The following is a 57,531-nucleotide window of genomic DNA, read 5'->3' as shown; positions in this document are numbered from 1 at the left end:
ACGCTCGGGGTCACCGCCGTCGAGCTGATGCCGGTGCACCAGTACGTGCAGGACGGGGTGCTGCGGGACAAGGGCCTGTCCAACTACTGGGGCTACAACACGATCGGCTTCTTCGCCCCGCACAACGCCTACGCCGCCCACGGCACCCGCGGCCAGCAGGTCACCGAGTTCAAGTCGATGGTCAGGGCCCTGCACGCGGCCGGCCTCGAGGTCATCCTCGACGTCGTCTACAACCACACCGCCGAGGGCAACGAGAAGGGTCCCACCCTCTCCTTCCGCGGCATCGACAACGCCTCCTACTACCGTCTGGTGGACGGCGACTGGAAGCACTACTACGACACCACCGGCACCGGCAACAGCCTGCTGATGCGTCACCCCTACGTACTCCAGCTGATCATGGACTCGCTGCGGTACTGGGTCACCGAGATGCACGTCGACGGGTTCCGCTTCGACCTCGCGGCCACCCTGGCACGGCAGTTCCACGAGGTGGACCGGCTCTCGGCGTTCTTCGACCTGATCCAGCAGGACCCGGTGATCAGCCGCGTCAAGCTGATCGCTGAGCCCTGGGACGTGGGGGAGGGCGGTTACCAGGTGGGCAACTTCCCGCCGCTGTGGTCGGAGTGGAACGGCCTCTACCGCGACGCCGTACGGGACTTCTGGCGCGGGGAGGAACACTCGCTGGGCGAGTTCGCCTCCCGCCTGACCGGCTCCGCCGATCTGTACCAGCACAGCCGGCGGCGCCCCCGGGCGAGCGTCAACTTCGTCACCGCGCACGACGGGTTCACGCTGCGCGACCTGGTGTCGTACAACGACAAGCACAACGAGGCCAACGGCGAGCACAACCAGGACGGCGAGAGCGTCAACCGGTCCTGGAACTGCGGGGTGGAGGGCGAGAGCGACGACCCGGCCGTGCTGGAGCTGCGCGCCCGCCAGCAGCGCAACTTCCTGGCAACGCTGCTGCTGTCGCAGGGCATCCCGATGCTGTGTCACGGTGACGAACTGGGGCGCACCCAGGGCGGCAACAACAACGCCTACTGCCAGGACAACGAAGTCTCCTGGGTCAACTGGCGGTTGACCGAGGAGCAGCGGGACCTCGCCGACTTCACGCGCCACGTCATCGCCCTGCGCACCGCCCATCCGGTCCTGCGCCGGCGCCGCTTCTTCCATGGCGAGACCCTCACGCACGCCCGCCGGCCCCTTCCGGACCTGGTGTGGTTCGCGCCGGGCGGACAGGAGATGACGGAGGAGGACTGGCAGCGGGCGGACGCCCATTCCGTCGCCGCGTTCCTCAACGGCGACGCCATCGCCGAACACGACTCGTGCGGGCGCCGGGTCGTGGACGACTCCTTCCTCTTCCTGTTCAACAGCTACTGGGAGCCGGTGGAGTTCCACCTGCCGGGCGCCGCGTACGGCGAGCGGTGGACCACTCTCGTCGACACCGCCGTCGCCCAGGGGCCGCCCGACGAGACGGAGCACAAGGCCGGTGCACGGATGCTTCTGGAGCCGCGGAGCCTGGTGCTGCTGTCGCGACCTACCGCTCGCGCCGCGAAGTGATCGTGAACTGGGCCCCGTCGGCGTCCCGCAGCACCGCCTCGTCGCTCCCCTTCGACAGCACGCTCCCGCCGTGCAGCTCCGCGGCACGCACGCACGCGGCGACGTCCTCGACCGCGAAGTGGATCTGCCAGTGCGGCCGGATGGTCGGATCGGGCGCCGCCCCGAGCGCCCCGGACTCGATCCGCGCGACGATGTCGCCCTGGCTGCGCAGCACCACCTCGCCGCCCTCGTAGTGCACCTCGCAGCCCCCGGGCCGCTCGGTGGCCCAGTCCAGCACCTCGCCGTAGAAGATGGCGGCGTCGAAGGCGTCGCGGGTGTGCAGCCGGATGAAGGTGGGCGCGGCGTGCCGCCACTTGTCCCAGTCGGAGACCAGCTCGCCCTCCCAGATCCCGAAGGTCGCCCCGTCCCGGTCGGCGAGCAGTGCCGCGCGGCCCGGCGGGAAGGAGATCGGCCCGACCGCGGTCGTGCCGCCGCGCTCCTGCGCGCGCGCCACCGCCTCGTCCGCGCTCCGCACGGCGAAGTACGGCGTCCACGCCACCGCCATCTGCCACATGGTGGCGACGCCGGCGATCCCGGCTACCGGCGTCCCCTCCACCATCGCCATCCGGAACCGGTCGCCGAGGGTGGCCGAACGCCACCTCCAGCCCAGCACGGCCCCGTAGAACTCCTCCGTGGCGTCGAGGTCGCGGCTGGTCAGGCTCACCCAGCAGGGGGCCCCGAACACGGAGTGGGTGGAGACGACGTTGGTCGTACCGCCGCGGCGTGTCGTGTGGTCGTTCATGGCACTCGTGTCCTGGGTCTCGTCCGCCGGCAGCCACCGGTCTGCCACCAGTGTCCAACCGGAACCGCTCGGTGCGCCTGCCGAGTACCCCGGCCGCACGGCCGAAACGGTGGTCGCGTCCGCCCGCTGGCGCCTGACGCGACCGGTGCGACGATGGATGCGTGGGATCAGAGCAGCACGAGCAGGCCGCCCAGACCCGGCGGATCTTCGAGCTGGAGGAGCAGGTCGACCAGCTCAAGGAGGCCGTCGCGTCCCACGCGGTGGTGGACCAGGCGATCGGCATGGTCGTCGCGCTGGGCCGGGTGTCGCCCGACGAGGGATGGGAGGTCCTGAAGGACGTCTCCCAGCACACCAACATCAAGCTGCGCAACGTCGCGGAGCTGATCCTCATCTGGGGTCGCAGCGGCACGATGCCGGCGGAGATCCGGGGCCGGCTGGAAGAGGCCCTGGACCGTTACGGCCCCACACAGATCCCCGGTGCCCCGCCCCAGGGGTGACGCGCCGGGGACCCGCATGGCTTCAGCCGGTGCGGGTGAGGAGTTCCTCCCTCAGCTGGGGGAGGAGTTCCTCCCTCAGCTGGGCGAAGCAGCCGCTGAGCAGCCGGGAGACGTGCATCTGGGAGATGCCGAGCTGCTCGGCGATGCAGCTCTGTGTCATGCCCCGGAAGAACCGCAGGTAGAGGATGGTCCGCTCGCGCTCCGGCAGCGCCTGGAGGCACGGGCTCGCCGCCACCCGGTCCACGACGACGTCGTACCCGGGATCGGGCCCGCCGATCGCGTCCGCGAGGGAGTAGCCGTCGGTGCCGGGCATCTCGGCGTCCAGGGACAGCGTGGAGAAGCACTCCAGTGCCTCCATCCCGGCGCGCACCTCGCTCTCGTTCAGGTGCGCCCACTCGGCGATCTCGGCGACCGTCGGTGCCCGCCCCGGCGTGGTCTGGGACAGTTCCTTGGCGGCCTGCCGGACGCGGTTGCGCAGGTCCTGGACGCGGCGCGGGACATGCAAGGTCCACATGTGGTCGCGGAAGTGGCGCTTGATCTCGCCGGTGACGGTGGGGACCGCGTACGCCTCGAAGGCGTGGCCGCGGGAGGGGTCGTAGTGGTCGACCGCCTTGACCAGGCCGAGTGCCGCGACCTGGTAGAGGTCCTCCAGGGCCTCGCCCCGCCCCTTGAACCGGACGGCGATCCGCTCGGCCATGGGCAGCCAGATGCGGACGAGCTCGTCCCGCAGCGCCTTGCGCTCGGGACCGTCGGGCAGCCGGGCCAGCCGCTCGAAGGCGTCGGCCGTGTCGGGGGCGTCGTCGTGCGGATGGGGCGTTCTACCGGTGGTGCCGCGCATCGCGCGCACCTCCCTCGGGCGGTGCCGGGTGGACAGACACCGTGGGAGGCGCGGGTACGGACCTGCGGACGGCATCCGGGGCCCGACCGGCTCCCACGGACGTGCCTCCTGTCCGAAGCACTTCATGCAGATGCCCGGCATCACCCCATTCAAAACAAATCGGACAATCCTCTGCTTGACTCTTCCTTGGGGTTGATTACCTCTGCTACAGAGGTAATCTTCCCGATGTGGAATCGGAGACCTTCCCGGACGAACTGATGGACGCCCTCCTCGGCGTCCAGCGCAGGCTCAAGCGTCGGCTGCGCCGGCAGATCGCGCCCCAACTGCGCGGCGCCGAGGTCGAACTGCTGCGCCTGGTGGTGCACCGGCCCGGCATCGGCATCTCGGATGCCGCCAAGGACCTGCACCTGGCGGGCAATTCCGTCTCGACCCTGGTCAACCAGCTGTCCCGACAGGGCTATCTGGTCCGCGAGACCGACCCCGCCGACCGCCGCGCCGCCCGGCTGATGCCCACCGCCGCGGCCGAGGCGCGCATCGCCGAATGGCGCAAACGCCGCGCGGAACTCGTACGCGGCGCACTGTCCGCCCTCGACGAGGCGGACCGGGAACGACTGCGCGCCGCCCTTCCGGCCCTGCGCGCGCTGGCCGAAAACCTGCACGAGGAGGCCGAGGAGTCATGACGCGGGACGCGGACACCGGACGGGCCGAGGCGATCACCTGCACCGGCCTCGCCTACGCCTTCGGCGAGACCAACGCGGTCGACGGGCTGGACCTGAGCGTGGGCGAGGGCGAGGTCTTCGGCCTGCTCGGCCCCAACGGCGCCGGCAAGACCACCGCCATCCGCTGCGTCACCACCCTGCTGCCCGTCCCCGCCGGCATGGTCCGCGTCTTCGGCCACGACGCCGCCCAGGACCGCATGGCCGTACGGCGCCTGCTGGGCTACGTACCGCAGCAGCTGTCCGCCGACGCCGGCCTCACCGGACGCGAGAACGTCGAACTGTTCGCCCGCGTCTTCGACGTCCCCCGCCGCGAACGGGCCGAGCGGGTCGGCCAGGCGCTGGCCGCCGTGGACCTCACCGACGCCGCCGAACGGCTCGCCAAGACCTACTCCGGCGGCATGATCCGCCGCCTAGAACTCGCCCAGGCCCTGGTCAGCGCACCCCGGCTGCTGATCCTCGACGAGCCGACCATCGGCCTCGACCCCATCGCCCGCACCGGCGTGTGGGACCACATCAACGCCGTGCGCGAGGCCACCGGCATGACCGTCCTGGTGACCACCCACTACATGGACGAGGCCGACCAGTACTGCGACCGGGTCGCCCTGATGCACCGCGGCCGCCTCCGGGCCCTCGGCACCCCCGCCGAACTGCGGCAGGGCCTCGCCGACAGCCGGGGAACGGACACCCTGCCGACCCTGGAGGACGTCTTCCGCGACGTCGCCGGCAGCGGTCTCGACGACGAGTCAGGAGATTTCCGCGATGTCCGAAGCACCCGCCGCACGGCGAACCGCGTCGGCTGACCCCGCCCACGCCGGCGGCATCGACCTGCTCCTGCGGCCACCTCGGCCGCGCGCGGGCTGGCGGCTGCTGCCCGCCCGGGTGGGGGCCATGTGCGCCGTCGAACTGCAGAAACTGCGCCACGACCGCACCGAGCTGTACACCCGCGCCGTCCAGCCCGCCCTGTGGCTGCTGATCTTCGGCCAGACCTTCACCCGGATAAGGGCGATACCCACCGGCGGCATCCCCTACATCGACTACCTGGCACCCGGCATCATCGCCCAGTCGGCCATGTTCATCGCGATCTTCTACGGCATCCAGATCATCTGGGAACGCGACGCGGGCGTCCTCAACAAGCTGCTGGTCACCCCGACCCCGCGCTCGGCGCTGATCACCGGGAAGGCGTTCGCCGCCGGGGTGAAGTCGGTGATCCAGGCGGTCGTCGTCGTGATCATCGCCGCGCTGCTGGGCGTGGCACTGACCTGGAACCCGCTGAAGCTGCTCGCCGTGGCGGCGATCGTGACCCTCGGATCCGCCTTCTTCTCCTGCCTGTCCATGACCATCGCCGGCATCGTCCTCAGCCGCGACCGCCTCATGGGGATCGGACAGGCCATCACCATGCCGCTGTTCTTCGGCTCCAACGCCCTCTACCCGGTCTCCGTCATGCCGGGCTGGCTCCAGGCGGTCAGCAAGGTCAACCCGCTCAGCTACGAAGTGGACGCCCTGCGCGGCCTGCTCATCGGCGTCCACGCGCACGTGGCGCTCGACTTCGGGGTGCTGCTCGTGGCCGCCGCGCTCGGCATCGCCGCGGCCTCCTCGCTGCTCGGCCGACTGGCCCGCTGATCACACCCCGCGGAACGTGATGTGCGGCACGCGCGCGCGACAGGGCGAACGGCCGGTTTCCGCGATTGTTCCTGCGCACGGCTTGATCAGTGATCAAAGGGGGTGAAGTGGCTGGCCACAGCGCATTCCGCTCATTTGACAGTGCACTGAGCACACAGATAGGAAGCAGCTCTCTGAGGTCGAGAGGTGGACTGTGTACGAGCCCAACGTGGTCGGGGACTGGCAGGAGTACGACGAGCATGCCGGCCTGCGTGTCCGCGTCCACCGTCTGGAAGCGGCCGAGCCCCCGCGCGGACGGGACGACGCGGCCGCCGGGCTGACGTACTTCCGCCTCCGCGTGACCGTCGAGAACCGCGGCGAGCAGTCCGCCACGATCCACCTCGAGGACGGCCAGATCGACGTACGGATCGGCCCCGACGGCGAGGCCGCCTTCATCGACTGGCGCAACTCGCAGTTCATCGAGGGCTTCGACGTCTACCCGCTGCGCCGGGCCACCGCCGTGCTGTACGCGGCCGGCCCCGAGGACTGCCTGAGCCAGGTCGACGTCCAGATCCAGCTGCGCGTCGACGACGACTGGGCCGACCGTCGGCTGTGGGTGGGCGGCACCGGGCTGCACGAGGAGCCCGTCGGCGCCCCCGCCACGGTGCGCGAGGGCCTGGCCCGCCAGGTGAGCAACTTCCTGCGCGACCAGGCCGAGGAAGGCACCGCCTGAGCGGCGCCCCCACCGTCAGTGCGGGATCCCGTCGATGATCTCCCGGGCACCCTGACGCAGCAGGGTCACCGCCACCGACGTGCCGAGCGTCGCCGGGTCGAGCCGGCCGGCCCACTCGTGGGCGTTCAGACGGGTCTTCCCGTCCGGGGTGAACACACAGGCTCGCAGCGACAGTTCGCCACCGTGGTCCACGCGCGCGTACCCGGCGATCGGGCTGTTGCAGTGCCCCTGCAGGACGTGCAGGAACATCCGCTCGGCGGTGGCCTCCCGGTGGGTGTCCGGATCGCCCAGAGCGCTGACCGCGTCGATGAGTTCGCTGTCACCCTCCCGGCACTGCAGGGCGAGGATGCCCGCACCGATGGACGGCATCATCGTCTCGGGCGAGAGGATCTCGCTGATCACGTCCTGCCGCCCGATGCGCTCCAGCCCCGACACCGCCAGCAGCAGTGCGTCCGCCTCGCCCGCCGCCAGCTTCGCCAGCCGCCGGTTGGCGTTGCCCCGGAAGGGCACGCACTCCAGGTGCGGGTGGCTGGCGGAGAGTTGGGCGGCCCGGCGCACCGCGGAGGTGCCGATCCGCGTGCCGTCCGGCAACTCGTCCAGCGTCAGACCGTCCGGATGCACCAGCGCGTCACGGATGTCGTCGCGCCTCAGGAACGCCGCGAACGTCGTCCCGGCCGGCAGCGGCCGGTCGGCGGGCACGTCCTTGAGGCAGTGCACCGCCAGATCCGCCTCGCCCGCCAGCAGCGCGGCGTCCACCTCCTTGGTGAACGCCCCCTTCCCCTCCACCTGCGACAGCACGCCCATCCACTTGTCGCCGGTCGTCCGCACCGGTACGACCTCGGTGCGCACACCGGGGTGCAGGACCGCCAACTCGGCACGGACGCGCGCCACCTGGGCCAGCGCCATCGGCGAGTCACGGGAGACGATACGGATCAGTTCGGGAAGGGACATGCGGGACACGATAGACCTCCGAGAGGGGGCGTAAGTGCCGTACCGCTCCCATCAGGACGCACATCACGCCTCGGTCGTGCCCACGGGTCGTTCGGTCGCGAGTGCCACTCCGCGGCGCGGCGAGGTCAGCACCACGAGGGCGCCCAGGGTGAGCAGTCCGCCGGCGAGGAAGGTGCCGCGGACTCCGACGACCGGCAACAGCCCGCCACCGACGAGGGCCCCGGCGGCCACTCCCGCGTTGAACGCGGCCGAGTTGGCCGCCAGGGCCGTCTCGGTACGTCTCGGAGCCACCCGCAGGACCTGGCTCTGCGTCGCCATGGACACGGGTCCCACCGACGCGCCCAGCAGCATGAGCAGGGCGACGGCCGTCACCTGATCGGCACCGCCCGCGGAGAGGCCGATCAGGGCGGCCGCCTGCGCCGCCACGGGGACGGCCAGCGTGGCGCGCGGGAACCGGTCCAGGAGCGGCCCGGTCGCCGTGACGCCGGCCAGCACGGCCGCGCCGAACGCGAACAACACCGCGCTGACCGTGCCCGCGCCGAAGCCGCTGACCTGCTCCAGGAAGGGGGCGACGTAGGTGAACCCCGCGAACGCGCCGGTCACCGACAGGGCGGTGGTGGCGAGGACGACCAGGAACCGGCGCCGGTCCGGGGCGGCTCCGTACGCCGCGGGGCTCTCTTGCGGGCGTGACGTCGGCAGCAGGACGGCGATGACGACCAGCGACACCGATGCCGGCACCCCGAGCACCGCGAACGGCGCCCGCCAGCCCCCGTGGCCACCCAGCCAGGTGCCGGCCGGCACCCCGAGGACCGTGGCCAGCGAACCGCCCATGGACAGCAGCCCGATGACCCGCCCGCGCCGCCGAGGCCCGAACAGCCCTACCGCCACCGGTCCCATCACCGCCCAGAACAACGCCTGCGCGAGCGCGGTCGCCACCCGCGCCGCCAGTAGCGGCCCGTACGAGACGGTCCCCAGCGCCGACACCCAACTGGCCACCGCCAGAACACCCAGCAGGACGGCGAGCAGATACCGGCGCGGCACGGAACGCGTGCCATGGGCGACCGGCAGCGACACCACGGCGACGGTCAGGCCGTACCCGGTGACCAGCGCCCCCACCGCGGTCGGGGACACCCCCAGGTCGTCCGCCATGAGAGGCAGCAGACCCACGGGAAGGTTCTCCGCGGTGTTGAAGGTGAACGCGGCCAGCATCAGCGCCGCGAGGACGGCGCCCCTGCGCCACGCTGCCGAACCTGCGCTGCCCATCGCGAGGCCTCCAGGAGGTCGGGAAACGGCCGGGAACGGCCGGGGCAAGCGTGCTGCGGCCGGGGGAGGGCCTCTACTGTTTCGCTCCAGACCGAATCGGGACCGCTCACGGAGGCCGACGTGCCGCTGACCCTGCACCTGGGCACCGACGACCTGACGCGCTGCCGGTTCGCGATCTCGCCCCTGTGCCAGACCCATGAGGCCCTGCGCATGCTGCGCCGACCGGCCCGGCACGGCTACCACCGCACCTGGCTGCGCCGCATGGACCGCACCCTGGCGGCCCTGGACCTGTCCCTCCTGTGGCTGTTCGTTCCGCGGGCCGCCGGCTACACCCCCGACTTCCTCGGCGCGCCTCCGGACGAGCCGTACCCCTGCATCGAGGACGAACTGGCCCGGATGCGGGCCACGGACCCCGACCTGGCCCGCGTGGAGATGGCCCGGTCGCTCGCCTGCGTTCCGGGCCTCGCCGAGTCGCCGCAGGGCCGCACCGCGCTCGACGACCCCGCCGGAACCGTCCGCCGCCTGGCCGACCTCACCGAGCGGGCCTGGCATGCCCTGATCGCCCCGGACTGGGCCCGCCACCGTGCGGTCCTCGCCGCCGACATCGCCCACCGCTCGCGCCAGGCGGCCGACGGCGGCCTCGACGCCCTCCTCGGCGACCTGCATCCCGGCGTCGACTGGGCCGACCACACGCTGACCCTGCGCGCCTACGCCGACCTCGCCGACGCCCAACGGGCCGACGGGCGCGGCATTCTGCTCATGCCGAGCGTCTTCGTCTGGCCGGACGTCGTCAGTGGTTTCGCGCGTCCGTGGCAGCCGACGATCATCTATCCCGCCGTCGGCATGGGCCGCTTCCACACGGCCCCGGTATCACCCCCGCCCGCCGCCCTCGCCCGCCTCCTGGGCCGGCAACGTGCCGCGCTGCTGCTGGACCTGACGGTTCCCGCCGCGACCACGGAACTCGCCGACCGGCACGGCCTCGCACCGTCCACGGTGTCGGCCCATCTGACGGCACTGCGCGACACGGGGCTGCTCGGCTCCCGCCGTCAGGGTCACTTCGTGCTCTATGAACGAACGGCCCTGGGCGACGCGTTGGTGACGTGACCTGGCGAGGTGGGGAAGTTTTTGCCTGTGGCCGAGAGTCGGTGGGGCGGGCCCGGTGGGACGGGTCTCGACAGGTTTCGCGTGTGCAAAGAGAGGCTGAAAAGGGGTGGTGGTCAACCCTCTCGTGTTACGGCCACGTTGACCGGCCCGGAAGTGGGGCGCACTCTCGAAGATGTATGGCAATTACATCTTGTTTGTCCGTGGAGCCTCGCCGGCTGCGGGAAACCGCAGGCAGGAGGGGCGAGCGGGCAGACCTCGAGCGGGAGGCCACCGCATGTGCGGCATCACCGGCTGGATTTCCTTCGACCGCGACCTCCGAACCGAGGCGGCCGTGTTGGATACGATGACCGAGACGATGGCGTGCCGCGGCCCGGACGACCGCGGCACCTGGGTGCAGGGTCCGGCGGCCCTCGGGCACCGTCGGCTCGCGATCATCGACCTGCCGGGCGGCCGGCAGCCGATGAGCGCCGACACCCCGCACGGCAGCGTGGCCCTCGTGTACTCCGGGGAGACGTACAACTTCACCGAACTGCGCCGTGAACTCGCGGGCCGCGGACACCGGTTCACCACCGACTCGGACACCGAGGTGGTCCTGCGCGGCTACCTGGAGTGGGGCGAGGAGATCGCCGAACGCCTCAACGGCATGTACGCGTTCGCCGTCTGGGACGGCCGCCAGGACAAGCTGGTGATGATCCGCGACCGTATGGGCATCAAGCCCTTCTACTACCACCCGACCCCCGACGGCGTGCTGTTCGGCTCCGAACCCAAGGCCATCCTCGCCAACCCCCTGGCGCCCGCCCGCGTCACGGCGGACGGCCTGCGCGAGCTGTTCACCATGATCAAGACACCCGGGCACGCCGTCTGGGACGGCATGGCGGAGGTCGAACCCGGCACCGTCGTCACCGTCGACCGCACCGGCGTGCACCGCCGCGCCTACTGGGAGTTGGAGACCCGGCCGCACACCGACGACCGCGACACCACCATCGCCACGGTCCGCTCCCTCCTCGACGACATCGTGCGCCGCCAGCTCGTCGCCGACGTGCCCCGCTGCACTCTGCTCTCCGGCGGCCTCGACTCCTCCGCGATGACCGCGATCGCCGCACGCCAACTCGGCGAACACGGGGAGAAGGTACGCAGCTTCGCCGTCGACTTCGTCGGGCAGAGCGACAACTTCGTCGCCGACGAACTGCGCGGCACCCCCGACACCCCGTTCGTCCACGACGTGGCCCGCACCTCGCACACCGAGCACCAGGACATCGTGCTCGACGCGCGGGCACTCGCCGACCCCGATGTGCGGGCCAAGGTGATCCGGGCCCGTGACCTGCCCGCCGGGCTCGGCGACATGGACGCCTCGCTGTACCTGCTGTTCCGGGCCATCCGGGACCAGTCGACCGTCGCCCTGTCCGGCGAGTCCGCCGACGAGGTCTTCGGCGGGTACCTGCAGTTCTTCGACGAGGAGGCCCGCCGCGGCACGACCTTCCCCTGGCTGGTGCACCTCGGCCGCCACTTCGGCCAGGACGCGGAGGTGCTGCGTGCCGACCTCCTCGACTCCCTCGACCTGGACGGATACGTCGCCGACGGCTACCGCACCGCCATCGCCGGCGTCCAACGGCTCGACGGCGAGAGCGACTTCGAGTACCGGATGCGGAGGATGAGCCACCTGCACCTCACCCGTTTCGTCCGCGTCCTGCTCGACCGCAAGGACCGCGCGAGCATGGCCGTCGGCCTCGAGGTCCGCGTCCCGTTCTGCGACCACCGGCTGGTCGAGTACGTCTACAACGCGCCCTGGGCGCTGAAGTCCTTCGACGGCAGGGAGAAGAGCCTGCTGCGGGAGGCGACCGCCGACCTGCTCCCGAAGTCGGTGTACGACCGGGTCAAGAGCCCCTACCCCTCCACCCAGGACCCGAAGTACGCGGCCGCGCTCCAGGACCAGGCCCAGGACCTGCTGACCCGGCCCTCCCACCCGGTCTTCGACCTGGTCGACCGCGACCGGCTGCACCGCGTCGCCCACCGCGACACACCGGTCACCAACCAGGCTGAACGGCGCGGCCTGGAACGCGCCCTCGACCTGTCCCAGTGGCTGGACTTGTACCGCCCGGACATCAGGCTCGCCTGAGCCCTCGCCGGAAAGTGGGTGAGGTGTCAACCACCCCTACACTCTCCGTATGGACGAGACGGTGCGCCGGCTGACGCCGGAGGAGCAGCGGGCGTGGCGGAGCTTCCTCCGTCTGCACGACCGGCTCCGGGGCAGGCTGTCCCGTCTGCTGCAGGCGGAGTCCCATGTCTCGGCATCGGACTTCGCCGTGCTGGCCGAGCTGGCTGACGCGCCGGAGGGCCGTCGGCGGATCCTCGACCTCGCCCGGGCGCTGGAGTGGGAGAAGAGCCGGGTGTCCCATCATGTCGCCCGGATGGTCAGCCGCGGCCTGGTGGTGCGGGACGAGTGCCCCGAGGACGGGCGCGGCGCGTTCGTCGTGATCACGGACGCCGGGCGCGCGATGATCGAGGCCGCCGCGCCCCGCCATGCAGAGGCGGTGCGCGAGCTGTTCATCGACCACGTCACGCCGGCGGAGCTGCGCACGCTTGCCCGGATCTCCGAGCGCCTCATGGAAAGACTCGACGAGGACGCGTCCTAGTTCTCGCGCAGCGGCGGCACGGGATGTCTGCTCAGGATCGAGACGCGGTTGAACGCGTTGATCGTGACCGCCACCCAGATCACGGCCGAGATCTGGTCCTCGGTGAGCACCTGCCGGGCCGCCTCGTACGCGGACTCCTGGGCGTCGGCGTTCGTCGGGTCGGTCGTCGCCTCGGCCAGCGCCAGTGCGGCGCGCTCCGTGCCGGTGAACATCTCGGTGTCCCGCCATGCCGCCAGGACCCCGAGTCTGCGCGGCGACTCACCCGCGCGCAGGGCCGCCTTGGTGTGGACGTCGAGGCAGTAGGCGCAGCCGTTCAGCTGGGAAACCCGCAGGTTGAGCAGTTCCACCGTGGTGCGGTCGAGTCCGGCGTCGGCCGCCGTCGCGCGTACCGCCTCCGAGGTCTGCACCAGCGCGTGGTAGGCCTTGGGGCTCTGCTTGTCGATGAAGATCCGACGGGGTGCCGAGCCGGTGGTGCGGTCGTTCACTGCGGGCCTCCTCCGGGCCGTTCGTCGTGGCCCGCATGTCAGGTGTGGTCAGCCGGATGCCACGGCCACCGGCCAGCCTTCATGGGATCATAGTTGATGTGACAACCAGTGTGGATGGGAGGCGGTCCCGGTGAGCAACGTGGAAACCGAACCGGCGGAGCTGCGGTGCGGAACGGCCGTGGAGGAGAGCCGGTCGGCCGAAGGTGCGCGGGTGGAGGTACTGTCGGCGCGGGAGGTGCCGTTGGGCGGTCCACGGGCCATGCGGGTGCGGCGGACGCTGCCGCAGCGGGCGCGGACGCTGATCGGGGCCTGGTGCTTCGCCGACCACTACGGTCCCGGCGAGGTCGCCGCCACCGGCGGCATGAACGTGCCCCCGCACCCGCACACCGGACTGCAGACCGTGAGCTGGCTGTTCCGTGGGGAGATCGAGCACCGCGACACGCTCGGCACGCACGCGCTGGTGCGGCCCGGCGAGATGAACCTGATGACCGGCGGACACGGCATCGCCCACTCGGAGGTCTCCACCCCGGACACCACCGTGCTGCACGGCGTGCAACTGTGGGTGGCGCTGCCCGAGCGGCATCGTAACGCCGACCGGGACTTCCAGCACCATGTTCCGGAACCCGTGCGGGTCGACGGGGCCGAGGTGAGGGTCTTCTTGGGCTCGCTCGCCGGCAGCACCTCCCCGGTGCGGTCGTTCACCCCCCTGCTCGGCGCGGAGATCACCGTCGAAGCCCGCGGGGAGGTCACCTTCTCCGTGGACCCCGCCTTCGAGCACGGCCTCCTCGTGGACAGCGGCGACGTCCGGCTGGCCGACACCCTGCTGCGCCCGGCCGAACTCGGCTACGTCCCCCGCGGCGCCGGCAACCTGACCCTGGCCAACGAGTCGGACGCCCCGGCGCGCACCGTGCTGCTCGGCGGCCCTCCCTTCGAGGAGGAGATCGTCATGTGGTGGAACTTCATCGGCCGCAGCCACGACGACATCGTCAAGGCCCGCGAGGCCTGGGAGGCCTCCTCCGACCGTTTCGGTGTCATCGAGGGCTTCCCGGGTGGCCGGCTGCCCGCACCGGCCCTGCCGAACGCGGTCATCACCCCGCGGCGCAACCCTCCGCGCGGCTGACGGCGGCACCGGCCCGCGCCCCGTGGAATAGCCGCCGGTGAGATGGCGTTGCGGAGGCATAGTTGATGCGTCAACGTCATGGCGGGTGGCGGCGTCAACCGGGAACGGAGGAACACGATGACGGACGAATTCCACGGGTACCTCGCCTCCGACGGAGTGGCGCCGGACCGGTGGGCCAGCGCCCTGCACCTGTTCGACAACGGCGCCGGCGTGCCGCACGAGGAGACCACGACGGAACGCTGGGAGCGGGCCCGGCTGCTGTTCGAGGCCCGGGACTACATCGGCGCGGCACCGCTGCTCGCGGCCGTGGTCGAGGAGGCGCCGGAACAGACCGGGCCGCGCCTGCTGCTCGCCCGCGCCTACTACCACTCCGCCCAACTGCGCCGTGCCGAGGAACAGTTGCGGGTGATCGTCGAGCGGGACCCGGTGGAGCACTACGCTCACCTGATGCTCGGGCGCACCCTGCAACGCCAGGGCCGCGCGAAGGAGGCGGAGCCGTGGCTGCGCATGGCCGCCGCGTTCGCGGGCGAGTTCCCGGACGGCGACTGAGCGGCGGGCGTCGGCCGAGCCCGTGAGCACCGTCATGACGGCGTAGTCAGGCGGGTGACCGGCTAATATCGGCTGCCGGACACGGGGAGACGCGATGGTGCGAGGAGCAGCGCGGGGCGGTGGTCCCGCCACGCCGACCGGTATGGACGTGGCCCGGCTCGCCGGGGTCTCGCAGAAGACCGTCTCCCGGGTCTTCAACTCGGAGCAGTACGTGTCCGCCGAGGTCCGCCGGCGGGTCCTGGAAGCCGCCGAGGAACTCGGCTACCGGCTCAACAGTGCGGCCCGGACGCTCGCCTCGGGCCGCACCCGCTCCATCGGCGTCGTCGCGCTCGGGACAGCGCTGTACGGACCCGCCTCGCTGGTCATCGGCATCGAGCGGGCCGCCCGGGACGCGGGCTACGCGCTCCGGGTGGTCAACACGCTGGAGGGCGACCCGGGCGGGGTCGCCGGAGCCGTCGAGTCGCTGCTGGAGCAGGGAGTGGACGGCATCGTCGTGTCCGAGCCGATCGACGAGGGACCGGTCTCGCTGAGCGTGGACGTCCCGGTCCTCGTGCTGGGCGCGCCCCTGCAGTTCGGCGGCCCCCGGACGGTGGCGGCGGGGGCCGGCGCGGACTCGCTGGCCAGGGCCGCCACCGAACATCTGCTGGACCTCGGGCATGTGACGGTCCATCACCTCGCGGGCCCACACCGCTGGTTCGCCGCCAGGGACCGCCGCGCGGGCTGGGAAGCGGCACTGACGGCACGCGGCATCGCCCACCCGCCCGTCCTCACCGGCGACTGGTCGGCAGCCTCCGGCTACGCGGCCGGCCGCGAACTCGCCTTCTCCAGTGACGTCACCGCGGTCTTCGCCGCCAACGACGACATGGCCATCGGCCTGATCCGCGCACTGACGGAAGCCGGCCTGCGCGTACCGGAGGACGTGAGTGTCGTCGGCTTCGACGACATCCCCGTCTCCGCCTACGTCACACCCCCGCTGACCACCGTGCGGCAGCCGTTCGACGCCGTGGCCCGCGACGGGCTGCGACTGCTCCTCCAGGCCATCGAGAAACCGGACGCGGAACCGGCACCGGCGAGTGAGCCGCCGGTCGAACTCGTCGTCCGCGCCTCGACGGCACCGCCGCCGAACCGGGGCCGCTCGGCAGACGGAGGCCCGACGGTCCTGCCGTGACCGGGGCGACGAGACGGCCGGACCAGGCGCGGTCACGCGAGGTCCGACCGTTTCCCGGGCTCCGGCGGGATGTCAGCGCCAGCCGAGCTCCGGGGCCACGTGCGTGAGGATGCTCTCGAGGACATGGGCGTTGTAGTCGACGCCGAGCTGGTTCGGGACGGTGAGCAGCAGGGTGTCGGCCGCCGCGACGGCCTCGTCCTCGGCGAGTTGCTTGACGAGGACGTCGGGTTCGGCGGCGTACGTGCGGCCGAAGACGGCGCGGTTGTCTCCGTCGATATGACCGATGTGGTCCTTGGAGTCGCGTTCCCGGCCGAAGTAGGCACGGTCCCGGTCGTCGACGAGCGCGAAGACGCTGCGGCTGACCGACACCCTGGGCTCGCGCTCGTGGCCCGCGGCGCGCCAGGCCTCGCGGTAGGCCTCGATCTGCTTGCGCTGCTGGACGTGCAGCGGCTCGCCGCTCTCGTCGAACTTGAGCGTCGAGCTCTGCAGGTTCATGCCGAGCTCCGCCGCCCACACCGCCGTCGCGTCGGAGCCGGCCCCCCACCAGATACGCTTCCGCAGCCCCTCGGAGTGCGGTTCGAGGCGCAGCAGCCCCGGCGGGTTGGCGAACATCGGGTTGGGGTTGGGCTGCGCGAACCCTTTCCCGGTGAGCATCTCGAGGAGCACCTCGGTGTGCGCACGGGCCATGTCGGCGTCGGACCCGTCCTGCGGGGGCCGGTAGCCGAAGTGCCGCCAGCCGTCGATGACCTGCTCCGGTGAGCCCCGGCTGATCCCGAGCTGGAGACGCCCGCCCGAGATCAGGTCCGCGGCGCCCGCGTCCTCGGCCATGTACATGGGGTTCTCGTAGCGCATGTCGATGACACCGGTACCGATCTCGATCCGGCTGGTGCGTGCGCCGATGGCCGCGAGCAGCGGAAACGGCGAGGCGTGCTGCCGGGCGAAGTGGTGGACGCGGAAGTACGCGCCGTCGGCTCCCAGCTCCTCCGCCGCCACCGCCAGGTCGATCGCCTGGAGGAGGGAGTCGGCGGCGGTCCGCGTCTGCGAGTGCGGCGAGGGCGTCCAGTGCCCGAAGGACAGAAACCCGATCTTCTTCATGCTTGGTTCAACGTTCTACGACTGAGTTCATTCCGTCGGCGGGGGTAAGTACAGGGCAGGAAGTCGGCGATATTCATGATCATGCGGAGTTCACGTTTCCATCGGGGGTACGCCATGGACGCACGTGAGGAGGCCGCCCGCGGCCTGAGCGACATCGAGGGCTTCCTGTACCGGGAGGCCCATGTGGGAGCGGCACGTCGGCGGGTGGCGGGGTTCACCGCCCGGACCGAGGGGCTGACGCCGGAGCAGCGGCGCGACATCGAGCAGTGGTACCTCGACGAGCAGGAGTACGTCGCCCGCATGGTCACCGATCACATCGCGGACCGCATCCACGTGGTCGAGGCACAGCACCAGGTGCGGATCCGGCGCTGGCTGCGCGGCACGCTCATCGCGATGGTCCTCGTCACCCTCGCCATGATCGTGTGCGTCGCGGTGATCCTGGAGTCGCGCGGCTGAGCACGGGGTGGCACACGGGACGGCCCCCTGGACGGCAGGCTGCCGGGCCAGGGGGCCGCGCGGTGGTCCGGCCGGGTCAGCCGTCGGACTCCGACGAGGGAAGGTAGGCACCGGGTACGGCGTTCGGCGTGTAGACCTTCTTGTCTCCGGGGTACGGCTTGGTCCAGTCGTGCGTCTGGTACCAGGTGTAGCGGTTCATCTGCTCGGCGTTGGCGTAGTCGGGCACGGCGTTCGGGCCGGTCAGCCGCTGGTGCGTGGCCCAGGCCTTCCACTGGGCCGCGAGGCCCTGCGCGGCCTGCGGCACCGCCGCCGACGTCGGCGCGGCCGCCGCCTTGGAGTCCTGCGGCGCAGGGGTGTCCGAACCGCAGGAGGGCTGCGGGCTCACACCGAGGGTCAGCGAGGTCCGGTTGGGCACCGCCGTGAACGGCGTGTCGTCCGGCTTGAGGCTGAACGCTCCGTACATCGGGGTGGCCGCGCTGTCGAGCTGGTTCATCGGGTGGATGCCGAGGATCTGCTCGATGGTGCGGACCATCGTGATCTGCGAGTAGTAGTGGCTGTCGACCCTGCCGTGCTGGGCGTAGGGGCTGATGACCTGCACCGGGGCACGGTGGCCGTCGACGTGGTCGAGACCGTTCTGGGAGTCGTCCTCGGCGACGAAGATCGCCGAGTCCTTCCAGTACTTGCTGTGGGATATCTCGTCGACCATCCGGCCGACCGCGAGGTCGTTGTCGGCGACCTCGGCGGACGCGTTCGCCGGACCGCCGGTGTGGTCGTTGGAGAACCAGAACATGTTCAGGTTCGCCGGACCGTTCTTCTCGAAGTCCTGCTTCCAGATCTGTTCCTTGTAGATGTCCGGGACATTGAGGTCGAACAGCGGGAAGCCCTGGACGGACACCTTGTTGAGGGAGGGGATCGCCGAGCCCGTCTTGATGGGGTAGGCGGTCTGTGCCCCGGTCGCGGCCATGTTCTTGCTGTCGCAGTACAGGTTCTGCCAGGTCGCGCCGGCCGGCTTGGACTCGATCGACTGGAACTCGCCGAAGTCCTTCACGGACTTCCCGGCGGCCTGGGCGCCGGTCCAGATGAAGCCGGACTTCTGGTGGCCGAGGACGTCGTCCTCGGTGTCGTAACTGCGCGTGTACTCACCGGCGGAGGACTCGGTGTACTCCGGGTTGTCCGACTGCATCAGCCAGTTGTGGCCCTCGGCGGAGTTCGTACCGACGTCGTAGAAGTTGTCGTAGAGCCCGAACTGCTCGGCGAGGGCGTGCTGGTTGGGCGTCACGTTCGCGCCGAAGGTGGTCAGCGTCGAGTCGCCGTTGCCCTGCGGCAGGTCGCCGTAGACCTGGTCGTAGGTGCGGTTCTCCTTGACCAGCAGGAAGACGTGCTTGATCGTCGAGGAGTCGCCGAGCCGCAGCGGGACCGGCAGCGGCAGCGCATGGCCCTTGCCCCTGGCCGTCACCAGGGAGCCGGGCGTCCAGCCGTTCTGCCGGAAGACCTTGGCCGTCTGGGAGCGGACGACCTTGTCGTCCGGCAGCGTGAACTGCGTCAGGCTCGACGTGGTGTCGTGGGTGTTGTGGCCGGCGCTGGTGCTGGGGCGACGCGCGTCGATACCGCGCGTGTTGGAGACGACCACCTTCTTTCCGACGGTGGTGATCTCCGAGGGGAAGTAGTCCGTGGGGAGCAGGCCGACGTAGCGGGCCGGCTGCTGCGGGGAGGTGTAGCGGTAGACGGCGACGGCGTTGGCGCGGCCGAGCGTCACCAGCAGGCGGCCGTCGTCGGTGAGCGTCACCGCGTTGGGCTCGTAGCCGACCGAGGCCTCGGGCCAGGGCTGGGTGGCGATGGTCTGGACGACCTTGTTCTTGGCCGTGCTGATGACCGAGACGCTGTTGTCGGCGGTGTTGGTGACGAACACCGCGCCCTTACCGGCGTACACCGAGGTCGGGTGCAGACCGACGTCGATGCTGCCGACGGCGGCGGACGGGTCGGCCGTGTCGATGACGCTGACGGTGCCGGTGGCGGCGGCGCCGGTGTCGGGGTTGGCCGGCACGTCGGTGCCGTAGGAGTTCATCGTGGTGTCGCCGACCCGGGCGGGCCGCCCGCCCTCGTTGCTCACGTAGAGCTTGCCGCCGACCAGGGCGAGGCCGCGGGGGGCGTTGCCGACGGCCCAGCTCTGCGTGATGGTTCCGCTGGCCGCGTCGATGGCGACGACCCGGTTCTGGCCGTTGACCGCGGAGTACACGGTGGAGCCGTCGGCCGAGAAGACGGCCGCGCCCACCAGCGCCTGCTTGGTGCCGTCGGCCGGGATGGAGACGGTCTGCGGGTTGGCGAGGGTGCCGTCCGCGTCGACGGTGAACTTGGTGTAGCCGTCGGCCTGGCCCAGCCACAACTGGGTGCCGTCGGGCGAGTACGTCGGGCCTTCCTGGCCGACGGAACCGGTCTTGATCCGCAGGTCGTCCGCGGCGCCCGTGCCGACCTTCTGCTTCACCTGGCCGGTCGCGAGGTCCAGCACCACCAGGGAAGCGTCGCCGTCGGCGACCGCGGCCGCGAGGTGGGTGCCGTCGGGGCTGACCGTGGACGACATGATCTTGCCGTCGTTGACGACGGTGCGGCTGCCGTACGGCTTGATGTACTGGTCGCTGGATATGACCTGGCCGTTGGCGGTGGTCTGGGCGACCTGCTGGGTGCCGAACTGCCACGTCTGGGCGACAGCGGTGCCCGTGACGCCGAGGGCGACGGCGATCCCCGCCGCCACCAGGGTGGTGCGGCGGCCGACGCGTCTGCCGAAAAGGCGGAACTGCTCCTGCTCGTCGATCCGGCGCTGCCGTGTTACCTGCACGGAATCATCCCTTCGCGGTGGTGTCGAGCAGCTCGACGGCGCCGTCGAACTGCCATAGGGGGTTCGGGGCGTCCCCGGTGGGGGTACGGACCAGGAAGTAGCCGTTGACCTCCTTGGGTCCGTCGCCGTCGGCCACGAACCGCCCGTCCGAGGCGACGTCGAGCTGGTAGACGGCCGTTCCGGCCACCGCGACGTCGGGGAGATGCCAGGTCACCACGCAGCGCCAGTCGTTGCCCGCGCCTTCTTGAGCGCCCTGGCCGTCGCTCTTGGTGCACGCCGCCGTCGCCCGCAGTTGCGCCTCGGTGACGGCGGGGCGGTGCAGCTCGCGGGTCTGCAGGCGGTAGAGGTGCGCGAAGGCCGTCGCCACCGACCGCTGGACCTTGCCCTGTTGGATGCCCGAGCCCATGGACGGGGTGGCCGCGGCGACCGTCGCCACGGTGAGGACGGTCAGCGCGGCCATCGGCAGCAGCCCGAGGGTGATCGCGCGGCGCCCGGCGCCGTCGTAGGCCGCGTTGGTGAAGTCACGCCGTACGAACAGCAGATACGCCAGCGTCGTCGCGAGCACGGCCCACACCAGGCTCACCGTGACGCCGATCAGGAGCGGGCCGAGCTGCGCGGGAGCGGTGAACAGGCCGTTCCAGGAGACGAAGGCGTAACCGGGCAGCGCGAGGCGTACGGCGACCGGCAGGGGCAGCATCTGGGCGACCTGCATCCCGAGCGCGACGAGCGGGGGCAGCAGCAGCCCCATCGGGGAGCGGCCCAGCGCGATCGACCCGAGCAGACCGAGTGCGGCGAGTGCCATGGTCGGGGCGAGGGCGGCGGTCCAGGCGAGCAGGACCCGGCCCGCCGCGTCCGACGCCGTCAGCAGGTGGCCGTCGAGGCCGACCAGCGGCTGGTCGCCGACCGACGCCAGCCCGCCGGCGACGCCGGAGAAGGCGAGACCGGCCACCAGCAGCAGGATGACGGTGAGACTGGCCAGCGACTTCGCGAGGAAGATCCGCCGTGGCGAGCGGACCGCCACCAGCAGGTGGCGCCAGGTGCCGAGCCGGTCCTCGGCGGCGAACACGTCGCCGGCGACGACCGAGGTCAGCAGCGGCAGCGCCCAAGTGCCGGCGAAACCGAGGACGACCAGGGGCCCGGCCCACCCGGTGGCGTGCATCCAGCGGCCGAAGAGCGTGTCGGACGGCAGGGTGCTCTGCCGGCTCACCCCGGCCACGAACAGCGCGGGCGCGATCCAGCAGGCGAGGACCAGCAGCCGGATCCGCCACTGGGAGAGCAGCTTCACCAACTCGAAGCGGTAGCCGCGCGAGAGCGGGACGCGGCGGGCGATGGCAACGCTGTCATCGGCGACGGCGACGGTCATCGGCCGTCCTCCTGGTGCTCGGTGAGGGCGAGGAAGGCGGCCTCCAACGGCGAGATCACCGGCGCGAGTTCGCGCACCGCGACACCGGCCCGCACGGTCTTCGCGACCAGTTCGTCGAGAGCGGATACCAGCGCGCGGACCACGAGCACCTCGGCGTCCTGCCGCGTCCCGGTGTCCTCGACGATCCGGATCCCGTCCGTGTCGGCGGCCAGCAGACGCGCGGCCCGCGGGTCGGAGGTGCGCAGCCGGTAGTCGAGTTCGCGGTTCTCGGCGGCCAGTTTGCCGAGTGGACCGGAGAAGACGACCCGGCCGGTGGCGAGGATGGTCACCTCGGAGCACAGGGCCTCGAGGTCGTCCATCCGGTGGCTGGACAGCACGACGCTGGTGCCGCCCGCGGCGAGCCGGGTGAGGACACCGTGCACATGTCTCTTGCCGGACGGGTCGAGGCCGTTGGAGGGTTCGTCGAGCACGAGCAGCCGGGGCTTGGTGAGCAGGGCGGCGGCGAGCCCGAGTCGCTGCCGCATGCCGAGGGAGAAGCCGCGGGCCTTGTCGTCGGCGACGCCGGTGAGCCCGACCTGGTCGAGCACCTCGTCGACGCCCGCGGTGCGTGCGTCCTGGCCGCGCAGCCGGGCCAGCGCGAGAAGGTTCTGCCGGGCGGTGAGGGAGGGGTAGAGCCCGGGTCCGTCCACGAAGCCGGCGACGCCGTCGGGAACGGCGAGCGCCCGCTCGATGGGCGTCCCGAGCATCTCGAGCCGGCCGCTGTCGGCGACGGCCAGACCCAGCAGAAGCCCGAGCAGTGTCGTCTTGCCGGCCCCGTTCGGCCCTACCAGACCGTGGATCTGACCCTGCGTCACATCGAGGTCGACGCCGTCGAGTGCCACGACCTCGCCGAAACACTTGCTGATCCCACGCGCCCGGACCGCCGGCAGTGTGTCCATAGTCCCCTCTGGTCCCCTCTTCCCCAACCCCAAGGAAACCTAGGGACGGCACACAGTCCGGGCCAGGGCCCTGCGTTGAACGTCCAGGAAACGGATCGTCAAGTCATTGGCAAGTACATGAGTACGAAGCCACCCGCAACGGCCCAGAGTCGGGCAACGGTGCCGTGGCGTGCGGCGCACGGCGCGCGTTCGGCGGACACTGGGAGGTATGACCAGCAAGCCCAGGCAACCGTCCCGCCGCGCCGTGCTGCTGGGAGCGACGGGCACCTTTCTCGGGGCGGCCGGCTGCGGCAGCGGCTCCGCGCACACGTCCCCGTCGTCGCCGTCGGTCGCCGACCCGTCGGGTTCGGCGTCGCCGACGTCCCTCACCCCGCAGGCCGCGGCGCTGCCGCGCACGACGCCGTGGCGGCCGACGTCCGCCGAGGTCACCCCGGCCGCCAAGCTCCGTGCCGTCCAACTCGTCGAGGCGATCGGGGCCTGGCCCGACGGCAAGGGCGGCGCGGCCGCGGCCCGGACCCGGGTGGCCGCGCTCCGCCAGCCCACCGCCCTCGTCGGTGAGGCCGGCCCGCTGCTGCCGGCCGCGGACGCGGCCGCCCTGCAGGTGGTCGACGCCCAGTACGGCGGCATCCTCAGCGACTCCGCCAGCGTGCTCGTCGTCTGCCGTCAGTGGACCCGCCGCGGCGGCACGGTGAGCGCGGGCGGTACGACGGTCGACGTACGGCTGGTCCGGGCCGCCTCCGGCTGGACGGTCACCGCCCTGCACCCGGCCGAGCCCGGAGCGGCCGTGTCACCGCTGCCGAGCCGGGTCCGCACCGTCCTGTCCGACTCCCGCATCCAGTTGCCGCCCGCCGCACAGGCCGACCTGCGCAGCGGACACATCCACGACAGCGTCCTCGGCGCGATGCTGCGTCTGGCGGGCACGTACCGCATGTACGTCAGCGTCGTCCGCTCCGGCCATCCGCTCGACGTCTTCGGCACCAGCCGCCCCAGCGACCATCCGCTCGGGCGGGCCTTCGACGTCTGGCAGATCGACGGACACGCGGTGGTCGACCCGGCCACCTCCCGCAACCTCATCGAACGCTTCATGCGGGACGCGGCGGCGGCCGGCTCCTACAACGTCGGCGGCCCCCTCCAACTGTCCGGCGGTGCCACCGCCAACCAGTTCTTCAGCGACGACACCCACCACGACCACGTCCACATCGGCTTCACCAGCTGAGTCCGGACGTGGTGGCGGGCCCGCCCCTCGGCCGACGACGGTCAGGGCCGCCCCGCTTCGTGCGGTTCGAGAACCGCGGTCTCGGCCTCGGCCGGCGCCTCCTGCGGCCCGGAAGGCGTGCGCAGCCGTCGTGTGAGCGACAGGGCGATGGGCTCGGTGTAGCGGGCGGTGAGCGGACCCAGGACGACCAGGATCAGCACGTACGCCGTGGCCAGCGGGCCGAGCGAGGGCTCGATGCCGGCGGTGACGGCGAGCCCGGCGATGACGATGGAGAACTCACCCCGCGCGACCAGCGTGCCGCCCGCGCGCCAACGGCCCTTGGCGGAGATTCCGGCCCGGCGCGCCGCCCAGCAACCGGTGGCGATCTTCGTCGCGGCCGTGACGACGGCCAGGGCGAGCGCCGGCAGCAGGACCGGCGGGATGCTGGCCGGGTCGGTGTGCAGGCCGAAGAAGACGAAGAAGACGGCGGCGAACAGATCGCGCAGCGGCGCCAGCAGGTTGTGCGCGCCCTCGGCGACCTCACCGGACAGGGCGATGCCGACCAGGAAGGCGCCCACGGCGGCGGACACCTGCAGTTGCTGGGCGAGACCGGCGACCACGAGGGTCAGCCCGAGCACGACCAGGAGGAGTTTCTCCGGGTCGTCGTTGGAGACGAAACGGGAGATGTGCCGCCCGTAGCGCACCGCGACGACGAGGACGACTCCCGCCACCCCGAGGGCGACCCCCAGCGTGAGACTCCCGGCCGCGATCCCGGCGCCCGCCAGCAGCGCGGTGACGATCGGCAGGTAGACCGCCATCGAGAGGTCCTCCAGCACCAGGATGCTGAGGATGACCGGCGTCTCGCGGTTGCCCAGCCGGCCCAGGTCGCCGAGGACCTTGGCGATCACCCCGGACGACGATATCCACGTCACGCCCGCCAGTACGACGGCCGCGACCGGGCCCCAGCCCAGCAGCAGCGCCATGGCCGCGCCCGGCAGGGCGTTGAGTGCGGCGTCGACGAGGCCGGCCGGGTACTGGGTCTTGAGGTTGGAGACGAGATCGCTGGCCGTGTACTCCAGACCGAGCATGAGCAACAGCAGGATCACGCCGATCTCGGCGCCGATGGCGACGAACTCCTCGCTGGCGCCCAGCGGCAGCAGCCCGCCCTCGCCGAAGGCGAGCCCGGCCAGCAGGTAGAGCGGGATCGGGGAGAACCGGAAGCGTGCGGCGAAGCGGCCCAGCAGTCCCAGGGCGAGGATGATGCCGCCGAACTCGATCAGGAAGCGTGCGGAGGAATGCATGCGGCTCACTCCCGCCCGAGTATGCCGGCAGCGGCCTCGACGCCCTCGCGGGTACCGATCACGATCAGCGTGTCGCCGCCGGCCAGCCGGAAGCCGGGCGTCGGCGAGGGGATCGCCTCAGCCCGCCGCAGCACGGCCACGATGGACGCGCCGGTCTCGGTGCGCATCCGGGTCTCGCCCAGCAGCCGGCCGTTCCAGTAGGAGAGCGTCGACAGCGCGATCCGCTCGGCCACCAGGCCCAGTTCGGTCGTGGACAGCAGGTTCGGGCTGTGGTGCGCCGGCTTCATCGCGTCGATGAGCGCCTCCGTCTCGGCCGCGGTCAGCCGCACCGACAGCGCGCACGCGTCCGGGTCGTCGGAACGGTAGGCGTTCACCGTGCGCGTTCCGTCCCGGTGCGCCACCACCGACAAGCGGCGCTGCTCGCGCGTGGTGAGGTCGTAACGGACCCCGATCCCTGGCAACGGCGTACTGCTGAGGCGTGGCGCACCCACGGCCGACCCCCTCCGACTTTGACATCTCTTTGGTAAACCTTGAACCTCGCCTACCCTACGGGGTGAGGTTCAGGAGGATGCCCGCGAGCTTCGGACTGGCGGCGTTCGCGTAGCAGGCGGTGCGCTGTCGGGTTGTCAACTGGCCGACGGCCGCGGTGCTTTGGCGTCCTCGTGCTACTGAGCCCGCGCGACAAGGAGGGCGACGTCGTCGTAGTCGTCGGGGTGGCGCAGTCCGTACAGGAGGAGGTCGCAGGTCTCCTCCAGGGGCCGGTGCGGTTCGTCGAGGAAGCCGAGCAGGGTGGCCAGGCGGTCGTCGATGGAGTGGTGCCGGGTTTCGACGAGGCCGTCGGTGTAGAGGACGAGGAGGTCGCCCGGATCGAGCCGCGCCGTGGTGGTCTCGAAGGTGACGCCGCCGACGCCGAGCGGGGCGCCGGAGGGCAGGTCGATCAGCTCGGGGGCGTGGCCGGGGCCGGCCAGCGCGGGCGGCATGTGTCCGGCGTTGGCGATCTGGCACTGCCGGGTGCCGGGGTCGTACACGACGTAGAGGCAGGTGACGATGTAGTGCTCCAGATCGCAGGTGATCTTGTCGAGATGGCGCAGTACGGCGCCGGGTTCGAGGTCCAGGTCGGCGTAGGCGCAGGTGGCGGTGCGCAGCCGGCCCATCGTGGCGGCGGCGTCGATGCCGTTGCCCATGACGTCGCCGACGACCAGGGCGGTCTTGTCGTCGCTGAGCGGGATGACGTCGTACCAGTCGCCGCCGACCTCACTGGTGGCCTGGGCGGGCTGGTAGCGGGAGGCGAGCTCCAGCCCCGCGTGCCGGGGCGGATGGTCGGGCAGCAGGCTGCGCTGCAGGGTGAGCGAGGTGTTGCGCACGCTCTGGAACCAGCGGGCGTTGTCGATGGCCACGGCCGCCCGCCCGGCCAGCTCGGCGGCGAGCACGACGTCGTCCTCGTCGAACGGCAGCGGATTGCGGGTGCGCTTGAGGTCGAGTGCGCCGAGTACCTCGCCGTGCGCGATCAGCGGTACGGCCAGATACGAGTGGACGCCCGCCCGGGCGAGCAGCGAACCGGCCTCGGCGTCCCGGGCGATGCGCGGCAGGTCCCGCTCGCCGACGTGGCGCACCAGCACCGGCCGGCCGCTGTGGACGCACAACGTCACCAGCCGGTCCCCCTCGTAGGCCGCGAGCCCACCGGGCGGGTCGGCGGCCCGCAGGGCCACGGTCGGGTGGGCCGCCTTGAGGGCGAGGGCACGGAAGAGCTCCGGGCCGTCGTCCGGTCTGCGGGAGCGGCGGCAGGCCAGCGCCGAGTCGAGGACGTCCACGGCGACCACGTCGGCCAGTTGCGGCACGGCGATCTCGGCCAGCTCCCGCGCGGTCTGCTCCACTTCGAGCGTGGTTCCGACGTGGACCGAGGCGTCGGCGATGAGGGCGAGCCGGCGCCGGGCCCGGTCGGCCTCGGCGGCCGCGCGGTGCCGTTCGGTGACGTCGACGACGGACGTGGCGGCACCCAGCACCCGGCCGCCGGAGTCCTCGAGGCGGTAGAAGGACAGCGACCAGGCGTGCTCGTGGTCGGGGTCGGTCCGCGGACGGCCCACGTGGTACTGGTCGAGCAGCGGAGTGCCGGTGGTGAGCACCTGCCGCAGCGCGGACTCGATGGTGTCCACATCGGGCAGCGGCAGGGTCTCCCGCAGGCCCCGGCCCACATGGTCCTCGGCGGGGATGCCGTCGATGCGCTCCAGCGCCGGGTTGACCAGCAGGTACCGCAGGTCGGAGTCGAGCAGGGCCAGACCGATCGGGGACTGGTCGATCAGCCGCTCGCACAGGGCCAGATCGGTCTCCACCCGCTGGAGCAGGTTGTGGTCGGCGACGATGCCGAGGGCGTAGAGGTCCCCGAGGTCGTCCTGCAGCCGCATGTTGCGGAACTCCATCAGCCGCGTGCTGCCGTCCTTGTGCCGGACGGGGAAGGCGCCGGCCCAGCTGCGGCCCGTCTCCAGCACCTCGGTGAAGAGTCTGACCACCGACTTCATATGCTCGGGGTGGATGAACAGCCGGGCCGCGTAGCTGCCGAGTGCCTCCTGCGCGGAGTATCCGAACAGTTCCTCGGCCTGCGGGGTCCAGAACACGATGCGGCCGTCGGCGTCGAGGACCGTCGCGGCCACGCTCAGGAGGTCCAGCAGCCCGGTGGGCGGGGGCGTTTCGACGCCGCGCGCCTCACCCTCGGACGGGAAGGATTCGGCTGTCATCCCGGAGCACCTCCACCGTTCCGCGGGACTCGGCGACCCCGTCGGCGTCGTCGCGCAACCCGGGTTCTGGCCGGCGGTCCTTCCATGCTCCCTCCGCTGCGGCAGGGGCGGAAGCGGAGGGCGCCCGGCCGGCCCGGTCGGGCGGGCCGGTGCGCATCCGGCGGACAAGCAGGAACATGGGGGTGTACAGAACGGCACCCGGATGGAATCCATGGATCCAGCGCGAGAAGGGCCCGGAGGGCCCACGCCCGCGGAACCGCGCGATCTCCTCGACGCGTCGAGCGACGCGGCGGCGGTACTCTCGGCGCACGGCCTGGTCCTCGGCTGGACCCGCAGTGCCGAGGACCTGCTCGGTTACCCGGCCGCCGAGATGGTCGGCGCCTCCGCCGCCCGCCTGCTGGCGATCCCGAGGGACCCGGCACGGGTGGCCGGCGTGGCCCAGCGGTGCCGCGCCGGCATGGGATGGAACGGCCTCGTCCCGCTCCGGCACCGCGACGGCCGCGTCCTTGACGTCGACCTCAGGGTCTCGGCGTCCTTCCGGATCGGTGCCGACGAGTGCTTCCTGCTCTCGGCGCGGGAGCGGCGGCAGCAGTGGACGATCGGCCAGTCGGTGCTCGACGGGTTCCTGACCCGCTCGCCCGTCGGCATGGCGGTCATGGACCTCCAGCTGCGCTATGTGTGGCTCAACGACACGCTGGAACGATTCGGCGGTGTGCCCCGCGAACAGCGGCTGGGGCGCCGGCTGAGCGAGCTGCTGCCTGGGCTGCAGGGGGCCACCCTCGAAGGGCTGATGCGCAAGGTCCTGAAGACCGGGGAGCCGGTCACCGACTACGAGTACGTCGGCTGGAGCTGGGCGGACCCACACCGCCAGCGCGCCTACTCCACGTCCTTCTTCCCGTTGGTGGACGCCGGCGACTCCGTGACCGGGGTCTGCTACATGGTGCAGGACGTAACTGAGCGCTGGACCGCGCGCCGGCTCCTGACGCTGGTCAACGAGGCCGGTACCCGCGTCGGCACCACCCTGGACGTGATGCGGACGGCGCAGGAACTCGCCGACTTCGCCGTCCCCCGCTTCGCCGACTTCGTCGTCGTCGACCTCCTGGAGCCCGTCCTGAGCACCGAGGGGCACGGGGCGTGGCTGACGGACGCCGGGCCCGCGCCCGCCCAGTCGGCACTGCGGCGCGCGGGGATGAGTTCGGTGCGCGAGGGCTGTCCCGAGGCCGTGGTGCGGATCGGGGGGAGCCCCGGCTTCCTCCCGCCGTCGCACGACCTGAACCTGCTGATCGACGGCGAGCCGATCCTGCTGCCCGTCCTCGATCCGTCCGACGAACACTGGCTCACCGAACACCCCGAGCGGGCGGAACGCATCCGCACGTTCGGCCTGCACTCCCTCATCTCCGTGCCGATGCGGGCCCGGAACACGGCCCTCGGCATCACCACGTTCATGCGGTCCGTCAACCCCGTCCCGTTCCAGTCCGACGACGTGCTGCTGGCCCGGGAACTGGTCGCGCGGGCGGCGCTGTGCGTCGACAACGCACGGCGCTACACCCGCGAACACACGGCGGCCGTCACCCTGCAGCGCAGTCTGCTCCCGCAGGTCCTCACCGGCGGGACCGCGCTGGACGTGGCCTCGGCCTATCTGCCGGCGGACGCCACGGACGGCGTGGGCGGTGACTGGTTCGACGTGATCCCGCTGTCCGGGGCCCGCGTCGGTCTCGTCATCGGCGACGTGGTGGGACACGGCATCACCGCGGCGGCGGCCATGGGCCGGCTGCGCACCGCGGTCCAGACCCTGGCCGACATGGAACTGCCGCCGGACGAACTGCTGGCCCACCTCGACGACCTCGTGCTGCGACTGAGCGCCGAGAGGACCCCCGAGGGGGCGGCCCACGGCAGCACGGCCGCGTTCCTCGGGGCGACCTGTCTGTACGCCGTCTACGACCCCGTCACCGGCCGCTGCAGCATGGCGCGCGCGGGACATCCGCCCCCTGTCGTGGTCGCGCCCGACGGCCAGGTGTCCTTCCCCGAACCCCCGGCCGGACCCCCGCTGGGACTCGGCGCCATGGCGTTCGAGGCCACCGAGATCGAACTCGCCGAGAACAGCCTGATCGGCCTGTACACGGACGGTCTCATCGGGGGCGCGGCCGGTGACATCGAACGGGGCATGGCCCGCCTCGCCGACGTGCTCGCCCACTCCGACGGCGACCTGCCCACGCTGTGCACCTCCGCCGTGCGGCGACTCGTCCCCGCACCGCAGTCCGACGACATCGCCCTGCTCCTGGCCCGGACGCACACCCTCGGCGCCGACCACGTCGTCTCCTGGGAGGTACCCGTGGACCCGGCCGCCGTCGCCGACCTCCGCTCCCGGGCCACCCGCCAGGTGGAGGCCTGGGGGCTGGCGGAGCTGGTCCTGACCACGGAACTCGTCGTGAGTGAACTGGTCACCAACGCGATCCGTTACGCCGAGCCGCCGATACACCTACGACTGCTCCGCGACTCCCACCTGACCTGCGAGGTCGCGGACGCCAGCAGCACGGCACCCCGCCTCAGGCACGCCCGCAGCACGGACGAGGGCGGTCGCGGGCTCTTCCTGGTGGCCCAGCTGACGGACCGCTGGGGAGCCCGCTACACGGCCGACGGAAAGATCATCTGGGCCGAGCAGGAGATCCCGTGACCAACGGGGACGGGATCAGAGCAGGGTCAGGATGCGGGGGCCCCGGTCGGTGATCGCCACGGTGTGCTCGATGTGGGCGGCCCTGCTGCCGTCGGTGGTACGCAGGGTCCAGCCGTCGATGTCGGTGCGGTAGGCGTTGCGGCCGCCCGCCATGAGCATGGGCTCGATGGCGAGGACCAGGCCATGACGGAGGGGGAATCCCCGGCCGGGGCGCCCGCGGTTGGGGACGTGGGGGTCCTCGTGCATACGGCGGCCGATGCCGTGCCCGCCGAAGTCGGCGGGCATGCCGCAGCCCGCCTTGTCGGCCACGGTGTCGATGGCGTGGGAGATGTCGCCGACGCGTCCGCCCACCCGGGCGGCGGCGATACCGGCGTCGAGGGCCTGCTGGGTGGCGTCGATCAGCTCGAGGTCGCCGGGGCGTGGCGTTCCGACGGTGAAGGAGATGGCCGCGTCGCCCGTCCAGCCGTCCAGCTCGGCGCCGCAGTCGATGCTGACCAGGTCGCCGTCGCGCAGCCGGTAGTCCGTGGGGATGCCGTGGGAGACCGCGTCGTTGACGGACGTACAGATCACCGCCGGGAACGCGACCGGTGCGAAGGCCGGCCGGTATCCGAGGAACGGGGAACCGGCCCCGGACTCGTCCAGGACCGCCCGGGCCGCTTCGTCCAACTCCCGCAGGGACACCCCCACGTCGGCCGCGTCCTTGACCGCGGCCAGCGCACGGGCCACCACGCGTCCCGCCTCCCGCATCGCGTCCAGTGCTGCGTCGGTCTTGAGCTCCACCATGTCTCGTCCCTCGCTACGGCGACCCAATACTTATACCGGTATTAGTATCACGGTCGGAAGTCCTCGTCGGCCCTGCGGGAATCGGGGCCCGTGTGCAATCCCTGTACGCGGTGCGGCACTTGGGATAACGTCGCCCTGCCTCCATCAGTTGAATCGTTTCAATCACCTTTGAGGGACGAGGTGCCATGACGTCCAGCCGCACACCGGAAAACCTCGAACAGCCCGGCCCGCGCCGCCGCACGGTCATCGCCGCCGCCGGAGCCGGAGCCGTGGTCCTGACCGCCGGACCGCTCGGCGCGGGCCCGGCCGCCGCGAGCCCCGGCACGGCAGCCCCGGCGGTCGCCGCCTCAGGCCCGCCGCGCCTCGGCACCGGCTGGCAGCGCTACGTCCAGGGGCCGGCCTCCCGCACCGTACGGCCCGAACGCGTCCTCGCCTCGACCGGCGACGTCCGCAAACCCGAAGCCCTGCTGAAACCGGGCGGCGCCAGAACGGTGCTGCGGCGCCCGCAGCCGGCCCCCGCGCCCCGCTGGCCGCAAGGCACCCTGGCCGAAGCGTCGTCGACGCACGCCGGCAACAACGGCAACGACGGACGGCCGCGCACCTACGACGCGGCCAACGCCATCGACGGCGACCCCGACACGTTCTGGAACGACGACACCATCGCCGCCTTTCCCGACACGCTGACCATCACCACGCCCCAGGTCCAGGAGCTGACCGGCATCACGGTGATCTCCAACAGCGACGGCGTACCGACCGACTTCTCCGTCGACGTCTGGGTGGCCGATGCCTGGCAGCGTGCCGCGACGGTCTCCGACAACGATGTCATCCAGCGGGCGGTGCCCTTCGGTACGACCGTGGCCACGGCCAGGGTGCGCATCACCGTCACCGCGGTCCAGGACACCTCCCGGGGCGCCTTCACCCGGATCAACGAGGTGTGGCCCGAGCCGGACGAACCCGTGGTGGCGCCGAGCGTCACGGTCGACTTCGGCAAGGTCGTCGTCGGGTATCCGCGCATCCGGTTCACCTCCGCCTCGGGCAACTCGCCCGGAGTGCGCCTGGCGTTCTCCGAGACGCGGCAGTTCCTCACCGGGCGCTCCGACTTCACCCGCGCCGACCAGTCCGGCGTGGCGAGCCAGGGGACCGACCAGTTCGCCGTGCCGGCCAAGGGCGCGGACTGGACCGACCGAAAGGGCTTCCAGACAGGCGACAAGGTCTACGCCGACGGCCTGCACGGCTTCCGCTACCTGCGCGTCACCCTCGACGCCCTGGCGACCGACGCTCCGGCCGCACAGCCGTGGGGAACCGTCGAGATCGACTCCGTCAGCCTGGACTTCACCGGCTACGTGGGAACGCCCGCGACCTACCGCGGATGGTTCCTCTGCTCCGACGACGACCTCAACCGCTACTGGTACGGCGCGGCCTACACCAACGAACTGGTCACCGACACCTTCCGCCAGGACGACGTCGACCCGCGCAACGCCTGGACACCCTCCCTGGAGGGCAGGCTCGTCCTGCACGACGGGGCGAAACGCGACCGGGACCCCTACGTGGGTGACCTGGCCGTCTCGGCGAGAACCCTGTACCTCACCCATGACGACACCGCGGCCGCCGCCCGCGACGTGCTCGCCGACCTCGCCGACCACCAGCGCTCCGACGGCTGGATCCCCCCGGCCTCCATCGCCGGCTACACCCTCCCGCTGTTCGACTATCCGCTGTGGTGGGTGACCTGCAGCTGGGACTACGTGCTCTACACCGGGGACCGCGCCTACGCCACCCGCTACTACCCGAACCTGCTCAAGGTCCTCGACGTCTGGTACCCGAGCGTCACCGACGAGGCCGGACTGCTCAGCAAGGGGCTCAACAACACCGGCGGCTACGGCGACTACGCCTTCCTGGGACGCACCGGACGGGTCACCTACTACAACACCCTCTACGTCCAGGCTCTCAAGGACGCCTCGCACCTCGCCGGCATACTGGGGCATCAGGCCGACGCGGCACGCTGGACGCGCCGGGCCGACGCGGTGAGCGACGCGATCAACGCGCAGCTGTGGGACGCGAGCGCGGGTGCGTACCTCGACTCGGGCAGCGGCGCCGTGCGGCACGCCCAGGACGGCAACGCGATGGCCGTCACCACGGGCGTCGCCGACGCCGACCGGGCCGCATCTGCCCTCGCCCACCTCGACGCCACAACCCGGCGCCCGTACGGCAACGCCTTCATGGACAACGACACGATCTTCGACGGCGCCTCCCAGCGGGTCTACGCCTTCACGTCGTACCCGGAGATCGTGGCCCGCTTCATCGCCGGGCGGGCCGACTCCGCGCTCGACCAGATCCGCCGCACGTACGGCTGGATGGACCAGCACGACCCCGGCACCACGAACTGGGAGGGCATCGGGCCGAACGGCTCACTGTACGAGGACGCCTACACCAGCATGGCGCACGGCTGGTCCACGGGAGTTCTGCCGGCGCTCACCCATCACCTGCTGGGCGCGAGGCCGACGTCCCCCGGGTACGCCACCTGGCAGGTGCGCCCGCATCCAGGCGACGTCGCCTGGGCGCAGGGTCAACTCCCCACTCCCCACGGCGCGTTGAGGGTCGCCTGGGAGAACTCCGCGACAAGGTTCCGACTCGACGTCGAGGTCCCGCGGGGGACCCGGGCCGACGTCGTGCCGCCGGGGGACGGCACCCGCCTGACGGTGCACGCCGACGGGCGTCCCGTGTGGGACGGGCAGCGCGCGTCGGACCGCGGGGTCCGCCTCCTCGACGGAAGTGTCACGCTCCGCGGACTCGGCCCGGGCACGCACACGGTCACCGCCCGGCAGCACACCTGACCGGCGACCAGACGGAGCGTCGACGCTCTCATGAGGGGCAAGATGGTAGTAGGACGTCCGAGTATCTGTGGTTCTCCTCACACCATGCCACACCCCGGCGACTTACTAGGACGTCCTACTATTTCCTCAGTCTGCGTTCCGTTCGGCGACCAGTCCTGGGAAGGCCCCGCGCATGAGTGATCTGCACCGTCCCGTGCATCCTGTCCGTCTGGTCACGGCATCGGCCCTGTTCGACGGGCATGACGCCTCCATCAACATCATGCGGCGGATCTTCCAGTCCCAGGGCGCCGAGGTCATCCACCTCGGCCACAACCGTTCCGTGCGGGAGGTCGTCGACGCGGCGCTGGAGGAGGACGCGCACGGGGTGGCGGTCTCCTCCTACCAGGGCGGCCACGTCGAGTACTTCGAGTACCTGGTCCGGTCGCTGCGCGAGCAGGGGGCGGAGCACGTGCGGGTGGTGGGCGGCGGTGGCGGGGTCATCGTCCCGGAGGAGATCGCCCGGCTGCGGGCGAGCGGGGTCACCATCTTCTCCCCGGAGGACGGGCAGCGGATGGGGCTCGCCGGGATGGTCAACTCGGTGGTGCGGGACTGCGACTTCGACCTCTGGGACGACAGGCCGGCCGATGCCGCCGCCGTCCTGGCGGGGGACCGGTTCGCGATCGCCCGTGCCGTCACCGGTGCCGAACTGGGCAGGCTCCCCGAGGACTTCGTACGGCAGATGCGGGCGGCGGCCTCGTCCCGGGTGGTGCCGGTGCTCGGCATCACCGGCACCGGCGGTTCCGGGAAGTCGTCCCTGACCGACGAGTTGGTGCGCCGCTTCCGGGTCGACCAGCAGGACAAGCTGCGGATCGCGGTGATCGCCGTCGATCCGACCCGTCGCCGCGGCGGGGGCGCGCTGCTCGGTGACCGGATCAGGATGAACTCCCTCGACGGCAACCGGGTCTTCTTCCGCAGCCTGGCCACCCGCGGCAGCCGCGAACTGCCCGAGCACCTCTCCGGCGTCATCGACGTCGTGAAGGCCGCCGGGTTCGACCTGGTGATCGTGGAGACCCCGGGCATCGGCCAGGGCGACGCGGCGATCGTGCCCTTCGTCGACACCTCGCTCTACGTGATGACACCGGAGTTCGGTGCCGCGTCCCAGCTGGAGAAGATCGACATGCTCGACTTCGCCGACGTGGTGGCGATCAACAAGTTCGAGCGGCGCGGCGCCAAGGACGCGCTGCGTGACGTCGGCCGCCAACTGGTGCGCAACCGCGAGGCGTTCGGACGGCGGCCCGAGGACATGCCGGTGTACGGCACCTCCGCGGCCACCTTCAACGACGACGGCGTCACCGCCCTGCACCAGCACCTGAAGGGCCTGCTGGCACAGAAGGGGCTGCCGCTCGGCGAGGGCACCCTGGCCCCGGTCGACGTACGGCACTCCTCCGGCATCCGGCAGGTCGTCCCCGCGGACCGGGTCCGCTACCTCGCCGAGATCACCGGCACCCTCCGCGCCTACCATGCCGAGACGGGGCGCCTGGCCGAGGCGGCACGGCGCGTGCAGCGCCTGGCGGCGGTCGAGGCCGAGCTCGTCGACGCCGGTCTGGACGCCGACGACGTACGGTCGCTGCTGAAGGAGGCGCGGCGGCGGCTGCCGTACGAGATCACGCAGCAGATCGAGAGCTGGCCCGCGGTCGTGGCCTCGTACTCCGGCGACGAGCAGGTCGTGACGGTGCGCGACAAGGAGATCCGCACCAAGCTGACCCGCGAGTCCCTGTCCGGCAACAGGATCCCGCGCGTCGCCCTGCCCCGCTTCACCGACCACGGCGAGCTGGTGCGGTTCTGGCGCGCGGAGAACCTGCCCGGCCACTTCCCCTTCACCGCCGGCGTGTTCCCCTTCAAGCGCGACGGCGAGGACCCTGCCCGCATGTTCGCCGGCGAGGGAGACCCGTTCCGCACCAACCGGCGCTTCAAGCTGCTCTCCGAGGGCCAGCCGGCAACCCGCCTGTCCACGGCCTTCGACTCCGTCACCCTCTACGGCCGCGACCCGGACGAGCGCCCCGACATCTACGGCAAGGTCGGCACCTCCGGCGTCTCCGTGGCCACCCTCGAGGACATGAAGGCGCTGTACGACGGCTTCGACCTGGTCGCGCCGACGACCTCGGTGTCCATGACGATCAACGGACCCGCGCCGACCATCCTGGCCTTCTTCCTCAACACCGCGATCGACCAGCAGATCGACAAGTTCCGTGCCACCGAGGGCCGCGACCCCTCGCCCGAGGAGGCGGCCGAGTTGCGGGCGCACGCGCTGGCCACCGTCCGCGGCACCGTGCAGGCCGACATCCTCAAGGAGGACCAGGGCCAGAACACCTGTCTGTTCTCCACCGAGTTCAGTCTGCGGATGATGGCCGACATCCAGGAGTGGTTCATCCAGAACAAGGTCCGCAACTTCTACTCGGTGTCCATCTCCGGCTACCACATCGCCGAAGCCGGGGCGAACCCCATCAGCCAGCTCGCCTTCACCCTGGCCAACGGCTTCACCTACGTCGAGGCCTACCTGGCCCGCGGCATGCACATCGACGACTTCGCCCCGAACCTGTCGTTCTTCTTCTCCAACGGCATGGACCCGGAGTACTCGGTCCTGGGCCGGGTCGCCCGCCGCATCTGGGCGGTGGCGATGAAGGAGAAGTACGGCGCGAACGACCGCTCCCAGAAGCTGAAGTACCACGTCCAGACCTCCGGACGGTCCCTGCACGCCCAGGAGATGGACTTCAACGACATCCGCACCACCCTGCAGGCCCTCATCGCCATCTACGACAACTGCAACAGCCTGCACACCAACGCCTACGACGAGGCCGTCACCACCCCCACCGAGGACTCCGTGCGGCGGGCCCTGGCCATCCAGCTGATCATCAACCGGGAATGGGGCCTGGCGATGAACGAGAACCCGCTGCAGGGTTCGTTCGTCATCGACGAGCTGACCGGCCTGGTCGAGGAGGCGGTGCTGCGGGAGTTCGAGCGGATCAGCGAACGCGGGGGCGTGCTGGGCGCGATGGAGACCGGCTACCAGCGCGGCCGTATCCAGGATGAGTCGATGCTGTACGAGCAGCGCAAGCACGACGGCACGCTGCCGCTGATCGGCGTCAACACCTTCCGCAACCCGCACGCCGACACCGCCGAGCCCGTGACCGTCGAACTCGCCCGCGCCACCGAGGAGGAGAAGCGCGCCCAGCTGGCGCGTGTCCTGGACTTCCAGGGCCGCCACCAGGAGCCGGCCCACGCGGCCCTGGCCGCCCTCAAGGACGCGGCGGTCAGCGGCGACAACGTCTTCGCCGTCCTGATGGAGGCCGCCCGGGTCTGCTCGCTGCAGCAGATCACCGACGCCTTCTTCGAGGTCGGTGGCCAGTACCGCCGCAACGTCTGACGGGTCGCCCGCCTGCCGTCAGTGTGACTCACGGGTCACCGCCGAGCCGCTGGAGCCGACCAGGAAGTCCAGGTCGGCTCCCGTGTCGGCCTGGAGGACGTGGTCGACGTAGAGGCGTTCCCACCCGCGTGCGGGGTCGGCGAAGCCGGCGACGGCGGCCTTGGCGGGAGTTCGGCGGGCGAGTTCGCCGTCGGGGACGTCGAGGTGGATACGGCGGCCGGCGACGTCCAGCTCGATGAAGTCGCCGGTCCGCACCAGGGCCAGCGGGCCGCCGGCCGCGGCCTCCGGGGCCACGTGCAGGACGACCGTGCCGTACGCGGTGCCGCTCATCCGGCCGTCGCAGACGCGCACCATGTCCCGCACTCCCTGTTCGAGGAGCTTCTTCGGCAGCGGCATGTTCGCGACCTCTGGCATGCCCGGATATCCCTTGGGCCCGCAGCCGCGCAGGACCAGGACGGAGTCGGCGTCGACGTCGAGGTCGGGGTCGTCGATGCGGGCGTGGAAGTCCTCGATCGAGTCGAAGACGACCGCCCGGCCCCGGTGCCGCAGCAGGTGCGGGGAGGCGGCGGCCGGTTTGACGAGTGCTCCGTCCGGTGCGAGGTTGCCGCGCAGTACGGCGATGCCGCCCTCGGCGACCAGGGGTTCGGCGCGGGTGCGGATGACCTCGCCGTCCCAGATCGGCGCCTCGTCGAGGTAGTGGACCAGCGGTTCGCCCGTCACGGTCAGCGCGTCGTGGTCCAGCAGGTCGCGGACCTCGCGCAGGACGGCGAGCAGGCCGCCGGCGCGGTGGAAGTCCTCCATCAGGAAGCGGCCGGCCGGCTGCAGGTCGACCAGGACCGGTACGCGCGAGCCGACGCGGTCGAAGTCGTCGAGGGTCAGCTCGACGCCCAGCCGGCCCGCGATCGCCAGGAGATGGACGACCGCGTTCGTGGAGCCGCCGATCGCGGCCAGGGCCACGATCGCGTTGTGGAACGACCCCCTGGTCAGGAAGGCCGACGGCCTGCGGTCGGCGTTCACCAGGTCCACAGCCAGCCGGCCGGTGCGGTGCGCCGCCTGCAGCAGCCGGCTGTCGGGCGCGGGCGTGCCGGCGACGCCGGGCACGACGGTGCCGAGCGCCTCGGCCACCAGCGCCATCGTGGACGCGGTGCCCATGGTGTTGCAGTGCCCGCGGCTGCGGATCATCGCAGACTCGGAGCGGGTGAACTGCTCCTGGCTGAGCGTCCCGGCGCGGACTTCCTCCGACAGCCGCCACACGTCCGTCCCGCAGCCCAGCGGCCGGCCGCGGAAGGTCCCGGTGAGCATCGGGCCGCCCGGCACGACGACGGCGGGCAGGTCCACCGACCCGGCGGCCATCAGCAGGGACGGGATCGTCTTGTCGCAGCCGCCCAGCAGGACCACACCGTCGACGGGGTTGGCCCGCAGCATCTCCTCCGTGGCCATCGCCGCCATGTTGCGCCACAGCATCGCGGTGGGCCGAACGTTCGTCTCGCCCAGCGACACCACCGGCAGCTCCAGCGGGATCCCGCCCGCCTCGTACACGCCGTCGCGCACGGAGGCGGCGACCTCGTCCAGATGCGCGTTGCAGGGGGTCAGGTCCGAGGCGGTGTTGGCGATGGCGATCTGCGGACGGCCGGAGAAGGCGTCGTCGGGTACCCCGCGGCGCATCCAGGCCCGGTGGATGTAGGCGTTGCGGTCTTGTCCGGCGTACCACTGGGCGCTGCGGAGCGTCACCCTCGGGCCCCTTCCGGCAATCGGCACACGGGTCTGATCTCTGGAACGCCATGGAGCATACGCAGACCTACCAGGGACCGACAGACCCCGACGCGGCCCGCCCTGCAAGCGGACACCATCACCCGCCGCACGGCCGACACAGTCATGGGTCGTGTCCCCGGTCGTGGTGTAGCCGATCACGGTCCGTCGCTTCCGCTTTGGAGCCGTCCGGTACTTGCCGTAGCCAGCCGTCGTGCGATCACCGCCGGTCGCGGCCCGGCGAGCCGCAACAGGGCCTCCGGCGAGGGCGACTCGGGCCGCGACCTGGAGATTCCGTCAGGCTGATCGGCTACACCACTCGGCGGGACGCCATCCAGTCATGTACGGCGCCACGTCGGGCTCCGTCGTGTACGACGCCGTGGTTCGCAGTTGTCTCGCCGCCGGCTTCTGCCCCCACCGCGCCCACGAGGTCACCGACATCCAGGACGCGCTGACCTCCCGGCGATCGGCGCCCCCACTCTCGTGGTGGGAGGAACGCCGGACACCGCCACGCCGGTGGAGCACGCACAGGAGCTCGCCGACGGCATTCCGAACGCGGTGCTGGAGACCATCGACTGCGGTCATCTCGCCGCCGAGCGACCCGAGGACCTGAGGGAAGTCCTGATCGCACATATGTGCAGGACCGAGGCGATCGCGTGGGGTGGAGAGGGACAACGGAGCCACCCGCAGCAGGGGCTGCGCGAGCTGTGGTCGAGCACGCCGCGGAGCGTCACCCTCGGGCTCCTTCCGGTAACCGGCACACGGGTCTAATCTCTGGAACGCCATGGAGCATCCGCAGACCTACCAGGGACCGACCGACCCCGACGGGGAGGGCTCCCCACGCGTTGACGGCGTCCGACTGGTGGGGGCGGACCGGGTGCTCGCGGTCCTCAAGCTGCTCGCCCGCCATCCCGACGGGGCCGGTCTGGAGGAACTGACGCGGGCGATGGGCAGCCCCAAGCCCACCGTGCACCGGGCGTTGGCCGCGCTGCGCCGCGCCGGGTTCGCCCACCAGGACGGGCGCGGCCACTATCTGCTCGGCGACGAGTTCCTGCGCATGGCCTTCGCCCACCACGAGGCCCGCCCGGAGCACATCCGGGTGCGGCCGGTGCTGGAGGCACTGGCCGCCCGGTTCGGCGAGACCGCCCACTACGCGGTGCTCGACGGCCGCGAGGTCGTCTACCGGGCCAAGGTCGACCCGCCCACCGGTGCCGTCCGGCTGACCTCCACGGTCGGCGGACGCAACCCGGCCCACGCGACCGCCGTCGGAAAGCTGCTCATGTCACACGAGTTGGAGAGCCTCGAAGCCGTCCGCAAGTGGATCGGGGACCTGCCCCTGGAGCGCCGGACGCCCAGGACGCTGTGCACCGCCGCGGACCTGCACCGTGAGCTGAGCGTCACCCGCGAGCGGGGCTTCGCCGTCGACGACCAGGAGAACGAGACCGGCGTCCACTGTCTCGCCCTGCCCGTCCACGCGCTCTCACCGACCGTTCCCTGCGGAGCGGTCAGCGTCAGCGCGCTCGCCTACCGGACCCCCTTGCGGGCCCTGACCGAAAGGGTTCACGAGATGCGTGAGTTGCTCGGCCCGCTGAACGGGCCGCAGCGGTGACGGCGGCCCGTTCGATCCGCGCCTTCGTCCTCACGGCGCCGGGGGAGTACGAAGTCCAGGACGTGCCGGCACCGGTGACCGCGCCCGGTGAAGTCGTCGTCGACGTCGAGCGGGCGGGGGTCTGCGGCACCGACGCCGAGTTCTTCTCCGGCGCGATGGCCTACCTGCACCAGGGGCACGCTGCCTATCCCCTGCGGCTGGGCCACGAGTGGGCCGGACGCGTGGCAGGCGTCGGTGACGGCGTCGATCCCGCCTGGATCGGCCGGCGCGTCATGGGGGACACGATGCTCGGCTGCGGCGACTGCCGTCGCTGCCGACGGGGCTACCAGCACGTGTGCGACAAACGGCAGGAGGTCGGTATCCGAGGCGGTCGCCCCGGGGCGCTGGCCGAGCAACTGGCCGTCCCCGTCGGTTCGTTGCACGTCCTGCCGGACGCCGTCGACGCCGAACTCGGTGCGCTGGTGGAGCCGGGCGGCAACGCCCTGCGGGCGGCGGAGGGAACCGGCGCGGGGCCCGGCGACCGGGTCCTGGTGCTCGGGCCGGGGACGATCGGGCTGCTGGTGGCGATGTTCGTGCGGGCCGCTGGGGCCGAGGTGCACCTGATGGGCCGTACCGTCGATTCCCTCGCCTTCGCCCGCGGCCTCGGCTTCCAGCACGTGTGGGCGGAGGAGGCGGTTCCCGAGCTGCCTTTCGACGCCGTCGTCGATGCCTCGAACGACGCCCGACTGCCGGATCGCGCACGGGAGTTGGTGGAGCCGGCGGGACGGCTGGTGTACATCGGCCTGGCCGGCGAGCCCAGCCGCGTCGACACCCGCACGCTCGTCCTCAAGGACGTCACCTCGGTGGGCGTCCTGTCCGCCTCACCGGGGCTGACGGCCACCGTCCGGGCCTACGCGGAGGGCCTGGTCGACCCACGACCGCTCGTCGCGGCGACCGTGGGCCTGGAGGAGGTCGGAAGGGTCCTCGCCGGCACACGCCCGCCCCACGCAGGCCCCGGCCCCAAGATCCTTGTCGACCCCCACCGCTGACGACACCCGACCACGCCACTCGGACCACCACCTCCGCCAGGTGGGGTCAGGGCGTTTGCGTCGGCTTCGCGGCCGCGGCGAGGCCGGACTGGAGGCGGCGGGTGGCGTCGAGGTGGTCGGCGGTCCAGATGATGCGGACGGCCGTGTCGGTCGCCTTGCCGTCCTCGTCGCTCAGGTCGCGCCGCAGGGAGGCCACCAGGCGGGCCTCGGCGGCCTGGTCCGGAGGCATCGGGGCCGGGACCGTGGTGCGGCTGCCCAGGCCGGAGGCCAGGTCGCGGTACCAGACGCAGACATGGTCCGCGGTGCCCAGCAGGACGAGGCGCGCGTCCGCCCGGTCCGTTCCGTCCGGCTGCTCGCCGGCGCGCTGCCACAGCCCCAGGACGGCGTCCGCGGCCAGCCGCAGTCCCACGACGCCGGTGACCAGGGTGGTCATGTCGGCGAGCGGAACCGGTTTGGCGCCGCGTTCGGCGAGATAGCTGCGGAAGGCGTCGTCCAGGCGTCGGGCCGCGGCCGCCGCCTGGCGGTTCTCCTGCTCCGGGGCCGCGACGGGCGCAGGCCCGTCGGCGCAGCGGCCGACCGCGTACCGTACCGCTCCCGCCAGGTAGCGGGCACTGTCGGTGTAGGCGGCGGCGAGGGCCCGGTCGACGGCGGCCGTGGCGCCGCGCGGCCAGAAGAACAGGCCGACCAGCACGCTGACCCCGCAGCCCAGCGCGATGTCCTCGATCCGCAGCAGCACGATGTGCCAGTCCGGCTGCCGGCCGATGTTGAACAGGATGACCAGAGTGACCGTGAAGGCCGCCTGCCCGGCGGCGAACGAGATCGCGGCGGGCGCGATGCCCGCGACCAGCACCGCGACGGGCAGCAGGAACCACAGCACCGTGCTGTGGCCGCCGATGAGCTGCAGCAGCCCGGCCCCGAGGACCGAGCCGGCGAGGGTGCCGCCCAAGGCTCGTACGGCGTTCTGGCCCGTGTTCAGGGCGTTGGAGCGCAGCACCGACAACGTGCCCAGCAGGACCCAGAAGGAGTGCTGGACGCCGGTGATGTCGGCGAGGGCGACGGCGACACCGAGGCCGAGCGCGCCCCTGAGGCTGTTGTGCAGCCAGACGGAGCCCCCCTGGAGGTGCGCGGCGGCCCGCTCACGCGCCGAGGCCAGCGGCCGGCCGACGGCCCCGGGTTCCCGGCCCAGCAGCCGCTCGCGCCAGCTCCGGCGCTCGGCGGCCGCGGCCAGGTCGACGTTGCCCGCGATCTGCAGGGTCGCGAAGCCCAGTTCCTGCGCGCGGAAGGACAGGTCCAGGGAGCCGAGGAAGGCACGGATCTCCGCCTCCGTGGCCGGGCGGGGCCGGTTCACCGGCAGCCGGGTGGTGGCCCCGTGTTCCATGCCGTCGATGACGGCGCTCAGCTCGCCGCAGGCTGCCCGCAGCGCGTCCGCCGGGCCGCGCGGGGCGTCCAGGAGCTCGGCGGCCCGCTCCAGGACCACGGCGACGGCCCGCCGCACCGCGTGCGCGTCCCGGTCGCAGGCGGGGGCTTCGACGTCCGGGAGCGCGCTCTCGGCGACGATGGCGCTGAGCCAGGTCAGTTCGTCGACCAGGCGGACCACGGCCCGCGAACCGGTCGACAGGCCGGTCGGCCGGTAGGGCGTGGCGTCGAACCCGGCGCGCAGCTCGGCCGCCGCCGCGGCGGCCGAGGCTGCGGCCACCCGGCAGTGCGTGACGCTCGGCGCGTCCGGCTCCGCGGCCAGCCGGGACGCGTCGGCGCGCAGTTGCGCCGCGGCAGCCCGGCAGACCCGGGCGGCGGGCGCGCTGAGCGGGTCGGCGGTCGGCCGCGGCCACAGCAGGGAGATCGCGAGCAGGGCGGCGGCAGCCGCGAGGCCCGCCCCGGCCAACCGCTCGGGCAGCTCCGACACAGGCGCGGGCGAGGTCACCGGGAGCACGAAGGCGAGCAGCAGTGCCGTGGACGCGCCCGCGAGGACCGAGCTGACCACCCCCGAGAACAGCACCAGGAAGCCGATCACGACGGTCGCCGCCACCGCCGCCAAGGTCCACCGGGCCACCACCGTGCCCAGGCAGATCAGCAACGCCCAGGCCACCGCCAGCCCCACCTGCGCGCGCAGCCGCTGCACCATCGGACCGGTGAAATCCACCAGCAGCACCATGGAGAACGAACCGAACGCCGCGTACGTCGCGATGACCGGCGCGTGGAACACCTGGGTGCACAGGGCGAACAGCGCGGGCATGACCAGCGCGGCCCGCCCCGCCCGACGCGTCGCCGCCAGCCCCGGATCATTATCCCGCAGCCAGGCCGCGAGTCGCCCGGGCAACGGGACGCGGTCAGGTGTCCCCATACGCCCCCACCTCCCGTCGGCACGACCCGCGCGTGCCCACAGGTGTCGAGTATGCCGGTGAGGCGGGCGGGAAGGCGGGCACTCGTACGCCGAGCGGTCGCCGAGAGATCCGGAGCGGACGGGTATGACAGACATCGACGCGTTCACCGACCGGCTGGACCCCGACATGTGCGTGGTCACCGCCACCGTGGGCGCAGAGCGGTCGGGATGTCTGGTGGGGTTCTTCTCGCAGTGCTCCATCCGGCCCGTACGGTTCGCGGTGTGGCTCTCCAAGGCCAACCACACCTACGGTCTCGCCCGGCGCGCCGACTGTCTCGCCGTCCATCTGCTCACCCGTGAACAGCACGGACAGGCGGCCCTGTTCGGCGGACGGACGGGCGACCGGACCGACAAGTTCAGCCGGGCGGCGTGGAGGGAGGGGTACGGCGGCTCGGCGGTCCTGGAAGACGTGGCGGCGTGGTTCGTCGGCACCGTCGAGAGCCGTGTCGACGGGGGCGATCACGTCGGCTTCGTGCTCACGCCGGTCGAATGGGGGAGCGGGAGCGACGGCCCCCTGCTGAGACTCGGTGACGTGCTGGACATCGATCCGGGCCATCCGGCCTGACGCGGTCGACTTCGCGATTCGCAGGACGACTGAACGGGCTTCCGCCCACGCTGAATTGGCGTCTTGTCTCCGAGTCTCTCCGAGTCCCAGCCCTCCTGAGTGAGCTGACTCCAAGGTCACTACCATGTCACTTCAAGAAAACCGTTCGACCGGTGCACTGGGGGGAGTGCCCTGAGTGCCGGTCGGGGTCGCCGATGCCAGGGACCGCTCCCCGGGCTGCGGTGATCTTCCTGCTCAGGAGGACCTTCCGCATGTTCCGACGTATTGGCACGACGGTCGTCCGACATCCCGTCTGGACGATCGTGGCATGGCTGATCGCCGCGGTGGCGATCGTCGCCACCGCCCCGAGCCTGCCCTCGAACAGTGACGAGAGCAGCTTCCTGCCCAAGAGTTACGAGTCCATCAAAGCGGCGGATCTCCAGCAGAAGGCGTTCCCCAGCGCCTTCACCCCGTCCGCGATCGCGCTGTACGAACGCACCGACGGCGGCAAGCTGACCGCCAAGGACAAGCAGGACGTCGCCCGGATCACCACCGAACTGGGCGCGAAGCACATCGACCAGGTGCAGAAGGTCGTCCCCGGCCCGCCGTCCAAGGACGGCAGGTATGACCTGACCCTGGTGCAGATGGACAGCAAGAACGCCGGCCAGCCCAAACAGGCCGACGCCGCCAAGGTGTTGCGCGACGACCTCAAACAGCTCGCCAAGGGCACCAGTCTGGACGTCAGGCTCGGCGGCTCGGCCGCGCAGGCCCTGGACCAGCAGGACTCCTCCAAGCGCGGCCAGGCCCTGATCGGCATCGGCACCTTCGTGATCATCCTGGTGACCCTGCTGATCATCTTCCGCGCGCCGATCCTCGCCTTCCTGCCGCTGATCACCATCGGTCTGGTGGCGGCGATCGCCAACGGCCTGATCGCGTACGCGACCAAACTGTTCGGTCTGCAGGCCAACAGCTCGATCTCGTCGATCCTCATCGTCGTGTTGTTCGGCGTGGGCACGGACTACTTCCTGTTCCTGATGTTCCGTTACCGCGAACGCCTGCGACTGGGCGACGAGCCCAAGGAGGCGATGATCAACGCGGTCGGCCGGGTCGGCGAGGCCATCGCCTCGGCCGCCGGGGCCGTCATCATCGCCTTCCTCGCGCTGGTGCTGTCCACGCTGGGCTTCCTCAAGCAGATGGGCCCGGCGCTGGCCATCGCGGTCAGCGTCACCCTGATCGCGGGACTGACCCTGATCCCGGCCGTGGTGTCGCTGATCGGGCCGAAGGTGTTCTGGCCGTCCAGGTCGTGGCAACGGGAGCCGGAGAACGCCCGGTTCGCCGCGCTCGGCCGTGGTGTGCAGCGCCGCCCGGCGCTCACCGCCGCGGTGTCGGGACTCATCCTGGTCGCGCTGTCGCTCGGCATCCTCGGCTACCACGCGACGTTCGACCTGGCCTCCGGTTCCATGCCCAAGACCAAGGAGTCGATGGTCGTCCAGGACCGGATGCAGAAGGCGTACTCGGCGGGCGCCGCCGCGCCCACCGACGTCTACCTCTCCAGTTCCGACGGCAAGCCCCTGGACAGCTCCGCGTTCCCGGCGTACGCCGGGAAGCTCGGAGCCGTGGACGGCGTGGCGAGCGCCCGGATGTCCCAGGTGAACAAGGCGGGTACGACTGCGGACTTCACCGTCACCCTCAAGTACGAGGCCTCCACCGACAAGGCGATCGAGACCGTGGGCCGGGTGCGCGACGTCGCGCACTCGAACGCGCAGAACGGCACGAAGGCCGTGGTCGGCGGCATGTCCTCGATCTACAAGGACATCGACACCGCCGTCAACCACGACTACCGGACCGTCTTCCCGGTCGCCGCGCTCCTGATCATGGTCATCCTGGGCCTGCTGCTGCGCAGCGTGGTCGCACCCTGGTACCTGATCGCCTCGGTGGGTCTCGGCTTCGGCGCCACCCTCGGCGCCACCGTCTGGATCTTCCAGGAGGGCCAGGGCAAGCCGGGCCTGATGTTCATGCTCCCGGTGATCATGTATCTCTTCGTGGTCGCCATCGGCACGGACTACAACATCCTCATGATCGCCCGGCTGCGGGAGGAGGCCCGCGAGGGCCGCGAACCGCGAGAGGCGGCCGGCATGGCCCTCAGGCACGCCGGACCGACCGTGGCGGCGGCGGGCTTCATCCTCGCGGCGACCTTCGCCACGATGATGCTGGCCGGCAACTCGCTGCTCACGGAGATGGGTTTCGCGGTCTCCTTCGGCATCGCGGTGGCCGCCTTCGTGATGGCCATGTTCTTCACGCCGAGCCTCACCGCCCTCATCGGGCACGCGGCCTGGTGGCCGGGACACGGTGACCGGGGGGAGACGACGCCCGGTACTGGGGCACACGGTTCCGGAACGGTCGCGGGCAAGGAGGCCTCGGACCCGGTCGCCCACGATCCGGCCGGCCGCCGCAGCTAGCAAGCGGGTCTGCCGGGCCCCCCGGCCCGGCAGACCCTGTGGCGGCGTCAGACGAGGGGCTCACTGATCTCGATCGCCCGCTGGGCGGCCGCGAGGGCCCGCTCGTCACCGACGTCGACGGCGGTGTCGGTGAACTTGATGACGTGCTCGTCACCGTGCGCGAGAGCCCGCTCCATAACCTCCTCCGCCGTCAGACGGGCCGGAGGAACGTAGGTGACCGGTTCCGCCGGGGCGTACATGGCGGTGACCGCGGCGGACGCCGTCCAGGCCGCGTGCAGGCTGGGCGCCCACAGGTCCCGGGGCAGTGAATCCAGCGTGCGCAGCACGGCGTTGGGTGCCGTCGACGCGTGCACCAGCATCGTCGCCTCCCCGTGGCCGTGGGTGGCGTACCGGTGCGTCGCGGCCCGCACCAGCTCCGCGAGCCGCTCCCGCGCGGCCCGCGGATCGGTCACCTCGCCCGCCCAGTCCGGCAGTTGGCGCACCGCGGCCAGTCGGGCGGGGAAGCCGAGCAGTCCGTCCGGTATCGCCGGTCCGGCGTCCAGGGAGGCCTCGGCCGTCGGCGCGGCGGGCAGGGCCGTGACGCCGGAGACGGTGTGGTGGACGGCGGCCCAGTAGCCCAGGGCGTGGGCCAGCTCGGTGCGGCGGGGCGCATTCTCGCCGGACTCCAGGGTGCGTACGGCGTGGCCGACCCGGATCACCGGATGCGTGGAACCGCCGTACAGCCCGGGCAGCAGGCGGGGCCACCACTCGGCGAGCACGGTGCGCCAGGGCCGTTCGGCGAGGGCGCGGGCGAAGTGGTCGATCCAGTCGGCGGCCCGGCGCGGATCGCCCAGCGCCTGGGCCCAGTTGTCGTCCGTGACGGGTGCCACGCGGTCGGGGAAGTCCTCGAGACGGTCCCGGTACAGGTCGAGCCAGCGGTGCACCGCGCCCGCCCGACCGCGGGCGGCGAGCGCCTCGACGACCATGGGCGCGTGGTTGGTGAGCCGGCCGAGGCGCTCCGGTCCTGTAGCGTGGACCCGTTCCAGGGCTTCTTCGAGTTGTCCGCTCGTTTCGCTCGTCTCCATGGGGACGACGCTAGACAGCGCTGTCCGAGGCGGGATCGTGCCGGGGAAGCAACCGCCGAGCGCCTTGTGGCCTAGTCCCCGAGGACCAGGTCCACGGTGTGGTGGCCCCTTTCGCCGGCGGGCAGTACGGGTTCGGCGGGCCGGCCGTCGACCGTGCACGCCCGCACCCGGCTGCCGCCCCCGCTCAGGGCGACGTCGAGCGTCATGCCCCGCCAACGCAACCCCCGCAGACTCACCGGCCCCCACTCGGGTGGCAGGCACGGCCGCAGCCGAAGAGCTTCCTCAGCGAAGTCCATGCCGAACAGGCCGTCGTGCACCAGCCGGAGGTACGCCGTGACGGACCAGGTCTGGTCGGGCCGCGACACGAAGTGCTCGATCCGCGGGCCGCGCTCCTGCCAACCGCCGTCTACGGCCCCGCTCACGGAGTCGTAGAGCTCGTAGAAGCCGTCACCGGCGGTGACCAGGTCGGCGAGGAGTTCGACGGAACGCGCGAAGAGGTCGGTCCGGCCCGCGCTCGCTGCCGCGTTCCCGTACAGGCCGTGCACCATCGGCCACACCATGACGTTGTGCCGGCCGGGCCTGCGGTCGTCGAAGCGGGGGAAGTGCGGCCAGACGTTGACGATGCCCCGGGGCTGCCAGTGGGTGCCGTCCAGGATCAGCCGCGCCCGCCCGGGGCCCGCCACACCGCACAGGACGGCCAGGGCGAGACCGGCGCCCTCCTGGGAGGTGTCCACCGTGCCGTCCCCCTGGACGAGATACGCGTACGTGCCCTCCTCGGCACGCCACAGGTGCCGGTCGATCGCCTGCCGCAGCCGCTCCGCGTCCGCCCGCAGCGTGCGCGCCCTGTCCTGTTCGCCGAGGCTGTCCGCCATGTCCGCGAGCGCCGAGTGGGCGCCGTGGTAGAGGCAGTTCGTCGACAGGCACAACAGGAGTTCGGCGCCGGGATGGTCGAGGACGAAGGACGAGCGGACGTGCGGTGAGGCGGGCGGGCTGGGGTAGCCGGAGATGCCGTCGTTCATGAAGCCCGGCCCGCGGAAGAGGCCGTACGAGGGGTCGAAGTCGAGGGCGGTGCGCGCGGCGAGCGTGTTGGTGGCCGTCCGATAGGCGCGGGCCAGGAAGGCGCGGTCGCCCGTGACCCGGTAGTGGTGGCGGGCCGCCAGGATCCACACCACCTGGTCCCACCACTGGTCGTCCTGCTGCACGACCAGCCCGTCCGCGTCGCGGTCCACCACCGACCAGAGCGTGTTGCGGCCGACCTCCGGCGCGAGCAGGCTGACCGCGCTCCACCCGTTGACGGCCGCGTCCCGCGTCCAGCGCTGCGGCGCGGGATATCCGCCACCTGCCCGGACGACGGTGCCGGGCGGGTAGGTGAGCAGGCCCGCCCTGTCGTACACCGAGGGGTCGGCCGGGATGGTGTGGTGCTCGGCGAGGGCCGTCAGCGCCCTCGCGTAGAGGCCGGCGAGACGGTGCTGGACGGCAGGGTCGGCGAAGGTGAGGGTGGGCATGGTGTAGCCGTTCCCCCGGGCCGTGGCCCGCGCACTCGCGGTGCCGAGGGCGGCCACCGCGGCCAGGAATCCCCGCCGCGTCAGCCGCCCAGGATCCATCCGTCGTCCGACCCGCATGATCCACCCTTTCCCGCTCCGTAGTCAGGATGACCCCGGGAGCTGTGGAACGAGCGAACCGGTCGCCGGTCGCGGGGGAAGTCGGCGCTGCCGAAGTCGTACACGCCGAGCTTGTCGCGCAGACCCGCGGGGTAGCCGTTCCAGCCGACCAGCGGCCGGTACTGCCAGGTTCAGACCAGGTCGTCCGGCAGGTCGGCCGCCGCCTCCTCGGGCGCGAGGTCGGGCCGCAGCCGCAGCCAGGACGGCTGGCGCAGCAAGCCCGCCCGGGTACGGGTGCTGTAGCGCACCTCGCCGACCAGCCGGGGCAGGACCCAGTGCGCGCCCGCCACCCGCGGCACCGGATCGAAGGGGCACACGTCCGTCTCCGCGGCCCGCAGCAGCTCGGCCAGCTGCGCCCGCTCGCCCTCGCTCCAGCCGGTGCCGACACCGCCGACGTACTGCAGTCGCCCCGCCGCCCGCTGCCCGACCAGGACGGCACCCGGCAGACCGGACAGCCGCCCCTTGCCCGGCAGCCAGCCGCCCACCAGGACGTCCTCGCTGCGCATGTTGCGGATCTTGATCCAGGAACGGGAACGCACCCCCGGCTCGTAGACCGAGTCCAGCCGCTTGCACACCAGCCCTTCCAGCCCGTGCTCGAGGGTGGCCCGCAGGGCCTGCTGGCCATGACCGACGAGCGCGGCGGGCGTGGACCAGTGCGGCCCCTGCAGACCCAGCCCCTCCAGCAGTCCGCGGCGCCGGGCGTAGGAGAGCGGGGTGAGGTCCTGTCCGGCATGGTGCATCACGTCGAACAGGACGAGATGGACGGGCACCTTCAGCGCCTGCCGCGCCGCCTTGCCGGGTGCGTGCGCCAGCCCCATGCGGGACTGCAGCAGCTGGAAGTCGGCGCGCCCCCGCTCGTCCAGCGCCAGCACCTCGCCGTCCAGCACCGCGGGCGCAGCCCCCGACGCGGTTGCCAGTGCCCGTAGTTCGGGATAGGCGCCGGTGATGTCCTCCCCCGACCGGGCACGCAGCAGCACGGTGCCGTCGGCCTCCAGATAGACGACCACGCGCTGGCCGTCCTGCTTGGTCTCGTAGGCCCAGCGGGCGTCCTGGGCGACCGGCGGCAGCTTGCCCGGCGTGGCGAGCATGGGCGGGATCAGCGGGAGGGTCACGGGTGAGTTGTGGACGCCGCCACCCCGCGCCACGCGCCCTGTCCGCCGGTTTCCCCTGAACGGCGCTGCCCGCGAACCGCCCGACGGTGCCCGGCGGCGACCTCACCTGCCCGAGACGAGCCCGGCCAGGTGGTGCAGCGAGTTGGTCAGATGCTCAGGGCCGAACGGCGGGAACCGGATGCCCCGGTCCCGGATGAACCGCGGTACCGCCGACCAGTCGTAGGTGAGGGTGACCTCGGTCTCGGACGGGCCGAGCGGCGCGAGGTCGTACCGCCAGATCCAGCCGCCGAACTCCATCGAACCGTCGCCACGCTCCTGCCCCGTGAGCCAGCCGATGGCATAGGGCGGGTCGATCACCTGGACCTTGTTGACCACCTGGTAGTCACCCTCGGGATGGTCGCCGTGATGCATGTCCATCCGGAAGATCTGCCCCGCCTCGGTCAGCGGCGTCCGGTCGACGGGTTCCTGGACCCAGCCGGTGCCGTCGATCGCCGGGTGGGTCGTCGGGTCCGCCAGCACCGCGAACAGTCTCGCGGCGGGCACGGCGACCGTCAGGGTGGCGCTCACGCTCTCCTGGTCCACGGTGTCCACACTCCTCGTCGTCGCGTCCGGGCCTCCCGCGGGCGCGGCAGGGGGACGTTCGGCGGTGTAGACAGCGCGGCGGCACGGAACTCATCGGTCACCCCCGCCGGAGTCGCCTCGAGAGCCCCCGGCCGCCGGTCGGGGGCCCTCACGGAGTGTGGATCAGCTCACCGGGGACGAGTCGGTCGACGGTTCGGGCGCCGGGACCGTCGTGGCCGCGGCGAGGGGGCGCCGGCGTGGGATGAACGAGGCCACCGCGAAGGCCAGCAGTGCGGCGCCCGCGCCCAGAGCCATGACGGCCCTGAAGGCGTTCTTCGAGGGCAGCGCGTAGCCGCCCAGGCTGATCGTCATCTGGGACAGCACGACGCCGGCGATGGCGCTGGCGCAGGAGGTGCCGATCGACCGCATCAGCGTGTTGAGGCTGTTGGCCGCGGCGGTCTCCGACGGGTCCACCGCGCCCATGATCAGCGCGGGCATCGCGCCGTACGTGAAACCGATGCCGGCGCCGATCACACAGGACACCAGCACCAGGTGCCAGACCTGGGACATCAGCACGATGTTCAGGCCGTACCCGGTGGCCACGATCAGGGCGCCGATCATCAGCGTCACCTTGGGACCCTTGGTCCTGGAGACGGCCGCGGACACCGGGGCGAAGGCCATCATCACCAGGCCGGAGGGTGCCATCACCAGACCGGCGGTCAGCAGCGACCGGCCCAGGCCGAAGCCGGTCTGCGTGGGCTGCTGCAGCAGCTGCGGCAGCACCAGGGACATCGCGAACATGGAGAAACCGATCGCGATGGAGGCGAGGTTGGTCACCAGGACCTGACGGCGGGCGGTGGTGCGCAGGTCGACCAGCGGCTCGCCGGTGCGCAGTTCGAAGAAGCCCCAGGCGAGCAGGACCACGACGGCCGCCGCGAACAGGCCGAGAGTCGTGCCGCTGGTCCAGCCCCAGTCGGCGCCCTTGGAGATCGCGAGCAGCAGGGACACCAGCCCCGCCGCCATGCCGAGGCCGCCGACCACGTCGAAGCGGCCGCCCGTCCACACCTCGGACTCCGGCACGAACAGCAGGACCAGCACCAGGGCCACCGCGCCGAGCCCGGCCGAGCTCCAGAACAGCACGTGCCAGTCGAAGTGGTCCGCGATCAGCGCCGCCGTCGGCAGCCCCAGCGCGCCGCCGACCCCGAGCGAGGCGCTCATCAGCGCCGTCGCACCCGCCAGCCGCTCGGCCGGCAGCTCGTCGCGCATGATGCTGATGCCCAGCGGCACCACGGCCGCCGACAGCCCCTGCACCGCGCGGCCGACGATCATCGGCACCAGCGAGTCGCTGAGCGCGCACAGCACCGAACCCGCGACCAGCAGCACCACGCTGACCAGCAGCATCCGCCGCTTGCCGAACATGTCGCCGAGCCGCCCCACCACCGGCGTCGCCACCGCGGCGGCCAGCAGGGTGGCGGTCACGGCCCAGGCGGTGTCCGACGCGGGGGCCTGCAGCAGCTTCGGCAGCTCCGGGACGATCGGGATGACCAGGGTCTGCATCAGCGAGACGACGATGCCGGCGAAGGCCAGCACCGCCACCACGGCGCCCGACCGGGGAGCGGACGCACCGGCCGCGTTCACGGGTCTGGGAAGGGCGTCGGACATGAAAGAGCCTCCATGAGCACAGGGGGAAAGCCGAGATGCTGCCGGGTTTTAAGGCAGTCGCTTGACTTACTCTAAGGCTGCGGACCGTCCTACGTGCTGTTGCGTAGGCTTCCGTCGCTGGAACTCGCCGCACCGGCGGCGGACCTGCGACGGCTCGAGGGACTGGCCGTCGGCGGGCTGAGCGAAGTCCCGGTGCGGTGGTGAGCATGGCCGGCAGGACGGTACGGGCGGAACAGGTCAGCGCGACGCGTGAGCTGATCCTGACCGCGGCGGAGCGGCTGTTCGCCGAGCGCGGCGTCAACGCGGTCTCCAACCGTCAGGTCAGCGAGGCCGCCGGGCAGGGCAACAACACCGCCGTCGGCTACCACTTCGGCACCAAGGCCGACCTGGTCCGGGCGATCGTGCGCAAGCACGCGACCCCCGTCGAGGAGATCCGTGCCCGGCTGCTGGCCGGCACCGGCGGTTCCAGGGACGTACGGGACTGGGTGGACTGCCTGGTCCGCCCGATCCCCGAGCACCTCGGGGCGCTGGGCGGACCCACCTGGTACGCGCGCTTCTGCGCCCAGGTGGTGACCGACCCGGCGCTGCACCAGATCCTCATCGAGGAGTCCCTCGCCTCCCCGACCCTGCGGCAGATCATCGACGGGCTGAACCGGTGCCTGCCCGAACTGCCCGCGGAGGTGCGCGCAGAACGCGGCGAGATGGCCCGCCACCTGATCGTGCACATGCCCGCCGAACGAGAACGCGCGATCGCCGAGAACCGGGCCACGCCGCGCGCCACCTGGGACGACACCGCCACCGGCCTCGTCGACGCGCTCGTCGGCCTGTGGCTCGCCCCCGTCTCCTCGCGCGCGTGAAACGCCCGCGCTCAGCCCCCGGTGCCGAGTCCACCGAACAGGCTACGGCTACCTGCGGCGGGCACGGCGAAGTCGCCGTCGTGGACGGCGACTTGGCCGAGCAGGTCGGAGGCGGTGGGCGTCAGGTCAGGGTGAGCTCCAGGACGGTGACCGAGAGCGGCGGCAGGGTGCTGGTGAACGATGCCGCAGCGCCCGTGACGGTGCTGGTCCTCGGCACGAGCGCGTTCGGTTCGGCCAGCGTGTTGGTGGTGGTGCGCGAGGGGCCGGTCAGGATGGTCGCCGTTGCGTGCCGCTTGACCCCCTTGACCAGACCCTTCAGCTCGACCGGCAGACTGACCTTCTCCGTGCCGGAGTTGACGACCGCGAGGTAGAGCCGGTGGCCGGCGCGGGTGGCGACGGTGGCGACGGAGGGGAGCGCCCGCGCGGTGGCCGGAAGCACCGTGCTCCCCAGCTTCCCGGTCAGCATCTTCTGCGCCCAGTAACTGGGTGAGGCGTAGCTGGTCAGGTTGTCGTAGGCGATCAGGTTCGTCGCCCAGACGTTGTCGTTGACGTTGGAGAACAGCGGCGCGTAGCACTCCATCAGGACCTGGTCCGAGTTGCGGATGAGCCCGGCCAGCCAGGCCGCGTCGCCGAGCGCGGCGTTGAGGTCGGGCGTGGGGCGGCCCTCCTGCGCGGCCCACTCGCCGACGAAGACCTTCGTCGAACCCCGGTCCCGGTTGTCGTACTTGTGGGTGGAGGACTGGGCGGCGGACGGCGCGAGGTAGTAGTGCTCGTCGATCAGGTCCGGCGTGCGGCTCGTCACATTGGTCGAGGCGATCAGCTTCAGGTGGGGGTACTTGGCCTTGATCGCGTCGTGGAAGGCGGCGAACCGCTCCTCGTAGGACCCGGACGAGTCGAGCCAGTCCTCGTTGCCGATCTCCACGAACTCCAGCGGGAACGGCTTCGGGTGGCCGTCGGCGGCCCGTCTGGCGCCCCAGGTGCTGGTGACGGGACCGGTGACGTACTCGATCTCGTCGAGGGCGTCCTGGATGTACGGCTTCAGCGCGTCGCCGGTGACGTGTTCGCCCTTGAGCGCGAAGCCGGCGAAGACGGCGAGGACCGGCTGGGCGTGCATGTCCTCGACCCACTCGAGGTATTCGAGGAGTCCGAGCCCGTCCGTGGACCAGTAGCCCCAGGCGTCGTCCATGTGGCCGGGGCGCTCCCAGACCGGACCGATGGTGTTCTTCCAGTTGAACCGCGTCGCGATGGTGTTGCCCTCGAGGAAGTTGCCGCCGGGCAGGCGCAGGAACTTCGGCTTGAGGGCGACCAGTTTCTCCATGAGGTCGACGCGGAGGCCGTTCGGGCGGTTGTTGTAGGTGGGCGGGAAGAGGGAGACGTGCTGGAGCCAGAGGGTCGCGCCCGCTGCGTGAGGGGAGTCCGTGGTCACGGTCAGCCTCGCGTCGCCGACCACGGGGACGCCCGAACCGGTGCGCAGGGTCAGTTCGAAGGGGCGGCCGTGGAACGCCGTGCCGACGTGGGGCACCCGTGCGGAGGCGTACACCGTCGACCCGTCCGCCGACTCGATGGCCACCCTGAGGGGGCCGATCCTGCGCGAGGCCTTCGCGAAGAGGCGGGCGGTGTACGTGGTGCGGGGCCGCACGGGGATGCCCCAGAAACCGTCGTTGGCCACACCGGCCGGATGCCCGTGCCGCGTTCCGCTCGGCAGTACGACCTTGAGGGAACGGGTGAGGACGTCGTTGAGGGGCGTGGTGGTGTCGAGCGCGATAGTTGTCCCGCCGACGGCGGACCAGTGCACGGGCGCGGTGTCGCTCGCCATCATCGTGCGGTTCTGCACCAGTTCGGCGTAGATGCCGCCCTCGCCGGAGTGGTTGATGTCCTCGAACATCAGGCCGGGCAGGATCGGGGACACGGCGTGCGCGGGGTGGGCGACGTCCACGCTCAGCAGCGGGGTCGTGGACTCCACCGGCACCCCGGCCAGCGTGGCCACCTGGTCGGAGGTGAGCGCGGTGGGGAACATCCACACGTCGTCGATCAGGCCGTGCCACTGGTCGACGTGCCCGCCGCCATAGAGGGCGCGGCCGACGGCGGTGTCACCGGTGCCGGCCCAGCCCGCGGTGTAGTCGGCCTGGCCTTCGAGCACGCCGTTGACGTAGAGGCGGGTGACGCCGGCCGCGGGGTCGCTGACGCCGACCAGGTGGGTCCAGGTGCCGGTGGCGGGGGCCGAGGCGGCGGCCGCGACGGCGGCACCCTGGGTGGCGTCCGAGGCGAGCCGGGCGAAGGCGAAGGTGCCGGTGTCGTCGCGCAGACCCAGGTAGAAGGCGCTGACGACCTTGCCGTCGATGCTGACGGCGGTCTGGTAGCCGCCCAGCTGGCTGAGGTTGACCCAGGCCGCCACCGAGAACGCCTTGGAGGTGTCGAGCGCGGGCCCGGACGCGGTGGCGTTGCCGCCTGCCGTGAGGCTCAGGCTGTGGGCGCCGACCTTGCCGGTGCCCCAGCCGGCCGCATCCTGGAGGGTCGCGGTGTGTGCGTTGCCGGAGGAGTCGGTGGCGGAGGTGCCGGAGCCCTCGTCGAAGCTCCAGTGCGCGGCCGCGGCGGGGAGAGCCGGGGCGGTGGAGGCGGCGGCCGTGCCGGAGCGCTCGGCGGCCCGGGCGGGAGCGGCGGCGGCGAAGGTGCCGGCCAGGGACGCGGCACCGAGGGCGGTCAGAACGGATCTACGGGGGAGTCCGGCTTCCGAGGGCATGCGGGTTCCTTTGCTGGCGTGCGGGGAGACGTCCGGTATGCGGTGTGGGGAACGGATTGTTAGCGTTAACAACTAAGGCCGTCGTCCGGCCCCCTTCGTGCGAATTCTCCGGGGAAGCGAAATGCGGTGTGCGGCTGCGGCGGGCCGCGTGCGGCTCTTTCTCGGGCGGTTGGAGTGATCGCCCGGTCTCACGACTCCGCCTTTTTACGCTGGGATGAATAACCGGTCAACTCTCTTGAACGGTCAAGAGATTGGAAACTGAGACGGGACTTCCGTGCGGCGGCTCGCGCACGGGACATCCCTATCGGGGTATTCTCGGGCGAACTGTTGTCGCGCTTGACCCCACGGGATTGTGTGCGTTAACAAGGCCGAACGACAGGCCGGTGAGGAAGTGGTGGGGCGTGGAGGTGGGGCGTGCGCCGGTGATGGCGGATGTGGCGCGGCTTGCGGGGGTGTCGCATCAGACGGTCTCGCGGGTGCTGCATGATCATCCGAATGTGCGGCCGG

Annotated in this window: 45 protein-coding genes (1 of these 45 only partly in view); 24 read left to right on the top strand and 21 right to left on the bottom strand. The window is 71.6% G+C overall.

What is annotated here, in order from left to right; translation table 11 throughout:
- Positions 1–1,554 carry the 3' portion of a glycogen debranching protein GlgX gene (glgX, locus tag ACIRVK_RS37330; protein ID WP_404255195.1) on the top strand. It extends 597 nt beyond the left edge of the window, so the window shows 1,554 of its 2,151 coding nt (coding positions 598–2,151); the start codon falls outside the window, past its left edge; its stop codon occupies positions 1,552–1,554.
- Here glgX and ACIRVK_RS37325 read toward each other — a convergent pair.
- The gene (locus tag ACIRVK_RS37325; protein ID WP_404255193.1) at positions 1,532–2,335 is read right to left on the bottom strand and encodes a VOC family protein; all 804 of its coding nucleotides are present in this window, start codon (positions 2,333–2,335) and stop codon (positions 1,532–1,534) included. The two genes, glgX and ACIRVK_RS37325, sit on opposite strands and share 23 nt — an antisense overlap.
- Positions 2,336–2,496: 161 nt before the next feature.
- Between ACIRVK_RS37325 and ACIRVK_RS37320 the strand changes: the two genes are divergently transcribed.
- The gene (locus tag ACIRVK_RS37320) at positions 2,497–2,832 is read left to right on the top strand and encodes an ANTAR domain-containing protein (RefSeq protein WP_404255191.1); all 336 of its coding nucleotides are present in this window, start codon (positions 2,497–2,499) and stop codon (positions 2,830–2,832) included.
- A gap of 22 nt (positions 2,833–2,854) precedes the next feature.
- On the opposite strand, the gene ACIRVK_RS37315 is transcribed toward ACIRVK_RS37320, so the two are convergent.
- Positions 2,855–3,670 (bottom strand): RNA polymerase sigma factor SigF, encoded by an 816-nt coding sequence (locus ACIRVK_RS37315; RefSeq protein WP_404255189.1) that lies wholly within the window; start codon positions 3,668–3,670, stop codon positions 2,855–2,857.
- Positions 3,671–3,897: 227 nt separating this feature from the next.
- Here ACIRVK_RS37315 and ACIRVK_RS37310 point away from each other — a divergent pair, with 227 nt between their 5' ends.
- The 4 genes from ACIRVK_RS37310 (at position 3,898) to ACIRVK_RS37295 (ending at position 6,721) form a co-directional block, all read left to right on the top strand.
- Positions 3,898–4,350 carry a MarR family winged helix-turn-helix transcriptional regulator gene (locus ACIRVK_RS37310; protein WP_404255187.1) on the top strand — a complete coding sequence of 151 codons (453 nt, stop codon included), beginning with the start codon at positions 3,898–3,900 and terminating at the stop codon, positions 4,348–4,350.
- Positions 4,347–5,189, top strand: coding sequence for an ABC transporter ATP-binding protein (locus tag ACIRVK_RS37305; RefSeq protein WP_404255185.1), 843 nt, complete (start codon positions 4,347–4,349; stop codon positions 5,187–5,189). The genes ACIRVK_RS37310 and ACIRVK_RS37305 overlap by 4 nt, the downstream gene beginning before the upstream one ends.
- Complete coding sequence (locus ACIRVK_RS37300; RefSeq protein ID WP_404255183.1) at positions 5,149–6,009, top strand: ABC transporter permease; 861 nt, start codon at positions 5,149–5,151, stop codon at positions 6,007–6,009. The genes ACIRVK_RS37305 and ACIRVK_RS37300 overlap by 41 nt, the downstream gene beginning before the upstream one ends.
- A gap of 193 nt (positions 6,010–6,202) precedes the next feature.
- Positions 6,203–6,721 (top strand): hypothetical protein, encoded by a 519-nt coding sequence (locus tag ACIRVK_RS37295; RefSeq protein ID WP_404255181.1) that lies wholly within the window; start codon positions 6,203–6,205, stop codon positions 6,719–6,721.
- Positions 6,722–6,736: 15 nt separating this feature from the next.
- Here the strand turns inward: ACIRVK_RS37295 and hemC are convergent, their stop codons facing one another.
- Positions 6,737–7,672: a hydroxymethylbilane synthase gene (gene hemC, locus ACIRVK_RS37290; RefSeq protein WP_404255179.1), complete on the bottom strand. Its 936-nt coding sequence runs from the start codon at positions 7,670–7,672 to the stop codon at positions 6,737–6,739.
- A gap of 63 nt (positions 7,673–7,735) precedes the next feature.
- A complete protein-coding gene (locus ACIRVK_RS37285) occupies positions 7,736–8,935 on the bottom strand; it encodes an MFS transporter (protein ID WP_404255177.1) in 1,200 nt (399 codons plus the stop codon).
- Between the two features lie 120 nt (positions 8,936–9,055).
- Here ACIRVK_RS37285 and ACIRVK_RS37280 point away from each other — a divergent pair, with 120 nt between their 5' ends.
- The 3 genes from ACIRVK_RS37280 to ACIRVK_RS37270 all read left to right on the top strand — a co-directional run bounded on the left by ACIRVK_RS37280 (position 9,056) and on the right by ACIRVK_RS37270 (position 12,672).
- Positions 9,056–10,039 carry a DUF5937 family protein gene (locus ACIRVK_RS37280; RefSeq protein WP_404255175.1) on the top strand — a complete coding sequence of 328 codons (984 nt, stop codon included), beginning with the start codon at positions 9,056–9,058 and terminating at the stop codon, positions 10,037–10,039.
- A 274-nt stretch (positions 10,040–10,313) separates the two neighbouring features.
- Positions 10,314–12,155 carry an asparagine synthase (glutamine-hydrolyzing) gene (gene asnB / locus ACIRVK_RS37275; protein WP_404255173.1) on the top strand — a complete coding sequence of 614 codons (1,842 nt, stop codon included), beginning with the start codon at positions 10,314–10,316 and terminating at the stop codon, positions 12,153–12,155.
- Positions 12,156–12,204: 49 nt separating this feature from the next.
- Positions 12,205–12,672 carry a MarR family winged helix-turn-helix transcriptional regulator gene (locus tag ACIRVK_RS37270; protein WP_404255171.1) on the top strand — a complete coding sequence of 156 codons (468 nt, stop codon included), beginning with the start codon at positions 12,205–12,207 and terminating at the stop codon, positions 12,670–12,672.
- On the opposite strand, the gene ACIRVK_RS37265 is transcribed toward ACIRVK_RS37270, so the two are convergent.
- Positions 12,669–13,157: a carboxymuconolactone decarboxylase family protein gene (locus ACIRVK_RS37265; protein ID WP_404255169.1), complete on the bottom strand. Its 489-nt coding sequence runs from the start codon at positions 13,155–13,157 to the stop codon at positions 12,669–12,671. The genes ACIRVK_RS37270 and ACIRVK_RS37265 overlap by 4 nt on opposite strands.
- A gap of 130 nt (positions 13,158–13,287) precedes the next feature.
- Between ACIRVK_RS37265 and ACIRVK_RS37260 the strand changes: the two genes are divergently transcribed.
- The 3 genes from ACIRVK_RS37260 to ACIRVK_RS37250 all read left to right on the top strand — a co-directional run bounded on the left by ACIRVK_RS37260 (position 13,288) and on the right by ACIRVK_RS37250 (position 15,994).
- Positions 13,288–14,277, top strand: coding sequence for a pirin family protein (locus ACIRVK_RS37260; protein ID WP_404255167.1), 990 nt, complete (start codon positions 13,288–13,290; stop codon positions 14,275–14,277).
- A 117-nt stretch (positions 14,278–14,394) separates the two neighbouring features.
- Positions 14,395–14,826 carry a tetratricopeptide repeat protein gene (locus tag ACIRVK_RS37255; protein WP_404255165.1) on the top strand — a complete coding sequence of 144 codons (432 nt, stop codon included), beginning with the start codon at positions 14,395–14,397 and terminating at the stop codon, positions 14,824–14,826.
- 94 nt (positions 14,827–14,920) lie between these two features.
- On the top strand, positions 14,921–15,994 hold the full coding sequence (locus ACIRVK_RS37250; RefSeq protein ID WP_404255163.1) for a LacI family DNA-binding transcriptional regulator: 1,074 nt from the start codon (positions 14,921–14,923) through the stop codon (positions 15,992–15,994).
- A 72-nt stretch (positions 15,995–16,066) separates the two neighbouring features.
- Here the strand turns inward: ACIRVK_RS37250 and ACIRVK_RS37245 are convergent, their stop codons facing one another.
- Complete coding sequence (locus tag ACIRVK_RS37245; RefSeq protein WP_404255161.1) at positions 16,067–17,089, bottom strand: LLM class flavin-dependent oxidoreductase; 1,023 nt, start codon at positions 17,087–17,089, stop codon at positions 16,067–16,069.
- A 114-nt stretch (positions 17,090–17,203) separates the two neighbouring features.
- On the opposite strand from ACIRVK_RS37245, the gene ACIRVK_RS37240 reads away from it, so the two are divergent.
- The gene (locus ACIRVK_RS37240; RefSeq protein WP_404255159.1) at positions 17,204–17,545 is read left to right on the top strand and encodes a hypothetical protein; all 342 of its coding nucleotides are present in this window, start codon (positions 17,204–17,206) and stop codon (positions 17,543–17,545) included.
- A 76-nt stretch (positions 17,546–17,621) separates the two neighbouring features.
- On the opposite strand, the gene ACIRVK_RS37235 is transcribed toward ACIRVK_RS37240, so the two are convergent.
- From ACIRVK_RS37235 to ACIRVK_RS37225, 3 genes are read right to left on the bottom strand one after another with little or no spacing between them, the layout of a single operon-like run.
- Positions 17,622–20,378: an alkaline phosphatase family protein gene (locus tag ACIRVK_RS37235; RefSeq protein WP_404255157.1), complete on the bottom strand. Its 2,757-nt coding sequence runs from the start codon at positions 20,376–20,378 to the stop codon at positions 17,622–17,624.
- A gap of 4 nt (positions 20,379–20,382) precedes the next feature.
- Complete coding sequence (locus ACIRVK_RS37230; protein WP_404255155.1) at positions 20,383–21,741, bottom strand: ABC transporter permease; 1,359 nt, start codon at positions 21,739–21,741, stop codon at positions 20,383–20,385.
- Complete coding sequence (locus ACIRVK_RS37225) at positions 21,738–22,679, bottom strand: ABC transporter ATP-binding protein (protein WP_404255153.1); 942 nt, start codon at positions 22,677–22,679, stop codon at positions 21,738–21,740. The genes ACIRVK_RS37230 and ACIRVK_RS37225 overlap by 4 nt, the downstream gene beginning before the upstream one ends.
- A 208-nt stretch (positions 22,680–22,887) precedes the next feature.
- Between ACIRVK_RS37225 and ACIRVK_RS37220 the strand changes: the two genes are divergently transcribed.
- Positions 22,888–23,895 (top strand): hypothetical protein, encoded by a 1,008-nt coding sequence (locus ACIRVK_RS37220; RefSeq protein WP_404255151.1) that lies wholly within the window; start codon positions 22,888–22,890, stop codon positions 23,893–23,895.
- A 41-nt stretch (positions 23,896–23,936) separates the two neighbouring features.
- Here ACIRVK_RS37220 and ACIRVK_RS37215 read toward each other — a convergent pair whose 3' ends face one another.
- The 3 genes from ACIRVK_RS37215 to ACIRVK_RS37205 form a co-directional block, all read right to left on the bottom strand.
- Positions 23,937–25,175 (bottom strand): cation:proton antiporter, encoded by a 1,239-nt coding sequence (locus ACIRVK_RS37215; protein ID WP_404255149.1) that lies wholly within the window; start codon positions 25,173–25,175, stop codon positions 23,937–23,939.
- Positions 25,176–25,180: 5 nt separating this feature from the next.
- On the bottom strand, positions 25,181–25,666 hold the full coding sequence (locus tag ACIRVK_RS37210; protein WP_404255147.1) for a cation:proton antiporter regulatory subunit: 486 nt from the start codon (positions 25,664–25,666) through the stop codon (positions 25,181–25,183).
- Positions 25,667–25,840: 174 nt separating this feature from the next.
- On the bottom strand, positions 25,841–27,907 hold the full coding sequence (locus tag ACIRVK_RS37205; protein ID WP_404255145.1) for a SpoIIE family protein phosphatase: 2,067 nt from the start codon (positions 27,905–27,907) through the stop codon (positions 25,841–25,843).
- 211 nt (positions 27,908–28,118) lie between these two features.
- Here ACIRVK_RS37205 and ACIRVK_RS37200 point away from each other — a divergent pair, with 211 nt between their 5' ends.
- Positions 28,119–30,581: a SpoIIE family protein phosphatase gene (locus tag ACIRVK_RS37200; protein ID WP_404255143.1), complete on the top strand. Its 2,463-nt coding sequence runs from the start codon at positions 28,119–28,121 to the stop codon at positions 30,579–30,581.
- Positions 30,582–30,596: 15 nt separating this feature from the next.
- On the opposite strand, the gene map is transcribed toward ACIRVK_RS37200, so the two are convergent.
- Positions 30,597–31,364 (bottom strand): type I methionyl aminopeptidase, encoded by a 768-nt coding sequence (gene map, locus ACIRVK_RS37195; protein WP_404255141.1) that lies wholly within the window; start codon positions 31,362–31,364, stop codon positions 30,597–30,599.
- A gap of 185 nt (positions 31,365–31,549) precedes the next feature.
- Between map and ACIRVK_RS37190 the strand changes: the two genes are divergently transcribed.
- Positions 31,550–34,195 (top strand): alpha-L-rhamnosidase C-terminal domain-containing protein, encoded by a 2,646-nt coding sequence (locus ACIRVK_RS37190; RefSeq protein ID WP_404255139.1) that lies wholly within the window; start codon positions 31,550–31,552, stop codon positions 34,193–34,195.
- A gap of 172 nt (positions 34,196–34,367) precedes the next feature.
- A complete protein-coding gene (icmF, locus tag ACIRVK_RS37185) occupies positions 34,368–37,598 on the top strand; it encodes a fused isobutyryl-CoA mutase/GTPase IcmF (RefSeq protein WP_404255137.1) in 3,231 nt (1,076 codons plus the stop codon).
- 18 nt (positions 37,599–37,616) lie between these two features.
- Here icmF and ACIRVK_RS37180 read toward each other — a convergent pair whose 3' ends face one another.
- On the bottom strand, positions 37,617–39,329 hold the full coding sequence (locus ACIRVK_RS37180) for an IlvD/Edd family dehydratase (protein WP_404255135.1): 1,713 nt from the start codon (positions 39,327–39,329) through the stop codon (positions 37,617–37,619).
- A 408-nt stretch (positions 39,330–39,737) separates the two neighbouring features.
- Between ACIRVK_RS37180 and ACIRVK_RS37175 the strand changes: the two genes are divergently transcribed.
- Genes ACIRVK_RS37175 through ACIRVK_RS37165 form a run of 3 tightly spaced genes read left to right on the top strand, consistent with a single transcriptional unit; the run spans position 39,738 to position 41,984 of the window.
- Positions 39,738–40,118: an alpha/beta fold hydrolase gene (locus ACIRVK_RS37175; RefSeq protein ID WP_404255133.1), complete on the top strand. Its 381-nt coding sequence runs from the start codon at positions 39,738–39,740 to the stop codon at positions 40,116–40,118.
- 13 nt (positions 40,119–40,131) lie between these two features.
- On the top strand, positions 40,132–40,956 hold the full coding sequence (locus ACIRVK_RS37170; RefSeq protein ID WP_404255132.1) for an IclR family transcriptional regulator: 825 nt from the start codon (positions 40,132–40,134) through the stop codon (positions 40,954–40,956).
- Positions 40,953–41,984 carry a zinc-binding dehydrogenase gene (locus ACIRVK_RS37165; protein WP_404255131.1) on the top strand — a complete coding sequence of 344 codons (1,032 nt, stop codon included), beginning with the start codon at positions 40,953–40,955 and terminating at the stop codon, positions 41,982–41,984. The genes ACIRVK_RS37170 and ACIRVK_RS37165 overlap by 4 nt, the downstream gene beginning before the upstream one ends.
- A gap of 46 nt (positions 41,985–42,030) precedes the next feature.
- On the opposite strand, the gene ACIRVK_RS37160 is transcribed toward ACIRVK_RS37165, so the two are convergent.
- Positions 42,031–44,325, bottom strand: a complete 2,295-nt coding sequence (locus ACIRVK_RS37160; RefSeq protein ID WP_404255130.1) for an FUSC family protein — start codon at positions 44,323–44,325, stop codon at positions 42,031–42,033.
- A 124-nt stretch (positions 44,326–44,449) separates the two neighbouring features.
- Here ACIRVK_RS37160 and ACIRVK_RS37155 point away from each other — a divergent pair, with 124 nt between their 5' ends.
- Positions 44,450–44,929: a flavin reductase family protein gene (locus ACIRVK_RS37155; protein ID WP_404255128.1), complete on the top strand. Its 480-nt coding sequence runs from the start codon at positions 44,450–44,452 to the stop codon at positions 44,927–44,929.
- 251 nt (positions 44,930–45,180) lie between these two features.
- Positions 45,181–47,367, top strand: a complete 2,187-nt coding sequence (locus ACIRVK_RS37150) for an MMPL family transporter (RefSeq protein ID WP_404255126.1) — start codon at positions 45,181–45,183, stop codon at positions 47,365–47,367.
- A gap of 47 nt (positions 47,368–47,414) precedes the next feature.
- Here ACIRVK_RS37150 and ACIRVK_RS37145 read toward each other — a convergent pair whose 3' ends face one another.
- The 5 genes from ACIRVK_RS37145 to ACIRVK_RS37125 all read right to left on the bottom strand — a co-directional run bounded on the left by ACIRVK_RS37145 (position 47,415) and on the right by ACIRVK_RS37125 (position 53,427).
- Positions 47,415–48,431 carry a questin oxidase family protein gene (locus ACIRVK_RS37145; protein ID WP_404255124.1) on the bottom strand — a complete coding sequence of 339 codons (1,017 nt, stop codon included), beginning with the start codon at positions 48,429–48,431 and terminating at the stop codon, positions 47,415–47,417.
- Between the two features lie 71 nt (positions 48,432–48,502).
- Positions 48,503–50,053 (bottom strand): MGH1-like glycoside hydrolase domain-containing protein, encoded by a 1,551-nt coding sequence (locus ACIRVK_RS37140; RefSeq protein WP_404255122.1) that lies wholly within the window; start codon positions 50,051–50,053, stop codon positions 48,503–48,505.
- A gap of 170 nt (positions 50,054–50,223) precedes the next feature.
- Positions 50,224–51,204, bottom strand: coding sequence for a non-homologous end-joining DNA ligase (gene ligD / locus ACIRVK_RS37135; protein ID WP_404255120.1), 981 nt, complete (start codon positions 51,202–51,204; stop codon positions 50,224–50,226).
- A 102-nt stretch (positions 51,205–51,306) separates the two neighbouring features.
- On the bottom strand, positions 51,307–51,786 hold the full coding sequence (locus ACIRVK_RS37130) for a polyketide cyclase (protein WP_404255118.1): 480 nt from the start codon (positions 51,784–51,786) through the stop codon (positions 51,307–51,309).
- A 162-nt stretch (positions 51,787–51,948) separates the two neighbouring features.
- Positions 51,949–53,427: an MFS transporter gene (locus tag ACIRVK_RS37125; protein ID WP_404255116.1), complete on the bottom strand. Its 1,479-nt coding sequence runs from the start codon at positions 53,425–53,427 to the stop codon at positions 51,949–51,951.
- Positions 53,428–53,633: 206 nt separating this feature from the next.
- Between ACIRVK_RS37125 and ACIRVK_RS37120 the strand changes: the two genes are divergently transcribed.
- Entirely contained in the window at positions 53,634–54,284 is a 651-nt protein-coding gene (locus ACIRVK_RS37120) for a TetR/AcrR family transcriptional regulator (protein WP_404255114.1), read from the top strand.
- Between the two features lie 121 nt (positions 54,285–54,405).
- On the opposite strand, the gene ACIRVK_RS37115 is transcribed toward ACIRVK_RS37120, so the two are convergent.
- Positions 54,406–57,024 carry a LamG-like jellyroll fold domain-containing protein gene (locus tag ACIRVK_RS37115; RefSeq protein ID WP_404255112.1) on the bottom strand — a complete coding sequence of 873 codons (2,619 nt, stop codon included), beginning with the start codon at positions 57,022–57,024 and terminating at the stop codon, positions 54,406–54,408.
- Positions 57,025–57,449: 425 nt separating this feature from the next.
- Here ACIRVK_RS37115 and ACIRVK_RS37110 point away from each other — a divergent pair.
- Positions 57,450–57,531, top strand: an 82-nt coding sequence (locus ACIRVK_RS37110) for a LacI family DNA-binding transcriptional regulator (RefSeq protein ID WP_404254672.1), incomplete at its 3' end; no start/stop codon positions are given.

Source organism: Streptomyces sp. NPDC101152 (genome assembly GCF_044768275.1).
Classification (GTDB): domain Bacteria; phylum Actinomycetota; class Actinomycetes; order Streptomycetales; family Streptomycetaceae; genus Streptomyces.
The sequence above is the reverse complement of the archived record's forward strand: the minus strand, read 5'-3'. Positions and strand labels throughout refer to the sequence as shown.

What these genes read in the sequence shown, in the direction of transcription:
- ACIRVK_RS37325 (WP_404255193.1), bottom strand. Translation starts at nt 2,335, where the DNA reads ATGAACGACCACACGACACGCCGCGGCGGTACGACCAACGTCGTCTCC.
- ACIRVK_RS37315 (WP_404255189.1), bottom strand. Translation starts at nt 3,670, where the DNA reads ATGCGCGGCACCACCGGTAGAACGCCCCATCCGCACGACGACGCCCCC.
- ACIRVK_RS37305 (WP_404255185.1), top strand. Translation starts at nt 4,347, where the DNA reads ATGACGCGGGACGCGGACACCGGACGGGCCGAGGCGATCACCTGCACC.
- ACIRVK_RS37300 (WP_404255183.1), top strand. Translation starts at nt 5,149, where the DNA reads ATGTCCGAAGCACCCGCCGCACGGCGAACCGCGTCGGCTGACCCCGCC.
- hemC (WP_404255179.1), bottom strand. Translation starts at nt 7,672, where the DNA reads ATGTCCCTTCCCGAACTGATCCGTATCGTCTCCCGTGACTCGCCGATG.
- ACIRVK_RS37285 (WP_404255177.1), bottom strand. Translation starts at nt 8,935, where the DNA reads ATGGGCAGCGCAGGTTCGGCAGCGTGGCGCAGGGGCGCCGTCCTCGCG.
- asnB (WP_404255173.1), top strand. Translation starts at nt 10,314, where the DNA reads ATGTGCGGCATCACCGGCTGGATTTCCTTCGACCGCGACCTCCGAACC.
- ACIRVK_RS37270 (WP_404255171.1), top strand. Translation starts at nt 12,205, where the DNA reads ATGGACGAGACGGTGCGCCGGCTGACGCCGGAGGAGCAGCGGGCGTGG.
- ACIRVK_RS37255 (WP_404255165.1), top strand. Translation starts at nt 14,395, where the DNA reads ATGACGGACGAATTCCACGGGTACCTCGCCTCCGACGGAGTGGCGCCG.
- ACIRVK_RS37250 (WP_404255163.1), top strand. Translation starts at nt 14,921, where the DNA reads ATGGTGCGAGGAGCAGCGCGGGGCGGTGGTCCCGCCACGCCGACCGGT.
- ACIRVK_RS37245 (WP_404255161.1), bottom strand. Translation starts at nt 17,089, where the DNA reads ATGAAGAAGATCGGGTTTCTGTCCTTCGGGCACTGGACGCCCTCGCCG.
- ACIRVK_RS37240 (WP_404255159.1), top strand. Translation starts at nt 17,204, where the DNA reads ATGGACGCACGTGAGGAGGCCGCCCGCGGCCTGAGCGACATCGAGGGC.
- ACIRVK_RS37230 (WP_404255155.1), bottom strand. Translation starts at nt 21,741, where the DNA reads ATGACCGTCGCCGTCGCCGATGACAGCGTTGCCATCGCCCGCCGCGTC.
- ACIRVK_RS37225 (WP_404255153.1), bottom strand. Translation starts at nt 22,679, where the DNA reads ATGGACACACTGCCGGCGGTCCGGGCGCGTGGGATCAGCAAGTGTTTC.
- ACIRVK_RS37220 (WP_404255151.1), top strand. Translation starts at nt 22,888, where the DNA reads ATGACCAGCAAGCCCAGGCAACCGTCCCGCCGCGCCGTGCTGCTGGGA.
- ACIRVK_RS37215 (WP_404255149.1), bottom strand. Translation starts at nt 25,175, where the DNA reads ATGCATTCCTCCGCACGCTTCCTGATCGAGTTCGGCGGCATCATCCTC.
- ACIRVK_RS37205 (WP_404255145.1), bottom strand. Translation starts at nt 27,907, where the DNA reads ATGACAGCCGAATCCTTCCCGTCCGAGGGTGAGGCGCGCGGCGTCGAA.
- ACIRVK_RS37200 (WP_404255143.1), top strand. Translation starts at nt 28,119, where the DNA reads ATGGATCCAGCGCGAGAAGGGCCCGGAGGGCCCACGCCCGCGGAACCG.
- map (WP_404255141.1), bottom strand. Translation starts at nt 31,364, where the DNA reads ATGGTGGAGCTCAAGACCGACGCAGCACTGGACGCGATGCGGGAGGCG.
- ACIRVK_RS37190 (WP_404255139.1), top strand. Translation starts at nt 31,550, where the DNA reads ATGACGTCCAGCCGCACACCGGAAAACCTCGAACAGCCCGGCCCGCGC.
- icmF (WP_404255137.1), top strand. Translation starts at nt 34,368, where the DNA reads ATGAGTGATCTGCACCGTCCCGTGCATCCTGTCCGTCTGGTCACGGCA.
- ACIRVK_RS37170 (WP_404255132.1), top strand. Translation starts at nt 40,132, where the DNA reads ATGGAGCATCCGCAGACCTACCAGGGACCGACCGACCCCGACGGGGAG.
- ACIRVK_RS37160 (WP_404255130.1), bottom strand. Translation starts at nt 44,325, where the DNA reads ATGGGGACACCTGACCGCGTCCCGTTGCCCGGGCGACTCGCGGCCTGG.
- ACIRVK_RS37155 (WP_404255128.1), top strand. Translation starts at nt 44,450, where the DNA reads ATGACAGACATCGACGCGTTCACCGACCGGCTGGACCCCGACATGTGC.
- ACIRVK_RS37150 (WP_404255126.1), top strand. Translation starts at nt 45,181, where the DNA reads ATGTTCCGACGTATTGGCACGACGGTCGTCCGACATCCCGTCTGGACG.
- ACIRVK_RS37145 (WP_404255124.1), bottom strand. Translation starts at nt 48,431, where the DNA reads ATGGAGACGAGCGAAACGAGCGGACAACTCGAAGAAGCCCTGGAACGG.
- ACIRVK_RS37140 (WP_404255122.1), bottom strand. Translation starts at nt 50,053, where the DNA reads ATGCGGGTCGGACGACGGATGGATCCTGGGCGGCTGACGCGGCGGGGA.
- ACIRVK_RS37125 (WP_404255116.1), bottom strand. Translation starts at nt 53,427, where the DNA reads ATGTCCGACGCCCTTCCCAGACCCGTGAACGCGGCCGGTGCGTCCGCT.
- ACIRVK_RS37120 (WP_404255114.1), top strand. Translation starts at nt 53,634, where the DNA reads ATGGCCGGCAGGACGGTACGGGCGGAACAGGTCAGCGCGACGCGTGAG.
- ACIRVK_RS37115 (WP_404255112.1), bottom strand. Translation starts at nt 57,024, where the DNA reads ATGCCCTCGGAAGCCGGACTCCCCCGTAGATCCGTTCTGACCGCCCTC.